Genomic DNA, 57,510 nt, shown 5'->3' with positions numbered 1-57,510 from the left:
GACATCATCGTCATCGTCGGCGCCATCGCGATCATGGTCATCCTCGACCAGTTCGTGAAGCGCTCGCGCCTCGGTCGCGGCATCCGCGCCGTCGCGATGGACCCCGAGTCCGCCGCCCTCATGGGCGTCAACCGCGACCGGGTCATCCAGGTGACGTTCCTCGTCGGCGGCATCATGGCGGGAGCGGCCGCGGTGTTCTACATGCTCAAGATCGGGATCACGCGCTACGACGCCGGCTTCATCCTCGGCGTCAAGGCGTTCACCGCAGCCGTCCTGGGCGGCATCGGCAACCTGCGTGGCGCCCTGCTCGGCGGGTTCATCCTCGGCCTGGCCGAGAACTACGGCTCCGCCGTCGTCGGCACGCAGTGGAAGGACGTCGTGGCCTTCGTCCTGCTCGTCCTCATCCTGCTCTTCCGACCCACCGGCCTGCTCGGTGAGTCCCTCGGAAAGGCCCGCGCATGAGCGCCGCGAAGTCGTCCGCCGCCGTACGCACCACGTCCAGGCCCGGTTTCAAGGAGCGGGTCAACGGACTGCCCAAGGCCGTCAAGATCGTCCTCTGGGTCCTCTTCGCCGTCTTCCTCTTCATGCTGCCGCTGCTCAACATCCCGCTCATCACGACCGAGGGGTCGGACTTCGGTGGTGTGCTCTTCACGGTCGCGACCTACGTCCTGGTCGCGCTGGGACTCAACATCGTCGTCGGCTACGCGGGTCTGCTCGACCTCGGCTACGTCGGCTTCTACGCCATCGGCGCCTACACGGTCGGCGTCCTGACGTCCCAGCACGCGAAGCTGTCGTGGGTCGTCGTGGTCCCCATCGCCATCGCCATCGCGATGCTGTCCGGCGTCATCCTCGGTGCGCCGACGCTCCGGGTCCGCGGTGACTACCTCGCCATCGTGACGCTCGGGTTCGGCGAGATCGTGCGCCTGACCCTGATCAACTCGCAATGGCTCAACGGCGCCCAGGGCATCTCCGACATCCCGAAGCCTCCGGGTGTCGAGCTGTTCGAGGTGCCGAGCCTCGACTGGAGCTCGGGCGCCCCGGTCGTCGATCTCGGAACGACCTCCACGTTCCTCAAGTTCGGCATCACCGACTTCGTGCCCTACTACTGGCTCGCCCTCGGGATCATCGGGCTCGTGCTCCTCTTCGACGTCCTCGTCAAGAGCAGCCGCGTCGGCCGTGCCTGGGAAGCCACCCGAGAGGACGAGGACGCCGCCGAGCTCATGGGTGTGCCGACCTTCCGGTTCAAGCTGCTCGCCTTCGCCCTCGGCGCGGCGATCGGCGGTCTCTCCGGTGCCCTCTTCGCGACGAAGTCGGGGTTCATCAACCCGCAGAGCTTCGAGCTGCTCCTGTCGATCCTCTTCATCGCGGCCGTCGTCGTCGGCGGTGCGGGCAACCGCATCGGCGTCATCCTCGGTGCCATCGTGGTCAGCTACTTCCCGGAGCGCTTCCGTGAGTTCGCCGACTTCCGCGTCCTGGTCTTCGGCCTGGCCCTGATGCTGCTGGCGATCTTCCGTCCGCAGGGCCTGCTGCCCCCGCGCCGCACCGTTCGTGCCAAGCGTGCCGACGCCAGACAAGCCGTCCTCGAGGAAGGAGAAGCCAGTGCCTGAGGCAAGAGACCCGAACCGGCCCGACTCCCCCGCAGAGCCCACGCCCTCGACAGGACCCACGGAGATCTCAACGGAGCCCACGGAGGCCGCCCGTGACGACGTCACCACCCGACCGACCACGACACCGGACGGGGACGCGACGGCGCCGCTGGCCGACCCGGCCGACGAGGTGACCGAGATCAACCCCGACGTCGACATCACGCCCGACGACATCGGAGTGCCCGAGGTCGCCGAGGGTGAGAAGCTGCTCGAGGTCGAAGACGTGACGCTGCGCTTCGGCGGAGTCGTCGCCCTCAACGAGGTCAGCTTCCACATCAACAAGGGCGAGATCCTCGGACTCATCGGCCCCAACGGTGCCGGCAAGACGACATGCTTCAACGTCATGACCGGCGTCTACCAGCCGACGTCGGGTGCCATCCGCTACCTCGGCAACCCGCTGGGCAAGCGCCACAAGTTCCAGATCACCAAGCTGGGCATCGCGCGCACCTTCCAGAACATCCGCCTGTTCGCCAACATGACGGCGCTCGAGAACGTGCTCGTCGGCGTCGACGCGCACCACAGCACCGGCGTCGTCTCGGCGATGTTCCGCCTGCCGAAGCACCGCCGCGAGGAGGCGCAGGGCCATGCCAGGGCCATGGAGCTGCTCACCTTCATGGGGCTCGACGGCAAGGCCGACGAGCTCGCGCGCAACCTCCCCTACGGCGACCAGCGCCGGCTCGAGATCGCGCGGGCGCTGGCCACCAGCCCGCAGCTGCTCTGTCTCGACGAGCCGGCCGCCGGCTTCAACCCGGCCGAGAAGGCGAAGCTCATGGAGCTGATCCGCACCATCCGCGACCAGGGCTACACGGTGCTGCTCATCGAGCACGACATGAAGCTCGTCATGGGCGTGACCGACCGGATCGTCGTGCTCGAGTTCGGCCGCAAGATCGCCGAGGGCTCGCCCGCGGAGATCCGCGACAACCCGGCGGTCATCGCCGCCTACCTGGGAGTTGATGAGGAAGATGCTTCTTGAGGTCAACGGCCTGTGCGTCAACTACGGGCGCATCGAGGCCATCCGCGACATCAGCTTCACGGTCGACGAGGGTGAGATCGTCACCCTCATCGGCGCCAACGGTGCGGGCAAGACGACGACGATGAAGACCGTGTCGGGCCTCCGACCGGTGCGCGCCGGCTCGGTCATGTTCAACGGCAAGGACATCACGCACACGCCGTCGCACGAGCGACCGGTGCTCGGCATCTCGCAGTCCCCCGAGGGCCGCGGCTGCTTCGTCGGCATGAGCGTGATGGAGAACCTCGAGATGGGCACCTACGCCCGACCCGACCGCAAGACGAAGGCCGTCAAGGACGACCTCGAGCGGGTCTTCGAGCTGTTCCCCCGGCTCAAGGAGCGCAGCAACCAGGCAGCCGGCTCGATGTCGGGTGGCGAGCAGCAGATGCTCGCCATGGGGCGCGCCCTCATGGCCAAGCCGAAGCTGCTGCTGCTCGATGAGCCGTCGATGGGTCTCGCTCCCAAGCTGATCCAGCAGATCTTCGACATCGTCACCGAGATCAACAGCCAGGGCACGACCGTTCTGCTCGTCGAGCAGAACGCCGCGCAGGCGCTCAAGCGCTCGCACCGCGCCTACATCCTCGAGACGGGCGAGATCGTCCGTGAGGGCTCGGGCAAGGAGCTGGCCGCCGATCCCGCGGTGAAGGCGGCCTACCTCGGCGGCGACGTCTAGGCATCGCGCGACACGGCATACGGCATACGGAATCCGAAGGCGGGGCGTCACGACACGGTCGTGACGCCCCGCCTTCTGCGCTCGAACCTGCCATAACCCTTTCGCCACGACCTCGTTGGTCGTAGTGTCTGCCGGGTGACCTCGGGGCAGGAACAGGAGGGATGATGGGTCGATCGACCGTGTCGGTGCAACGGGTGGACGAGAGCCTGCACTCGCAGTTCATCGAGCTGTGGATCACGCACCGCATCGAGGGTGGCACCACGCCCGAGGCCGCGCAGCGGCTGGCCCTCGACGGCACCTTGCGAACTGCCTTGCAGCGCAACGACATCTGCGCTTTCCTGGCATGCGCCGATGGCCGTCCCCGTGGTTACGTCGTGCTGGCCGACTCGACGCGCAGCCTGCTCGTCGACTCGCCGTGCGTGTCGATCGACATGCTCTACGTGCACCCGGACTTCCGGCGCCAGGGGGTCGGGCGTTCACTCCTGACCGCCGCCAGCCGGTATGCCGACCGCCAGGGCTGCGAGCACCTCGCGAGTGCGGTTCCCGCAGGCGACCGCGACGCGAACCGCTTCTTCGCACGTCTGGGGTTCGCGCCCGAGACGGTCCGCCGCGTTGCGTCCGCGGCGACCCTGCAGCGCAAGCTGGCAGGGGAGTCGAGACCGGGTCCGCAGCGGGTGACGCTCGACCTGCTCCAGCGCCGGCGCGACCTGCGGTCGCGGTCGCGGGCCACGCGGCACGACCCGAAGATCGCCGGCTGACGGGTTCGTCTGGTCGGAGACCGGTCAGGCGCCCGGAGCCGCGTCGCGCAGCAGGCAGGTGATCCGCGACGTGCAGATGCGCCGGTCGTCCTCGTCGGTCACGACCACCTCGTAGCTGACGAGCGTGCGACCGGCGCTGAGCAGCGTGGCGGTGCCGGTCACGACTCCCGTGCGGGCTGCGCGGTGGTGCGTGGCGTTGATGTCGAGCCCGACTGCGACGCGACCGGGGCCGGCGTGGATCTGCGCGCCGATCGATCCCAGGGACTCCGCGAGCACGACGCTGGCGCCACCGTGCAGCAGGCCGTAGGGCTGGGTGTTGCCGGCCACCGGCATCGTCGCGACGAGCCGCTCGGGCGTCGCCTCGGTGATCTCGATCTGCATGCGTTCGAGGAGCGTTCCCTGGGCCATCGAGCGCATGGCGTCGACGTGCTGCTGCGTCGTGGCGTCGGCGGTCGGGCCGGCGCTGGAGTCGGTCGAGCCGGTCATGGAGCCGGTCTGCGCATCGGTCGTCGGTTCGGTCATGGACGGGATCGTATGCCGACCCACGGGGGCCCGCCTCCGTGCACCCCGACGGCCCGCGTGGCTGAGGAGCTGGCCACGAGGACCGCAGCGCGCCCAGCGGCATACGGCCGCAACGGTGTCGTACGCCGCCACTAGGGTTGCGGGTGTGAGCCGACTTCTCCTCCTCGACGGACACTCGCTGGCCTACCGCGCGTTCTTCGCGCTCCCGGCCGAGAACTTCTCGACGGTCACCGGCCAGCACACCAACGCCGTCTACGGCTTCACGTCGATGCTGATCAACATGCTGCGCGACGAGCAGCCGACCCACGTCGTGGTGGCGTTCGACAAGTCGCGACAGACGTTCCGCACCGAGCAGTACGCCGAGTACAAGGCGGGCCGCGCGCGCACCCCCGACGAGTTCGCCGGCCAGCTGCCGCTCGTCAAGGAGGTGCTCGACGCGCTGCGCATCACCCACGTCGAGCTCGACGGCTTCGAGGCCGACGACATCATCGCGACGATCGCCACCGATGCCGATGCGCAGGGCGTCGAGGTGCTCATCTGCTCCGGCGACCGCGACACCTTCCAGCTCGTCTCCGACAACGTCACGATCCTCTACCCGGTGCGTGGTGTGTCGGAGGTGTGGCGCATGGGTCCGGCCCAGGTGGAGGAGAAGTACGGCGTGCCCCCGACGCGCTACAGCGACCTCGCCGCCATGGTCGGCGAGACCTCCGACAACCTGCCGGGCGTGCCGGGTGTCGGCCCCAAGACGGCCGCGAAGTGGATCACCCAGTTCGGTGACCTCGCGGGCATCGTGGCAGGCGTCGACCAGATCAAGGGCAAGGCGGGTGAGTCGCTCCGCGAGCACCTCGACCAGGTGCTGCGCAACCGGCGCCTCAACCAGCTCGTCAAGGACGCCCCGGTCGGGGTCGGCGTGGCCGACCTCGAGCGCCACCAGTGGGCCCGCGAGGAGGTGCACGAGGTCTTCGACCGGCTCGAGTTCCGCGTGCTGCGCGACCGGCTCTTCGCCGAGGTCGAGGCGAGCGAGCCCGAGGCGGAGTCCGGCTTCGAGGTCGACGGCTCGGTGCTCGAGCCCGCTCAGGTGCCCGACTGGGTGGCCGAGCACCTGCCGGCGGGGGAGCGTGCGGCGCTCTCGGTCACGGGCACGTGGGCCCGCGGCACCGGAGACGCGACCGGGCTGGCCATCGCCTCGCCCGACGGCGCGGCGGCCTGGCTCGACCTCACGACCCTGACGCCCGAGGGCGAGACCTCCGTCGGCTCCTGGCTCGAGGACCCCGCGCGCCCCAAGGCGATGCACGACGCCAAGGGACCGATCGAGGCCCTGACGGCGCGTGGCTTCACGGTGGCCGGGCTGACCAGCGACACCCAGCTCGCGGCATACCTCGTCAAGCCCGACCAGCGCACCTACCACCTCGACGACCTCGTGCTGCGCCACCTCAAGCGTGAGCTGAGCGGCACGAGCAGCGCCGACGGGCAGGGCATGCTCGACTTCGGTGGCGATGCCGACGAGAAGGCTGCCCAGCAGGAGATGGTGCGCGCCACGGCGGTGCGTGACCTCGCGGCCGTGCTCGACGAGCAGGTCGAGGCCACGGGGGGCGCCGCCCTGCTCGCCGACATCGAGCTCCCGCTCGTCGAGGTCCTCGCGGGCATGGAGCGCACCGGTATCGCCGTCGACGTGCCCGGCCTCGACGAGCTCGAGAAGGACTTCGCGGCCAAGGTCTCGTCCGCCCAGCAGGACGCCTGGGACGCCATCGGCGGCGAGAAGATCAACCTCGGCTCGCCGAAGCAGCTCCAGGAGGTGCTCTTCGGCACGCTGGGCATGCCCAAGACGAAGAAGACGAAGACCGGTTACACCACCGACGCCGATGCCCTCAACGACCTCTACGCCAAGACCGAGCACCCGTTCCTCGAGGCTCTCCTGCGCCACCGTGACTCGGCGCGGCTGCGCGTCACCGTCGAGGGGCTGCAGAAGTCGGTGGCCGACGACGGACGCATCCACACCACCTACCTCCAGACGATCGCCGCCACCGGTCGCCTCAGCTCGACCGACCCCAACCTCCAGAACGTCCCGATCCGCACCGAGGAGGGCCGCCGCATCCGTGAGCTCTTCGTCGTCGGCGAGGGCTACGAAGCGCTGATGTCGGCCGACTACTCCCAGATCGAGATGCGCGTCATGGCGCACCTGTCGGGCGACGAGGGGCTCATCGAGGCCTTCCGCACGGGCGAGGACCTCCACAACTTCGTCGGCTCCAAGGTCTTCGGGGTCGAGCCCGACGGCGTCACCTCGGCGATGCGCTCGAAGGTCAAGGCGATGTCCTACGGCCTCGCCTACGGACTGTCCGCGTTCGGCCTGTCCAAGCAGCTGACCATCAGCACCGAGGAGGCCCGCGGCCTCATGGACGGCTATTTCGAGCGGTTCGGCGGGGTCAGCGACTATCTGCGCGACGTCGTCGCCGTCGCCCGCGGGACCGGCTACACCGCGACGATGCTCGGGCGCCGTCGCTACTTGCCCGACCTCACGTCCGACAACCGGCAGCGTCGTGAGGCGGCCGAGCGGATGGCGCTCAACGCCCCGATCCAGGGCTCCGCCGCCGACATCATGAAGGTCGCCATGATCGGGGTCGACCGTGCCCTGTCGACCTCCGGCCTGAAGTCGCGCGTGCTCCTTCAGGTGCATGACGAGCTCGTGCTCGAGGTGGCTGAGGGTGAGCGCGACGACCTCGAGAAGCTCGTCCGCCACGAGATGGGTCACGCGGTCGACCTGGACGTGCCGCTCGACATCAACGTCGGCCTGGGCCACTCCTGGCACGACGCCGCCCACTGAGGTCGACGACCGCAAGATCGCCACATACCCGCTTCGAGTGTCCTGAATGGTCACATTTCGGCAACGGCGGTGTTCCGTGGCTCACTCGGACTCGCGCTGAGCGGCTTCCATCTGCATACTGACCGGTAACTTGCACCCACCAACGGAGGTGGGTGCTTTTACTGTGAGGTGGACATGGTCAAAAGCCTGGTCACAGGTCTGTGTCTCGCCGTCTTCGCGGCGGTCATCATCGGGCTGAGCAACGTGCTCGGCCTTGACCTCGAGCACGTAGCTCTCCTCGGTGCGGCCCTCGGCGGAGTCCTCGGACTCGTCCCGCACCGTCCCGCCTGGGGCAAGGTCGTCGGTTTCCTCGTCGGCTTCCTCCTGGCCTGGCTCGGCTTCGCCCTTCGCGCCGCCGTCCTGCCCGACTCCTCGTCGGGTCGCGCGGTGGCCGCCTTCGTCGTCGTCGTCCTCATCGCGGTCGTCGCGGCGGTGAGCCGCGGCCGACTCCCGCTCTGGAGCGGGCTCGTCGGCGCCGCGTCGATCGTCGGCGCCTACGAGTCGGTGTACACCAACGCCCCCTCCCAGTTCGTCACCGAGTCCCCGGCTGCGGCGACGACCGTCCTGCTGGCAGTCGGCCTCGGTTTCCTTGCCACGAACCTCCTTGCTGCGCAGACGAGCCCGTCTGCGGAACCCGTCACGGCAAGGGCCACAGGCAAGCCCACGAAGCGAGCCAAGGCCTCGGACAGCAACACCAACCTCGACGACCTCGTGACTGGAGCAGCCAAGTGAGCAAGCGCACCATCGCCACCGTGGTGGCCGGACTGGCCGCCATGCCCACCCTGTTGATGCTGGCTGCAGCTCCTGCCGCGGCCGCGAGCAGCGKGCAGGTCCAGGTGTCCAACACCGAGACGGTCCAGGCCTACCTGGATGCCAGCGGCAAGGTCGACGTCGCGCGTGTGTACGAGCAGGTCGCCATGAAGGGTCGAGGCGTCGTCGACCTCCAGAACCCGGTCGAGCCGCAGGGTCTGCGCAACCTCGATGGCTTCGGTGGCTTCGAGGTCAAGAACGGCGTCATGGTCGGGCGTTTCGACGTCGACGGTGAGCAGAGCCTGCGCACGGTCAGCGACTACACGAAGAAGCTTCCTCTCGAGGTCCAGGCCGTCTACACGCTCGACGGCAAGCCCGTCGAGCCGGGTGACCTCCTCGGGCGCTCCGGTCGTCTCGAGGTCCGCTACACGGTCAAGAACGTGACGGGCACCTCGCAGGTCGTCACCTTCGACGACGGCACCGGCAAGGCCACCTCGGCGACGCAGAGCGTCGTCATCCCCATGGTCGGCTCGCTCTCGACGACCCTGCCGGGCACGTTCACCAACGTCTCCTCCAAGGAGGCGAACGTCGCCGGCGACGGCCGCGGTGGCACGAAGCTGACCTTCACCATGACGCTGTTCGGCCCGATCGGCACGCCCACCGCCACCTTCGGATATGCCGCCGACATCGTCGACGGCACCCTCCCCAAGGCATCCGTCTCAGCACTGCCGGTGAGCCCGCTCGACAGCCCCTCCTTCAAGGGCGGCGCCGAGAGCTACAAGGGCGGCGCCACCACCGGTGCCACGCTGACCGCGGGCGCGACGGAGATCGACGCGAACCTGCTCAAGCTGCGCGACGGTGCCGGCACGCTCCTCGCCGGCCTCATCCAGCTGCGCGACGGCGCCAAGAAGCTCGACGCGGGGCTGGGTGCGCAGGCGCTCCCGGGCTCGCGCGACCTCGCCACCGGCGCCGGACAGCTCAAGGACGGCACCGCGAAGCTGCGTGCCGGGGCGGGCACCGCGAAGGCCGGCTCCGGCCTGCTCGCCGACGGCGCGGGGCAGCTCGCCGACGGCGCCGGCCAGCTCGACGCCGGTGCCAAGAAGCTCAGCACCGGCGCGACGAAGGTCGACGGCGGCGCGGGCCAGGTCGCTGCGGGGCTGCACCTGCTCGGCGACAAGGCTCCCGACCTGCTCGACGGCCTCGCCCAGGTGGCCGACGGCCTCGACCAGGTGGACGCGGGCCTCACGCAGCTGTACGACGGGGTCGGCGGTCTGCCGGACCAGGCCAAGCCCCTCCACGCCGGCATCGCGAAGCTGCGGGCGGGCCTCGGCGGCAAGGGCGACACCGGCACCCTCATCGACGGGGTCGACCAGATCCGCGCCGGCCTCGCGGACGCCACGAAGACCGGCGGCAGCCTCGACCAGCTCAAGGGTGGCGTCGACCAGTCCAAGGGTGGCGTCGACCAGTCCAAGGGTGGCGTCGACCAGTCCAAGGGTGGCGTCGACCAGTCGAAGGCTGGTGTCGACCAGGCCAAGGGCGGCACCGACCAGGTCCGCTCGGGCTTGTTGGACGCTCTCAAGTCAGGCGGTGGTATCGACCAGCTCGACGGCGGTGTCGCGGCGGCCAAGTCGACCGACTGCGGCGTCGTCTGCAAGGGCATTCTCGGTCAGGTCGAGACGGGCCTCGCCCAGCTGCGCTCCCAGACCACTGCCGGAGCCGCCGGTCTCGGCCAGGTGTCCGGTGGCCTCGGCCAGGTGTCCGGTGGCCTCGGTCAGGTGTCCGGTGGTCTGGGTCAAGTCTCGACGGGTCTCGGGCAGGTGTCCGGCGGTCTCGGTCAGGTCTCCGGTGGTCTCACGACGCTCAAGGGCAAGCTCGGCGACGCGGCCTTCGGCCTCGCGAAGGTCGAGTGCGGCCTGAGCAACACCACGCTGTCGGTCTGCGACCCGAAGGTGCCCGGCCTGCTCGAGGGCGTCGCCCTCGTCGATGGCGGCGTGACCACGCTCGTCGACGGTGTCGTCACCAAGGTGCAGGGCGGCATCGGCGGCACCAAGGACACCGCCAAGAACAAGACGCTGCGTGGCGGCATCAACGACCTCCAGTTCGGCGTCGACCTCCTGGGCCTCGGCGGGCTCGACCTGCTCGACGCGGTCGACCAGCTCACGGTCGGAGCGGACCAGGTGCACGGCGGTACGTCCCAGGTGGCGACCGGGGCCGGCGACCTGCGTGACGGTGCCTCGAAGCTCGCGACGGGGTCCGGTGTCCTCGCCACGGGTGCGGGGAAGCTCGACAACGGTCTGGGCGACCTCGCCGATGGTGCGGGTCAGCTCGACGACGGCGCGGGCAAGCTCAAGGACGGAGCGGGTCGCCTCTCCGACGGGCTCGCCGACGCCGCCGACGGGACCAGCCAGCTCGCCGCTGGCCTGACCGACGCTGCCGCGGGCGCGCCCGCCCTCAAGGACGGCGCCCAGCGCCTGTCCGACGAAGGCACGAAGAAGCTCGTCGCTGCCGGCAAGGCGACCGCGTCCGACTACGGCCAGAAGTACGCCCTCATCGAGATGGGTGCCCGTCGCGCGAAGGCCGAGGGCATGGCGTACGGCGCGCCGCAGGGCGCTGTCGGTGCCACGGCGTACTCCCTGGAGCTCGCTGGCGTCGACGGGGAGGGCTCGGCGAACTTCGGACGGGCGGCAGCCGCCGCGGGCGTCTTCGGCCTCGCCGGAGGGTCGGTGCTGCTGCGGCGGCGCTTCCTCTGATCGACCGCACCTGATCGAGTGCCCAGCTCCCTGCGTCGGGAGCTGGGCACTCGACTCGTTCCTTCGATCGAGTGCTCAGTTCCCGACGGGGATCAGGACGGCTTGCGGCAGACGAAGATGGCGGTGCCCGGGATGATCCGGCCTCGCAGGGGCGACCAGCCACCCCACGGTTGGTCGTGTCCGTCCGGCCACTCCGGCTCGACGAGGTCGACGAGCACGAGCCCCGCGGCCGTGATCTCACGGACACGGTCGCCGAGCGTCCGGTGGTGCTCGACGTAGGTGGCGCCGCCCTGAGCGTCCTGCTCGACGTACGGCTCGCGGTCGAAGTAGGGGTGGCGGGCGGTGAGTCCGCCCTGGCCGGGGTCGTCGGGAAAGGCCCACCGCACGGGGTGGGTCGTCGAGAAGACGAAGCGTCCGCCGGGGCGCAGCACGCGCGCCGCCTCCGCCATGACCGCGTCGGAGTCCGCGACGAACGGCACCACGCCGTATGCCGTGAAGACCGCGTCGAAGGACGCGTCGGCGAAGGGGAGCGAGCGCCCGTCGCACTGCGCGAACGGCACCCGCACCGAGTCGTCGACGGCGTCGTTGACGGCCACCCCGGTGGCCACCATGCCCGCGGACAGGTCGGTGGCCACGACGGTGGCCCCGTGGGCCGCCAGCCAGCGGGAGCACTGCCCGGATCCGGCCCCGATCTCGAGGACGACCTGACCGGCCGGGTCGCCGAGCAGGTGGGCGTCCTCCTCGCGCAGGCGCTCCGGCCCCCACACGAAGTCGGTGTCGCCGAGGAAGGCGCCGTGCTCCACGTAGTAGGACGTCGCCTCGCTGTCCCACCACGTGCGGTTGGCCGTTGCCGTCTCTGCGGGCGCGACGGGACGGCGGGTGGCCTCGGTGGGCGTGCTCACGGCATACATCGTCTCTTTTGACCGGGTGCTGACAGCGCGGATAGGATTGCCGGGCACATCCGTGTGCACATGCTCAATGTTGCACCCGTCCACAAGGCATCGGGTCGGCGCGCCGTCAGGCACGTCGCCGCGAGGTCCCCAATCTAACTGTCCACAATCGGAGTTCCTACTACATGACTGCCAACACGGTCGAGAAGACCGCGCCTGAGATTGCCATCAACGACATCGGCTCTCAGGAAGACATCCTTGCGGCGATCGACGCCACCATCAAGGACTTCAACGACGGCGACATCGTCGAGGGTCGCATCGTCAAGGTCGACCGGGACGAGGTCCTGCTCGACATCGGCTACAAGACCGAGGGCGTCATCCCCTCGCGTGAGCTGTCCATCAAGCACGACGTCGACCCGGGCGAGATCGTCAAGGTCGGCGACGAGGTCGAGGCCCTCGTCCTCCAGAAGGAGGACAAGGAAGGCCGTCTGATCCTGTCCAAGAAGCGTGCGCAGTACGAGCGCGCCTGGGGCACGATCGAGAAGGTCAAGGAAGAGGACGGCGTCGTCACCGGCACCGTCATCGAGGTCGTCAAGGGTGGCCTCATCCTCGACATCGGCCTCCGCGGCTTCCTTCCCGCCTCGCTCGTCGAGATGCGTCGTGTCCGCGACCTCCAGCCGTACGTCGGCAAGGAGATCGAGGCCAAGATCATCGAGCTCGACAAGAACCGCAACAACGTGGTCCTGTCGCGCCGTGCCTGGCTCGAGCAGACGCAGTCCGAGGTGCGCACGACGTTCCTCAAGGAGCTCCAGAAGGGCCAGGTCCGTTCGGGCGTCGTGTCCTCCATCGTCAACTTCGGTGCGTTCGTGGACCTCGGCGGCGTCGACGGTCTCGTCCACGTCTCCGAGCTGTCGTGGAAGCACATCGACCACCCGTCCGAGGTCGTCGAGGTCGGCACCGAGGTCACCGTCGAGGTGCTCGACGTCGACATGGACCGCGAGCGTGTCTCCCTGTCGCTGAAGGCGACGCAGGAGGACCCGTGGCAGCACTTCGCGCGGACCCACGCCATCGGCCAGGTCGTCCCGGGCAAGGTCACCAAGCTCGTCCCCTTCGGTGCGTTCGTGCGCGTCGAGGACGGCATCGAGGGCCTCGTCCACATCTCCGAGCTGGCCGAGCGCCACGTGGAGCTGCCCGAGCAGGTCGTCAACGTCGGCGACGAGATCTTCGTCAAGGTCATCGACATCGACCTCGAGCGTCGCCGTATCTCGCTCTCGCTCAAGCAGGCCAACGACCAGGCCGTCGCGGCGTCGGAGTTCGACCCGACCCTCTACGGCATGGCTGCGGAGTACGACGAGCAGGGCAACTACAAGTACCCCGAGGGCTTCGACCCGGAGACGAACGAGTGGCTCGAGGGCTTCGACGCCCAGCGCGAGAAGTGGGAGCGTCAGTACGCCGACGCCCACGCTCGCTGGGAGTCGCACAAGGCCCAGGTCGACGCCGCGACGAAGGCCGACGCCGAGGCTGTGGCCAACGCGGGCTCTGCGACGTCCTACTCGTCCGCGACCGGTGACGTTGCCGACTCCGGCGACGCCGACCGTGGCGAGCGCGCTCCGCGCAACGCCCCGGCCCCGGCCGAGGGCACCCTGGCTTCCGACGAGGCGCTCGCTGCGCTTCGCGAGAAGCTGACGGGCAACTGACGCCAGTCACCGCCTGACCGAGAGCCCCGGACCGTCACGGTCCGGGGCTCTCGTGCTCTCACGAGGGGCTGGGGCCCCCTGGCGTCGGGTGCATCCCTGGCGTCGGCGGTGGCAGCCCCGTGGACGGCCTCGGCGGGCCGGCATCGACGATCATCGGCCCGCGCGCGCCGCCGTGGCCGCGGCCGAGCATCAGCGACGAGGTGCTCTGGCAGGACCATCTCCCCACATCGGCCGAGAGGTGGTTCGTCGTTGCCGACGGGCGCGGTCGGGTCGACTGGTCGTTCACCAGCGATGGCACGACGAAGCTGCACGTGCTCGTGTGCCAGAGCACCCCTCCCGGCTACCTGCAGCGGCTGCGCGAGCTCGGAGTGGTCCACTCCGTCGACGTGATCACGCTGCCCGGCCTGGTCGGGGGCTCTGGCACCCCGACGATGATGGACGGAGCTCCACTGGCACCCGACGGGCTCCCCATCCGGCTCGAGCTGAGCGAGGTCCAGGTGGAAGGCGACGCCGTGCGGACCCGGTATCGCGTCCGCCCGCTCGAGTGAGACACCTTCCCGCACGGAGGCGTGACGCCTACGAGCGGAGGGAGAGCCCCGCCGCGTGGAGTGCCTCTTCGAGGATGCGCAGCGCTCTGGGGCCGAAACCATGGAGCGCGAGCAGCTCATCCGGCCGGCGCTCGACGAGCTGATCGAGCCGCGTCACACCGATGGACGACAGGGCACGGGTTGCGGGTGCACCGATCTTCGGGAGGTCGCTGTCAGGCACCTACCGATCGTAGGTGCCGGCTGCCGATGCGGGCGTCTCAGGATTCAAGAAGGCCCGGAGCTAATTTCCGACTGGATCGATAGGAATTAGTCGACGGTCCGGAAACTGCGTGGCAGTCAATTGCGCTGTGGCACAGGCAGATTCAGCAGTGGGTGGCGATGGAGACTGTCGTTGAGGTAGGCCCGTAACGAGCTCTTGAGCCGATTGACGGCCTCCGGACGGGTTCGTAGTGTGATCGCCAGGTCACGAGCTCCAGTGCCAAAGCCCCGGCTTGCTGGACAGCAACCCTCCTCCGCGGTGGGGTGCTCCGGGTGAGGACCAGGCCGTCGCCAGCAGGTGACGGCAAGCGCGGACTCGAGGTGATCGGGTCCCGGACCCGAGGAGCCGTCATGGCGCGCAGCACGAGCACCTGGCTGGTGCTGCGCCGCCATGTCGACCTGCTCCGTGTGTCCAGCGCGCTCTGTCGTCCCTGACGAGCGACCGACGCGGCCGCCGACCACCTCGGCGGCCCCCGGGCGCGCCCGGCCTTGAAGCGGTGACCCCGTATGCCGGCGCGCAGCGAGCAACCGCACCCCTTCGCCCGTCCGACCCCTCCGCGAGAGTCGTCGACGGGCCCTCCGACGCACCCTTCAGGAGCTCTCCGTGTCCACCACCTCCGCCGTGCGCACCCTTGCCACGGACCTGCCGCCCGTCGCGGCACCGCCCCCACCTGCCCGTTCAGCCGACGCGCCGGCCCTGACCGTCGTGGTCCGCCGAAACCCGTGGACGTGGGTGGGAGTGGCCGCCGTCGCCGTGCTCGTCGCGATGTTCGTCAACGGCCTGGCCACCAACCCCGGCTGGGACTGGCCCATCTTCGCGCGCTACTTCGCGACCGAGACCGTCATCAAGGCGCTCGGCACGACGATCCAGCTCACCGTCCTCGGCACCGTCGCCGGCTTCGTGCTCGGCGTCGTGCTGGCCGCGATGCGCCTGTCGCCCAACGCCTTCCTCCGTTCGGTGGCCTGGGCCTACATCTGGGCCTTCCGGTCGATCCCGCTGATCGTCCAGCTGCTCTTCTGGTTCAACATCGCCTACCTCTACCAGTCCATCTCGTTCGGGCTGCCCTTCGGGCCGTCCTTCGGCAGCGTCGCGACCAATGACCTCTTCGGTGCGCTCGGGGCCGCCGTGCTCGGCCTCGCGCTGCACCAGGCGGCCTACGCGGCAGAGATCATCCGAGGCGGCATCCTCTCGGTCGACGAGGGGCAGCGGGAGGCAGCGTCCGCTCTCGGCATCCCGCGCCGCCGGCAGTTCCTCCGGATCGTGCTGCCGCAGGCGATGCGCTCGATCCTGCCGAACGCGGCCAACGAGGTGATCAGCCTCTTCAAGGGCACCTCGATCGTCTCGGTGCTCGCGATCCCCGAGCTCTTCTACCAGGTTCAGGTGATCTACGGCCGCAACTCCCGCGTCGTGCCACTGCTGCTCGTCGCGACAGTCTGGTACATCATCCTCACCACGCTGCTCTCGATCGGGCAGTACTACGTCGAACGGCACTTCGCGCGCGGCAGCTCACGGACGCTTCCACCGACACCCTTGCAGCGCCTGCGAACCCGCTGGGCCGCCCTCGCCACGACCACGTCGCGCACCGCCGGCACCACCACCGAGGAGGTGGCCCGATGACCGCCGTCGTCGACCTCCGCGGCGTCACGAAGTCGTTCGGTCCCAACCGGGTGCTCGACGACGTCGACCTCGAGCTCGCCGAGGGCACCGTCACCGTGATCCTCGGGCCGTCCGGCTCAGGCAAGTCCACCCTCCTGCGCAGCATCAACCACCTCGAGAAGGTGGACCGGGGGCAGGTGCGCGTCAACGGCACACTCATCGGCTACCGCCAGGTGGGGGAGCGGCTGCACGAGCTGCCCGAGCGTGAGGTGCTGCGCCAGCGCAGCCGCATCGGCTTCGTCTTCCAGAGCTTCAACCTGTTCCCGCACCTCACCGTGCTCGACAACGTCGTGGAGGCGCCGGTGTCGGCGCAGCGTCGACGCCGTGCCGAGGTGGAGCCCGAGGCCCGAGCTCTGCTCGAGCGGGTCGGCTTGGGAGACAAGGCCGCCGCCTACCCGCGGCAGCTGTCGGGCGGCCAGCAGCAGCGTGTCGCGATCGCCCGAGCGCTCGCCCTGCAGCCCGACGTCATCCTCTTCGACGAGCCGACGTCGGCTCTCGACCCGGAGCTGGTCGGCGAGGTGCTCGCCGTCATCAAGGAGCTCGCTCGCGACGGGGCCACCCTCGTCGTGGTGACACACGAGATCGGTTTCGCCCGAGAGGTCGCCGACACCGTCGTCTTCCTCGACGGCGGCCGGGTCGTCGAGCAGGGCCCCCCGGGCCAGGTCATCGACCACCCGGTCCACGAGCGCACCCGCGCCTTCATCGACCGCGTCCTCTGACGCCAGACCCACCCACACCCACCCCTCAGGCCGCCACGCGGCCACCCCGCTGACTCGCGCCCGACAGGGTGCCGAGAGGAGACCTCATGTCCGCACGCCCGCACGCCGTCCGCCGTCCGAACACGTATGCCGTCACCGCCCTCGCGATCACCGGTGCAGTCGCACTCGCCGCCTGCTCCGGTGCCGCCGAGGCGAGCTCGTCTTCCGGTGCCGCAGCCGGGACGGCGTCAACAGCAGCCGCCGGTGTCAACACGTCTGCGGATCAGAACCGCATCACCGCCACCAAGGACGAGAAGGCGGCCGCCCTGCTGCCCAAGGCGATCCGCGACCGCGGCACCATCACCGCCGCCAACGCCGGTGCCGGTGGCGGCACCCCGCCGCTCGTCTTCACGGCCGACGACGACAAGACGGTCATCGGGGTCGAGGTCGATCTCGCCCACCTGTTCGCCGACAAGCTGGGCCTCGAGGTGGAGACGCCGGCGACGAGCTGGGAGAACGTCTTCCTCGGCATCGACTCGGGTCGCTACGACGTCGCGCTGACCAACGTCACGGTGACCGAGGAGCGCAAGGAGAAGTACGACTTCGCCACCTACCGCAAGGACGACCTCGCCTTCGAGGCGCCCAAGGGCGCCACCTGGAAGGTGAACAGCGGCAAGGACATCGCCGGCAAGACCATCGCCGTCGGCTCCGGCACGAACCAGGAGAAGATCCTCCTCGACTGGAACGAGGCCAACGTGAAGGCAGGCCTCCAGCCGGCGACCGTCAAGTACTTCCAGTCACAGACCGACTACTACCTGGCGCTCTCGTCGCACCGCATCGACGCGTACTTCGGTCCGAACCCGAGCGTGGCCTACCACGTGGCCTCGAGCGGGCAGACGGAGGCGATCGGCCATTTCTCCGGTGCCGGCGACAAGCTGCAGGGCCTCATCGCCGTCCTCACGAAGAAGGGGTCAGGCCTCGCAGCGCCGTACGCCGCCGCCATCAACTCGGCCATCGCCGACGGCAGCTACGTCAGGGTGCTCCAGCGCTGGAACCTCGGCACCGAGGGGCTCCAGAAGTCCGAGGTCAACCCGCCCGGCCTGCCCAAGACCAGCTGACCCGCCGCCCCGCGCATCCGAAAGCACCTCAGGAGACGAACCCCATGAGCACCAGTCAGATCCATGTGACCGCACGGCGCCGCGCACTCCAGGCGGCGGCCGCCTTCCTCACCACTGCGACGACGCTCGGCGCCTGCGCCGACCCGTCCCCGACACGCACCGCCGAGATCGACCCGAAGGACCTGGGCGGCTCGAAGGTCCTGCCCGTCTCGTTCGACACCTCGGCCGACCAGAAGCGACCCGCCGGCACGCTCCACCCCGACATCGCGGCCGAGCTGCCGCCAGGCGTCAAGGCCGGCGGCACTCTCGTCATCGGCAGCGGCGGCGCAGGGGGCGGCATACCTCCACTCGCATTCACGGCGGACGACAACCGCACTCCGATCGGCGTCGAGGTCGACGTCGCTCACCTCGTCGCCGACATCCTGGGCCTCAGGCCCGAGGTGCAGACGACGAGCTGGGAGAACCTCTTCATCGGCGTCGACTCCGGCAAGTACCAGGTGGCCCTCTCGAACGTCGGCGTCTCCGAGGAGCGCAAGGAGAAGTACGACTTCGCCACCTACCGGCTGGGCCTGCACGCCTTCGAGGCGAAGAAGGGCTCGGGCCTCAGGGTCAAGGGACCGGCGGACATCTCGGGCAAGAAGGTCGCCGTCGGCTCCGGCACCCTCCAGGAGGCCATCCTGCTGCGCTGGAACGAGGAGAACACCAAGGCTGGACGCGCCCCGGCAGAGCTCGTCTACTACCAGGGCACGACCGAGTACTACCTGGCACTCGACTCCGGCCGCATAGACCTCTACCTCGGCCCCAACCCGACGGCGACGTACCACGTCGTCACGGCCGGCAAGACGCAGATCGTCGGCACCGTCTCGTCGAGCTACCCGATCCCCGGCAGGGTCGGCGTGCTGACGAAGAAGGGCAGCGGACTGGCCAAGCCGATCTCCGACGCGATCAACGCGGCCATCGCCGACGGCAGCTACGCGAAGGTGCTCGAGCGCTGGGGGCTCAGCGCGGAGGCGGTCCCGGCCTCCGAGGTCAACCCCGCCGGGCTGCCCAAGCCCACCGAGACCAAGTGAGGCGCTGACATGGCCACCATCGTCACCCTGTCGTCCAGCCCGTCCGCGTCGTCGCGCACGGACGCGGTGCTGGGGCACGTCGAGCGCCGGTTGCGGGCACGAGGACACGACGTCGAGCGGGTCACCGTGCGTGACCTTCCGGCCGAGGCCCTGCTTCGCGCCGACGCCTCCGACCCCCGGATCGCGGCCGTCGTCGCCTCGATCACCGCCGCAGACGGCGTCGTCGTCACCACACCGGTCTACAAGGCCGCCTACACGGGCCTGCTCAAGGCGCTGCTCGACCTGCTGCCGCAGTACGCCCTGCGTGGCAAGACGGTGCTGCCCGTGGCGACCGGGGGCAGCCCAGCGCACGTCCTCGCCGTCGACTACGCCCTGCGACCGGTCCTCGTGTCGCTCGGTGCCGAGCACGTCACCCAGGGCTGGTTCGTGCTCGCCTCCGAGGTCACCGTCTTCGCCGAGGACGCGGGCGTGCTCCTGGCAGAGTCCGCCGCCCGCAACCTGCACCTCGTCACCGAGTCGTTCTTGACCCATCTCGCGCGCCACCGCAGCGAGCTCGTCACCGAGACCGACGACGACGTCGTGCTCCGCGTCTCACCCGGCGACGACGCAGCGGCGCCGCTCCTGGAGGACCTCGTCGTCGAGTACGGGACCCGCTACGGGCTCTCGACCCCGAACACGCAGCTCACCGAGGTGCCCGTCGCCGACTTCGAGGCCCCCGACGGGGCGTTCCTCGTCATCCTCCGGGCCGGCCAGACCATCGCAGGCGGGGCGATCCGACGCTACGACGACGAGACGGCCGAGGTGAAGCGGGTCTGGACGCATGCGCAGTTCCGCCGCCAGGGTCTGGCCCGCCGAGTGCTTCTGGAGCTGGAGCGGGCGGCGGCAGGGTTGGGATACAAACGGATCCACCTCACCACCGGGCCGCGGCAGCCTGAGGCGCGCGCGCTCTACCTGGCTGCTGGCTACCTGCCTGCGTTCGACCTGCACGCCGACCCCGAGTCGATCGGACCTCACGCCTTCGACAAGGAGCTGCCTGCCGGAACGCGGCACGTCACCTTCAGCGGCGAGGCGCGGACGGTCGAGACCACGGCGCAGACGGAGCGCCTGACGGCGTTCCGCGACTGGGGTGCAGCGTGAGCCTTCGTCGGATCGTCGTCGTCGGCGGGGGCCCACGGGCGCTCGGGCTCGTCGAACGCCTCGGCGCCAACGCGGCCGAGCTGGTCACGCTCGGCGAAAGGGTCGAGGTGCACGTCGTCGACCCACACCCTCCGGGAGGCGGGCGCATCTGGCGCACGGCGCAGTCGAGCCTGCTGTGGATGAACTCGGAGGCCCAGGACATCACCGTGTTCACCGACGCCTCGGTGACCTGCGAAGGTCCGGTCCGCCAGGGCCCGTCGCTCGCTGAGTGGGCCGCGTCCGCACAGGCCAGTCCCGCGGCAGCGGCGGTCGGCCCGAGGTCGTTCGCGCCCCGCGTCGTGCAGGCCGACTACCTCGGCTGGGCCTGGCGACGTGCGGTCCGGTCGCTTCCAGATGCCGTCAGTCTGCAGGTGCACGCCGACCGCGCCGTCGCGCTCGAGGACGTCGGCCCGGCACAGCTCGTGACCCTCTCCGGGGGCGGCGCGATCGAGGCCGACATCGTCGTGCTTGCCCAGGGCTACCTGGAGCAGGCACCGGCCGCGCCGGAGCAGCGTCTCCTCGGCGACGCGGAGACGCACGGGCTGACGTACCTGCCGCCGGGCCACACCGCGGACCTCGACCTGGGGGACCTGCGCCCCGGCGAGCCGGTCGTCGTGCGTGGCATGGGCCTTGCCTTCGTAGACCTCTTCGTGCTGCTGACCGAAGGTCGTGGAGGTCGGTTCACGGGCGACGGTGACCTTCTCACCTACCACCCCAGCGGCCGCGAGCCGGTCCTGCACGTGGGGTCGTCCCGCGGCGTGCCCTACCACGCCAAGCTCGGCTACGAGATCCGCTCGACGGCGGACGGTCCGGCACCTCGTCGCCACCTGTCCCGGCAACGGCTCGCAAGCCTCGGCGGTGGCTCGGGTGCGCTCGACTACCGCACCCAGGTGTGGCCGCTCGTCGTCCTCGAGCTCGCAGCCGCCCACTACCAAAGGCTTTTCGAGGCCCACCCGGAGCGCACCAGAGGCACCTTCGAGTCGCTCGAGCGGGCGCTCGTCGATGCCGACGTCGCCGGCGACGGACTGAGAGCAGCTGCCCTCGCGCACCTGGCGGACCCCCAGGACCTGTTCGACATCGACCGGATCGACCGGCCGCTGTCTGCCGTCCTCGACGACGGCACTCCGGTCGCCGACACGGAGGAGCTGGTGGTCGGCCACATCACCGCGGACCTGCGACGCCGCGCCGACCCGTCTCGCTCCAGCGACCGGGCCGTCTTCGACACCCTCCTCGGCGTGTATGCCGCCCTGGCCGAACTCGTCGTCGGCGGCAGGCTCCTCGACGAGGACCGGGTGCGTCACGTCGAGGGCCGGTTCCACGGCCTCTTCTCGTTCCTCGCGAGCGGCCCACCGCCACGTCGTCTGGCGGAGCTGCTCGCCCTCCACCGCGCGGGCGTCGTCCGCTTCCTCGGGCCGGACCTCGAGCTCACCATCAAGGACGGCGCCTTCGTGGGCCGGTCAGGCCGCCGCGAGGTGCGCACGCGGGCGGCGGTCGACGCCCGCCTGCCCCGGCCCGACAGCTCGCTCGTCACCGACCCCCTGGTCGCCGGACTGCTCGCCGGCGGGCAGCTGAGGTCACGTCCCGTCGCAGCCATCGACGGGACCGGTCTCGGGGCGGGGCAGCTCCTCGCCGACCCGCGAGCCAGGGCGGTCCGCGCAGACGGGTCGGTGCACGCCAGACGGTTTCTCGTTGGTCCCGCGGTCTCGGGATCGGCAGGGGCCGGCGGCTTCTCGCGACCGGGCTTCAACGGTCCGGGCTTCCGACAGAACGACGCTGTCGCCCGCGACCTGCTCACCACCCCGATCACGCAACGCCTTGCCAGCACCATCCCGATCGCCTCCAGACCCTCCCATCGAGCCACCGAAGACACCGAAACGAGAGAGAAGGACCACCGCCATGCCAGTTGAGTTCCTGGGGATCGCCGCCAACCACGACGGCACCGAGACCACCGCCCGCAGCGCAGGGGCGCTCGACCTCACGTACGCCACCAAGCTCGCACGCGCGCACGAGGACAACGGCTGGGACCGCATCCTCTTCGCCTACCACTCGGGCTCGCCCGACCCGGCGCAGGTCGCAGCCCACGTCGCGGCCAACACGGAGCGGCTCAACCTCGTGGTCGCACACCGCCCCAACACGGCCTACCCGACGCTGACGGCCAAGACCTTCGCCACCCTCGACCACATCAGCGGCGGGAGGTTCGAGGTGCACGTCATCACCGGCGGCAGCACCGCAGACCAGGCGGCCGAGGGCGACCACCTCGACAAGGACGCCCGCTACGCCCGCACCCGTGAGTTCATCCAGATTCTCAAGCAGGCGTGGACGAGCGACGAGCCGTTCGACTTCGCCGGCGAGCACTACCGGTTCGAGGGCTTCCTCGCCGACATCAAACCACTCCAGGCCCCACGCCCGAGGATCTCGTTCGGCGGTTCCAGCCCGGCGGCATACGAGGTCGGGGCCAGCGAGGCGGACGTCTTCGCCCTGTGGGGCGAACCGCTGGCCGGCACGGCCGAGCAGATCGCCACGATCCGGACGGCCGCCACGGCAGCGGACCACCCGCTCCCGACCATCCAGGTGGCGTTCCGGCCCATCATCGGGGCGACCGACGACCTCGCCTGGGAGAAGGCGGAGCGCACGCTCGGAGCAATCCGCGGTCAGCAGGAGGCCGGTGGCGTTGCGACGCGAGGGCGTCTGCCCCGCAGCGTGGCCCAGCCCGAGAACGCAGGCTCGCAGCGCCTGCTGGCGGCGGCAGAGACGGGCGAGCGCCACGACAGGGCATTGTGGACCGCCACGTCGGCAGCGACCGGGGGAGGCGGCAACTCGACCGCGTTGGTGGGCACACCTGAGACCATCGCGGCTGCGCTGCTCGACTACTACGACCTCGGTGTGCGCATCTTCTCCGCACGCGGCTACGACCTCTACGACGACGCGGTCGACTTCGGTCGCCACGTCATCCCACTCGTGCGCGCCGAGGTGGCGAGGCGCGAGGCGGGAGAGCGCCACTTGAGCAGGGAGGGCGGCCGGAGCGAGGAGGCGGTGGCATGAGCGCTCGACAGGCCTGGTCGCAGTGGCGTGCCTCCCGCGAGGCAGAGCTCGCGGAGGAGCACGGCTGGCTCTCGCTCACCGGGTTCGCCTGGCTGCCGGACGAGCCGGCCTCCGTGCCGGGGCTGCCCGGACTCTGGTGGGCGGACGAAGAGGGCGCACACGTGCGCGCCGACGAGCACGACGAGCTGCGCACGGATGTGGGGCCCGTCGCCGGCGCGGCCGCTGCCGACGTGCTCGAGAGCGGCTCGCTCCACTGGGTGCGGCACGAGGGTCGCGTCGTCGAGCTGCTGCGCAGGGGAGGGCGCCTGGCCCTGCGCACCCGGGACCCGCAGGCGCCGGCGCGGCTGGCGTTCAAGGGTGTTCCCACCTGGAACCATGACGCCGAGTGGGTGCGGCCGGCGACCTTCACCCCAGCCGACCAGCCGGCGGCCATTCAGGTGGGAACAGCGCGTGACGACCTCGTGCAGCAGGCCGACGTCGTCGGCACCGTCGGTGTCGACATCGCGGGTGTACGCCACCGGCTCAGTGCCGTCCCGGCCGGCGGCCGGCTTGCCCTCCTCTTCCACGACCTCACCAACGGTGTCACGTCGGCGCCGTGGCGCACCGTCGTGACCGAGGCGCCCGACCCCGAGGGCAACCTCGTCGTCGACTTCAACCGTGCCGTCAACCTTCCCTTCGCCTTCAGCGACCACGGGACGTGTCCCGCACCCGTCAGCGGCAACCGCATCGCCGTCGCCGTGACCTCGGGGGAGAAGCGCCCGGAGAAGCAGCACGCACCAGTCGAAGCACCGCTGGGCGCGGCGGCGCATCACTCGAGACAGGAGTTCAGCTCCGCGTCGAATGCCTGACGCACCAAAGCCGCAATCGGTGCATCTGCCCGGTTAGGTTGTCCGGGTGCAGTCATCGGTGACCGATTCGCGACGTGACACGTCCGTGGGCGCCGGACCCCCTGAGCAGGTGGGTCCGGCACCCCGTCGATCGAGTGGGCGGGCCTGGGAGTGGACGCTCGCGGCGTTGCTCCTCCTGCCCAACCTCATCCTGCTCATCGTCTTCACCTACCGGCCGCTGCTCGACAACATCAGGCTGTCCTTCACCGACTGGAACATCAGCTCGCCGGTGGCGAACCCCGTCGGGTTCGCCAACTACGTCGAGTGGTTCGGTCGCGACGACACCCGGGTGGTCGTGCGCAACACGCTCGTCTTCACCGTCGCGACCGTCGGTGTCTCGATGGCGCTCGGTCTCGGCCTCGCGCTTCTTCTCGACCAGAAGCTCAAGGGCCGCAACCTCGTCCGCTCGGTCGTCTTCGCCCCGTTCGTCATCTCGGGGGCCGCCGTCGGCATCGCCTTCCAGTTCGTCTTCGACCCGCAGTTCGGCCTCGTGCGAGACCTGTTGGCCCGCGTCGGTGTCGGCTCGCCGGACTTCTACCAGCAGCCGGGCTGGGCCCTCTTCATGGTGACCGTCACCTACATCTGGAAGAACCTGGGCTACACCTTCGTCATCTACCTCGCTGCGTTGCAGGGCCGCCGAGCAGACCTCGACGAGGCTGCCGAGATCGATGGTGCCTCGGCGTGGACGCGCTTCCGGCGCGTGCTCATGCCACAGCTGCGGCCGACGACGTTCTTCCTGTCGATCACCGTGCTGCTCAGCTCGGTCCAGGTCTTCGACATCATCAACGTGATGACCCGCGGTGGACCCCAGGGCAACGGCACCGCCACCCTCGTCTACCAGGTCTACCAGGAGACGTTCGTCAACCAGCGCGCCGGCTACGGCGCCACCGTCGCGACCATCATGTTCGTCATCCTGCTCGCCGTCACGGTCGTCCAGGTGCGTTTCATGGACCGGGGGCAGAAGTCATGAGCACGTCCACCGTCATCGGCGCGCTCGACGACGAGACCGCCCCGCCGCAGCGCACGCGACGCCAGCGACAGCGAGCCGCCCACAACACCGAGGCCTCGACCCACAACCGCGGGCCGCTGTGGACCACGCTGGGCTACGTCGGCATCGTGCTCGTCGTCCTCCTCGTCGCCGTCCCGCTCTTCTGGATCCTCATCACGTCGTTCAAGGACCGTGGCGACATCTACGTGCGCCCGGCCCAGTGGTGGCCCGACCCGCTGACGACCGACAACTACCGCGAGCTGACGACGCGCATCCCGTTCTTCGACTACGTGCGCAACTCCGTCATCATCACGTCGGCGACGTCGGTGGCCAAGATCGTGCTCGGTGTGCTGAGCGCGTACGCCCTGTCGCTGCTGCGTTTTCCGGGGCGGTCGGTCGTCTTCCTCGTCGTGATCGCGGCGCTCATGGTGCCCAACCAGATCACGGTGATCAGCAACTACGCGCTCGTCGCCCAGCTCGGCTGGCGCAACACCTTCCAGGGCATCATCGTCCCGCTGGCGGGGGTCGCGTTCGGCACGTTCCTCATGCGCAACCAGTTCCTCAGCCTTCCGGGGGAGATCATCGAGGCGGCCCGGCTCGACGGGGCCGGACCCATGAAGCTGCTCTGGCGGGTCGTCATGCCGATGTCGTGGCCGACGCTCGTGGCGTTCTCGCTCATCACCGTGGTCAACGAGTGGAACGAGTACCTCTGGCCCTACCTGATGTCCGACGACGAGAGCACCGCGACTCTCCCCGTCGGCCTCACCTTCCTGCAGAACAACGACGGCGTCACGAACTGGGGGCCGGTCATGGCCGGCACGATCCTCGCGATGCTTCCGATCCTCGTGCTCTTCCTCTTCCTCCAGCGCCAGATGATCAAGGGCCTCACCGCGGGCGCCGTCAAGAGCTGACCGCCGCAGTCCTCGGCGACCGGCTCCGGCTCGCCGTCCTCCCACCACCCATTCACCACCTACAGGGAAAGGCACCACCCATGAACGAGTTCTCACGCCGAGGCTTCCTCGGTCTCGCCGGGGCGGCAGGCGTCGCGGGGCTCGCGGCCTGCGCCGGCACCGGCACCGCGCCGTCGTCCGGTGGCAACGGCGGCGCCGCGAGCAACACCATCGAGTTCTGGAGCAACCACCCGGGCAACAGCAAGCCCGTGGAGCAGCAGATCATCAAGGCCTTCGAGGCGGCCAACCCGACCCTCAAGGTCAAGCTCGTCGACGCGGGCAAGAACTACGAGGAGGTCGCGCAGAAGTTCAACGCCTCCCTCGCGGGCGGGCAGCTGCCCGACGTCGTCGTCGTCTCGGACGTCACGTGGTTCAACTTCGCCCTCAACAAGCAGCTCGCCCCCCTCGACGACCTGCTGTCGGCCGCGAAGATCGACACGGGTGACTATGTCGACGCGCTGTACAACGACTACAACCTCGACGACAAGCACTTCGCGCTGCCGTTCTCGCGATCGACGCCGCTCTTCTACTACAACAAGGACCTCTGGAAGGCTGCCGGCCTCGAGGACCGCGGCCCGAAGGACTGGGACGAGTTCCTCACGTGGGCGCCCAAGATCAAGGCAGCCGCGGGCTCCGACAAGATCGTCATGGAGCTGCCCGACGGGTCGAACTACCTCGACTGGGTCTTCCAGAACATGGTGTGGGGCTACGGCGGCGCCTACTCGAAGGACTGGACGCCCACGTTCTCCGACCCCAACACGGTCAAGGCCGGCACCTACCTCCAGGGGCTCGCGAAGAACGGCTTCCTCAAGCTGTCCAAGGACCCGGCGCCCGACTTCACGGCCGGCATCGTCGGTTGCAGCATGATGTCGACCGGCTCGCTGGGTGGCGTCGCGAAGGACGCCAAGTTCGCCGTGGGCACGGCGTTCCTGCCCGGCGACGGCAACTGCCCGACCGGTGGCGCCGGCGTCGGCATCCCGGCGAACATCAGCGACGACCGCAAGAAGAACGCGCTGAAGTTCATCGAGTTCCTCACCAACGCCCAGAACACCGTCACCTTCACACAGGCGACCGGCTACATGCCCGTGCGCAAGTCGGCCGTCGACCTGCCGGAGGAGAAGACGTTCCTCGAGAAGAACCCCAACGCGAAGACGGCGATCGAGCAGCTGCCCAAGACCCGCTCGCAGGACAACGTCCGGGTCCTCCTGCCCGGTGGCGGCGCCCGCATCGGCAAGGCGCTCGACCAGGTCGTCCAGGGCCAGGACGTCGCCACGGTCTTCAAGGCGCTCGACGCCGAGAGCCAGCAGGTCTTCGACTCGCAGATCAAGAGCAAGCTCGGCGCCTGACGCCCCGCTTGGGTATGCCGCCGGGTCCCTTCCTGCAGGGGGCCCGGCGGGTGCCGCACCAGACCGGAACGACCCGAGAGGCCTCCCATGGCAACCGTGTACTTCGACGAGGCGACTCGTAAGTTCTCCAAGGACGACGCACCCGCCGTCGACGGCATCACGCTCGACATCGCCGATGGCGAGTTCCTCGTGCTCGTCGGCCCGTCGGGCTGCGGCAAGTCGACGACGCTGCGCATGCTCGCCGGGCTCGAGCCGATCGACGGCGGCCGCATCCTCGTCGACGGGCACGACCAGAAGGGCGTGCGACCCCGCGACCGCGACATCGCCATGGTGTTCCAGAGCTACGCGCTCTACCCGAACATGACGGCGGCCCAGAACATGGCCTTCGCCCTCGACAACGCGAAGGTGAGCAAGGCCGAGACGACGCAGCGCGTCGCCGAGGCCGCGAAGATCCTCGAGCTCGAGCAGCTGCTCGACCGCAAGCCCGGCCAGATGTCCGGCGGCCAGCGCCAACGCGTCGCCATGGGCCGTGCGATCGTGCGCAACCCCAAGGTGTTCTGCATGGACGAGCCGCTCTCGAACCTCGACGCGAAGCTCCGCGTGTCGACGCGCTCGCAGATCGCCGGGCTGCAGCGCCGCCTCGGCATCACGACCGTCTACGTCACCCACGACCAGGTCGAGGCGATGACGATGGGTCACCGGGTCGCCGTGCTGCGTGACGGGAAGCTCCAGCAGGTCGACACGCCGGAGCGGCTCTACGACGCCCCCGTCAACACGTTCGTCGCCTCGTTCATCGGGTCTCCGGCCATCACCCTCGTCGAGTCCACGGTGCGCGAGGGCCGAGCCGACGTGCACGGCGTGCCGGTGCCCCTCGACCGAGGGGTCGCTGGGCGGGCGGGGGAGAAGGTCGTCGTCGGCCTGCGTCCCGAGTCGTGGCACGTCGTCGGTTCGCCCGACGCCGGCGCGGACTCCTCCGCGCTGGCGCTCAACGTCGAGCTCGTCGAGTCGCTCGGCTCGGAGTCGTTCGTCTACGGGCGACCTGCGGGCGCCGGTGAGGACGCCGGCCGGGTGACCGTCCGCCTCGACAAGCGCACGCACCTGACAGTCGGCGACGTCGTGCACGTCGAGCCGAACCGTGGCGAGGTGCACCTGTTCGACGCCGAGTCCGGCGAGCGGATCGAGGCCTGAGGTGGCCTCGCGCCCCGGCCCGTGGGCGTCGGGCCGCTTCGACGTGGAGGGCCACCGCGGAGCCAAGGGGCTCGTCGTCGAGAACACCCTCGCGAGCTTCGCCGCGGCATACGGCGTGGGTGCCACCGGGGTCGAGCTCGACGTGCGGCTCACCGCCGACGGGCACGTGGTGGTGTGGCACGACACCGAGCTGCTCCCGATCAAGTGCCGGTCGACCGGCCCCGACCTCGTCGGGGCGCGCGTCGACGACCTGACGCTCCCGCAGCTGCGCACGGTCGACGTCGGCAGCCTCACGCTGCCGGACTGCGCCGGACAGCAACCCGATCCGGGCGCCCGCATCTCCACGCTGTCCGAGGTGCTCGCACACGGCCTCGAGCACGCGCCTGGCGTCTGGTGGACGATCGAGCTCAAGGTAGACCCACGCGACGAGCGTGAGGTGGCGGCCCGGCGGCAGCTGCTCGAGGGCGTGCTGGCCGCAGTGCACGAGCACGGCGTCGAGCGGCAGTGCTTCGTCCACTCCTTCGACTGGGCCGTCCTGGAGCTCTCGGCCGAGCTCGCACCCGACGTGCTGCGTTCGGCTCTCGTGGAGTCGTCGGTGACCTGGCATCCGGGAAGCCCGCTCACGGGCAGCATCCGGCCGGGGGAGACCCACGACGACGTGTTCGCCGGCGCCGTCGCGGTGGGCGCCCGGGTGATCTCGCCCGACCATGGGATGGTCGACCGCGCCTTCGTCGAGCAGGCGCACTCGGCGGGCCTCGCCGTCCTGCCGTGGACGGTCAACGAGCCGGCGCGCATCGCCGAGCTCGTCGCGGCGGGCGTCGACGGCATCGTGAGCGACTACCCCGACCGCGCCCTCGCTGTGGTCGCGTCGACCCCTGGTGCAGCCACCCCGGTCTGACCGCGGCGCCCGGCCGTGCACGCCAGCGAGGGGACGGACACCGGGTCCGGCCCCTCGCCCCCCTCCAGAGCCCTGCGGGGCGGAGGCCGGGATTGGCGTGGCACACTCGTGCGGTCGACAGGTCGCCGCTGTAGGCACGGCCGCGAGTGCAGCGGTATGGGTGGGGACCCCTGGACCCCACCCATTCGCTGGAACGCCGTTCCAGCGAAACCAATGATGCTTTCGAAGGGCACCGATGTCAACAGACCGGGTCTACGACAACAGCACGCGGGCTGAGGCGGCCCGCGCCACACGACGGCGGATCATCGACACGGCCGGTGACATTTTGCTCCGCGAGGGCTACCACGCCATGTCGGTCAGCCAGCTCGCCTCGTCGGCGGGGGTCAGCGCCCAGACGGTCTACAACGCGGTGGGCGGCAAGGCCGATGTCGTCAAGGCCGTCTACGACGTCATGCTCGCCGGTGACGACGCGCCGGTGGCCATGCAGGAGCGGCCAGAGTTCCGGGCGATGTCCGAGGCCCCTGACCGTGAGTCGTTCGTCCGGGCGTACGCCGCCCTGTGCGCGACCATCTACGAGCGGGTCGGCCCGCTGCTCGGGGTCATCCTGGCCCAGGGCGCCGGCGGCGACAGCGGGCTCCAGGACTTCGTCGCGACGATCGACCGCGAGCGCCGGGCGGGCAACACCAATGCCCTCAACGCCCTCGAGCGCGCTCACGGGCTGCCGCCCGAGCTCGACCGCGAGCGCTTCATCGACATCGTCTGGGCGATCACCGGCCCCGAGATCTACGACCGGTTCGTGCGGCGCAGCGGCTGGAGCCACCGGATGTATGCCGGCTGGCTTGCCGAGGCGCTCGTGGCCGTCTTCGACCGGGCCAGCGTCGGCCCACCCGAGCTCAAGGAGGACTGAGATGCCACGCCAGATCGCCACCAACACCGAGGTCGACCGCGACGCTCTGCTCGAGTTCGTGCGGCCACGGCACTCGATGGTGCTCGTGACGCAACGCGCCGACGGTCGCCCGCAGACGTCACCGGTCACCGGCGGCGTCGACGGTGAGGGCCGCATCGTCATCTCCACCTATCCCGAGCGCGCCAAGACCGCGAACGCCCGCAAGCGCCCGCACGTCAGCGTGCTGGTCCTGTCCGACGACTTCGGCGGAGAGTGGGTGCAGGTCGACGGTGACTGCGAGGTCATCGACCTGCCCGACTCCGTCGAGCCCCTCGTCGACTACTACCGGGCGATCTCCGGCGAGCACCCCGACTGGGACGAGTACCGCGAGGCCATGCGCGACCAGGGCAAGTCGCTGCTGCGTGTCACGCCGACCCGCTGGGGACCCATCGCCCGTGGTGGCTTCCCCGCCCGCCTCGCCTGAGGCCCCTCCCCACCGCACCGAACGCGTCGTTCGACGACGAACGCGCTGCTGCAACACGGTTTTCGAGACCGAACGCGGCGTTCGGCAGGTGTCAGGGGGGAGGACCGTAGGGTGGGGGGCGTGCTGCGCGTCGGAGTCACCGGAGGCATCGGGTCGGGCAAGTCGACGGTCTCCCGGAGGCTGGGTGAGCTCGGCGCGCACGTCGTCGATGCCGACGCCGTCGCGCGGGAGGTCGTCGAGCCCGGGCAGCCGACCCTCGAGTCGATCCACGAGCGCTTCGGCGACTCCGTGATGCGTCCCGATGGCAGCCTCGACCGCGCCGCCCTGGCCGCCGTCGTCTTCGCCGACGCCGACGAGCTGGCAGCGCTGGACGCCATCACCGGCCCCGCGATCGTCGCGCGGGTGGCGGTGCTGCGCTCGTCCGCGCCCGAAGGCGCCGTCTCCGTCTACGACATGCCGCTGCTCGTCGAGCGCGGACTCTGGGTGCACGAGCACCTCTCGGTCGTCGTCGAGGCCGACGAGGACGTGCGGGTGCGACGGCTCGTCGAGCAGCGGGGCCTCGACGAGGCCGACGCCCGGCGACGCATCGCCTCGCAGGCCACCGACGCCCAGCGCGCTGCCGTCGCGGACGTCGTGCTGCCCAACGACGGCACCCCCGTGGCCCTCGAGCGTGCCGTCGACGATCTCTGGGAGCAGCGGCTGGCGCCCTACGCGGCCAACCTCGCGAGCGGCACACGGTCCCGGCGTCCGGACCGGGCGAGCGACTGCGTCGTCGAGCCGCGGGCGGACTGGGAGGCCAGGGCCGAGCGCGTCGTGGCCCGGCTCGCGGCCGCTCTCGCACCCACCGGAGTGGTCACGGAGGTGTCGCACGTGGGATCGACGTCGGTGCCGGGGCTCCTCGCCAAGGACGTGCTCGACGTGCAGGTCGGGGTGCGCCGGCTCGCGGATGTCGACCGCGACGACCTGCGCAAGTCGTTGGCCGACGCCGGCTACGTCTTCAACCACGGCATCCACTCGGACACCCCGCATCCCGAGGGCGCCGACGCGTCGGCCTGGCTCAAGCAGTTCCTCGGCGGCTGCGACCCCGGCAACCACGTGCACGTCCACGTGCGCGAGCACGGTTCCGCCGGTTGGCGATTCGCGCTCCTCTTCCGCGACTGGCTACGCCACGAGCCCGGCGAGCGTGAGGCGTACGCCGCCGAGAAGCGGCGACTGCTCGAGCAGCACGTGACGACCTCGGACTACGTCGTCGCCAAGGAGCCGTGGTTCGAGGGCGCGTGGCAGCGCGCGAACGCGTGGGCGGAGCGCACCGACTGGCAGCCCCGCTGACCGCGCGTGCGAGCCGAACCCCGGCAGCCGGCATACCCGGGCGGGGTGTGGTGTTGTGGGTGACATGCGTGGTGAGTACAAGGTCCCCGGTGGCAAGCTCGTGGCGGTCGATGTCGAGGAGGTGGATGGGCGCCTCGCCGACGTGAGCGTCTCGGGCGACTTCTTCCTCGAGCCCGACGAGGCGCTCGACGACATCAACGCGGCACTCAGCGGCATGCCGGTCGACGCCGGGGTGGAGCAGCTGGCCGGGGCCGTCTCGGGCGCCCTCGCCGACGGGGTGACGATGGTCGGGTTCAGCGCCGAGGCGATCGGCATCGCCGTCCGGCGCGCGCTCGGCAAGGCGACCGGGTGGGACGACCACGTCTTCGACGTCATCCCGCCGCGGGTGCTCGACCCCGCGATGCACGTCGCGCTCGACGAGGTCATCGCCCGAGAGGTCGCCGCCGGCGAGCGACCGCCGACCCTGCGCTTCTGGGACTGGGACAGCCCGCTCGTCGTCATCGGCTCGTTCCAGTCGTTCCGCAACGAGGTCGACCTCGAGGGGGCCGAGCGCCACGGCATCGACGTCGTGCGCCGCATCTCGGGTGGTGGAGCGATGTTCATGGAGCCCGGCAACACGATCACGTACTCCCTCGTCGTGCCGACCTCGCTCGTCGAGGGCCTCAGCTTCGAACGCTCCTACTCCTTCCTCGACGAGTGGGTCATCGAGGCGCTCGCCGACGTCGGTGTCAACGCGCACTTCGTGCCGCTCAACGACATCGCGAGCGACAAGGGCAAGATCGGTGGTGCCGCGCAGAAGCGGTTCGTCGCCGGTGCCGTGCTGCACCACGTGACCATGGCCTACGACATCGACGCCGACAAGATGCTCGAGGTGCTGCGCATCGGCCGCGAGAAGATGAGCGACAAGGGCACGAAGTCGGCGAACAAGAGGGTCGACCCGATGCGCTCACAGACCGGCATGACCCGCGACGCGATCCTCGAGTCGTTCGCGGCCTCGTTCGCGCGGCGGCACCGGGCGAAAGCCTCCGACTACTCGGAGGGCGAGCTCGAGGCGGCGCAGCGTCTCGTCGACGAGAAGTTCGCGACCCCGGAGTGGACCCACCGCGTGCCGTGAGGCGTGGGTCTCCCACTTTCTTCCGTCCGCGATGTCGAGACGGTGTGGACGGCTCCGACGTCACGGGTGAGGCGGCAGACTGGCCGCTCGCGAACCGAAAGGCATCGACCCATGAAGTACGTCATCCTCATCCACTCCAACCCGCAGCCCTGGGGCCACCCGACCGGCAACTTCATGCCCGAGGCGCTCGCCCGGCCGCAGGAGGAGCGCGAGCGCGGGGGCGCCGCGTTCGACGCGATGCTGGAGGAGCTGTCCAAGAGCGGCGAGCTCAAGGGTGGTGAGGCACTAGGCGACCCCGCGTCGGCACGGCTCTACCGCTGGGACGCGAGCGGCACCGTCGCGACCGACGGCCCGTACGCCGAGAGCAAGGAGCACCTCGCCGGCTTCTTCCTGCTCGACGTGGCGTCGCAGGAACGAGCCGAGGAGCTCGCCGTGAACTTCGCCGGTCCGGGCGACACCGTCGAGCTGCGGCCGGCCTACGTCTGGGAGCAGTAGGCGAGTGGGCGCTGTCGGTCGTGCGACGTACGGTTGAGCCATGCGTCCCACGACCGACCTGCAGCGCACGGTGGCCCCCTTCGAGGTGATCTCCGAATACACCCCGAGCGGCGACCAGCCCACCGCCATCGCCGAGCTCGCGCGACGCGTCAAGGCGGGCGAGCAGGACACCGTCCTCCTCGGCGCGACCGGCACCGGCAAGTCCGCCACGACCGCCTGGCTCATCGAGCAGGTGCAGCGGCCGACGCTCGTCATGGCGCCCAACAAGACGCTTGCCGCGCAGCTCGCCAACGAGTTCCGTGAGCTGCTGCCCAACAACGCCGTCGAGTACTTCGTCAGCTACTACGACTACTACCAGCCCGAGGCGTACATCCCGCAGACCGACACCTACATCGAGAAGGACAGCTCGGTCAACGACGAGGTCGAGCGGCTGCGCCACTCGGCGACCAACTCGCTGCTGACCCGGCGCGACGTCATCGTCGTCGCGTCGGTGTCGTGCATCTACGGTCTCGGCACCCCACAGGAGTACGTCGACCGCATGGCGCGGCTCAAGGTCGGCCAGGAGATCGTCCGCGACGACCTCCTGCGCCGGTTCGTGGAGATGCAGTACACCCGCAACGACCTCGCGTTCACCCGTGGCACCTTCCGGGTGCGGGGCGACACGGTCGAGATCATCCCGGTCTACGAGGAGCTCGCGATCCGCATCGAGTTCTTCGGTGACGAGATCGAGCGCATCTACACGCTGCATCCCGTGACGGGAGAGGTCGTCAACGAGGAGCAGGAGATGTACGTCTTCCCGGCCTCCCACTACGTCGCCGGCCCCGAGCGGATGGAGCGGGCGATCCGCGGCATCGAGCTCGAGCTCGAGGACCAGCTCGCGCTCTTCGAGAAGCAGGGCAAGCTGCTCGAGGCGCAGCGGTTGCGCATGCGCACGACCTACGACGTCGAGATGATGCGCCAGGTCGGCTTCTGCAACGGCATCGAGAACTACAGTCGGCACATCGACGGCCGCACGTCCGGCTCGGCACCGAACTGCCTCATCGACTACTTCCCCGAGGACTTCCTGCTCGTCCTCGACGAGTCGCACCAGACCGTGCCGCAGATCGGCGCGATGTACGAAGGCGACATGTCGCGCAAGCGGATGCTCGTCGAGCACGGCTTCCGGCTGCCGAGCGCGATGGACAACCGGCCGCTCAAGTGGGAGGAGTTCCTCGAGCGCATCGGCCAGACGATCTACCTCTCGGCCACGCCGGGGGAGTACGAGCTCGCCAAGTCCGGAACGCCCGTCGAGCAGATCATCCGCCCCACCGGCCTCGTCGACCCCCAGGTCGTGCTCAAGCCGACCAAGGGCCAGATCGACGACCTCATGCACGAGATCCAGGAGCGCACCAAGCGCAACGAGCGCGTGCTCGTCACGACCCTGACGAAGAAGATGGCCGAGGACCTCACCGACTACCTCCTCGACAAGGGCATCCGGGTCCGCTACCTCCACAGCGACATCGACACGCTGCGCCGCGTCGAGCTGCTCCGCGAGCTGCGCACCGGCGTCTTCGACGTGCTCGTCGGCATCAACCTGCTCCGCGAAGGCCTCGACCTGCCCGAGGTGTCGCTCGTGTCGATCCTCGACGCCGACAAGGAGGGCTTCCTCCGGTCGGCACGCTCGCTCATCCAGACGATCGGCCGCGCGGCGCGCAACGTGTCGGGCCAGGTGCACATGTACGCCGACAAGATGACGCCGTCGATGGAGCAGGCGCTCGACGAGACGAACCGGCGTCGCGAGAAGCAGATCGCCTACAACACCGAGCATGGCATCGACCCGACACCGCTGCGCAAGAAGATCGCCGACATCACCGACCTCCTCGAGCGCGAGGACGCCGACACCCAGGAGCTGCTCGGGTCGGGGCGCATGCAGTCGCGCGGCAAGAGCGGTGCCGGTCGCGGGGCGATGGCGGCCGACGTCGGTGTGTCGGCGGGCGGCACCTCCAACCGACCGGCCGACATGGCGGCGGCCGACCTCGCCGGACTCATCCAGGAGCTCACCACGCAGATGCACCAGGCTGCCGCCGACCTGCACTTCGAGCTCGCGGCCCGGCTGCGCGACGAGATCGGTGAGCTCAAGAAGGAGCTCCGGCAGATGAGCGCAGCGACCCGCTGATGGCCCCGCGCAAGGGCGAGGCAGAGGAGGAGGCGACGCTCGCACGGCGCCTTCGCTCTGCCGCGCTCGCACTGCCCGGGGCGTGGGAGGACTCCCCGTGGGACGGCGACACCGTCGCCAAGGTCGCCGACAAGATCTTCGTCTTCCTCGGCGACACGTCGATCGGGGTCAAGTCCGCCGGCAACCGCCAGGAGGCCGACGAGTGGCTGCACCGCTACCCCGACGACGCGTCGGTGCTGGCCTACATCGGCCGCCACGGATGGAACTCCCTGCGGCTCGGCGGACCCATCGAGGAGGACGAGCTGATCGAGGCGATCGAGACCTCCTACGACATCGTCGTGGCCGGACTGCCGCGGAGCCGGCGACCCAGGTGATCACGGGTTGACCACGGGGTGACCAGGGAGCGGGACCGGATTTGAGGCCCGACCCCGACGGTGAGAGGATCAAGCGTTCACGGAGGGGAGTATCCCCGAAACGACGGGCTCGTCATCACGGAGCAGGTCCCACCACCAGCTCCCGGTCCCGTCGGTCCGGCCAGACAGATCGCTGCATCGGCCGGGCGGGAGAGACCTCCGGTTACTGACTTGGTGACCGGAAGGTTGTGCCCATGAACGTTCCCGCTTGGGGCTGGTTCCTCACGATCGGTTTGATGACCGTGTTCCTCCTGATCGACGTGCTCGTCATCGCGCGCCGACCGCACGTTCCTTCGATGGCCGAGGCCGGGCGACACCTTGCCTTCTACGTCGGGGCGGCGGTTCTCTTCGGCCTCTTCGTGTGGTTCGAGTGGGGCGGACAGTACGCCGGAGAGTTCTACGCCGGCTGGCTCACCGAGTACTCCCTCTCGGTCGACAACCTCTTCGTCTTCCTGCTGATCATGGCCAGCTTCAAGGTGCCGCAGAAGCTCCAGCAGTCGGCGCTGATGATCGGCATCATCATCGCGATCATCCTGCGCGGCATCTTCATCGCGCTCGGCGCCGTCGTCATCAACGCGTACGCCTGGGTGTTCTACATCTTCGGCGCCTTCCTCGTGTACACCGCGATCAAGCTCGCGACCGGGGGAGAGAGCGATGACGACGAGTACCACGAGAACCGCCTGCTGCTCTGGATCGAGAAGCGCTTCCCGGCCACCAAGGAGTGGCACAGCACGCACCTGACCGTCGTCGAGAACGGCAAGCGCGTCATCACGCCGATGCTCATCGTGATCCTCGCGCTCGGCACGACCGACCTGCTCTTCGCACTCGACTCGATCCCGGCGATCTATGGCCTGACGAAGGAGCCCTTCCTCGTCCTCACTGCCAACATCTTCGCCCTGATGGGCCTGCGCCAGCTCTACTTCCTCATCGGCGGCCTGCTCAAGAAGCTCGTCTACCTCAGCATCGGGCTGGCGGTCCTGCTCGCCTTCATCGGCGTCAAGCTCATCATGCACGCGCTGCACGAGAACAACCTGCCGTTCATCAACGGCGGCAAGCCGATCGAGGGCGTGCCCGACATCCCGATCCTGGTGTCCCTCGGCGCGATCGTCCTCATCCTCGGCGTGACGACCGTGGCGAGCCTCTGGAAGTCGCGTCGCGACGCGCGTCTCCAGGCGGCGGACAGCGGCGCCGTCGAGTCATCGCACTCGAGGTAGGGGCCCTACGCCCGTAGGACCTTGTCCATCGCCTTGCCCCTGGCAAGCTCGTCGACGAGCTTGTCGAGGTAGCGGATCTTCTGCATCAGCGGGTCGTCGATCTCCTCGACCCGGACCCCGCAGACGACGCCCTTGATCTGGTCGACGCGCGCGTTGAGCCGGGCGTCCGCGAAGAAGTCCTCGAAGGTCGTCTCGGCCTTCAGGTGATGGGCCAGGGCCGCCCCGTCGAAGCCGGTCAGCCACTCGATCACCTGGTCTAGCTCTGCCTTGGTGCGCCCCTTGCGCTCCACCTTGTTCACGTAGTGGGGATACACCGACGCGACGCTGACCGTGAAGATTCGGCTCATGCCCCGAGCGTAACGAGCCGAGGCTACGTCGCATCGCACGGAGGAGGCCTCACCAATCGAGAGAACTCTCCGTCACCTGGGGGATCTGACGGAGCGCTCTCTCGATCGGAGAGGTACGCCTCGCGATGTGGTTGGCGGCGTCAGCGGACCCGGTGGGCGACGAGCCAGCCCAGCAGGGCCGGTGCCGCCATGACAGCGAAGACCGCGACGTAGGCCACGGGCACCCCCGAGCCGGCGGCGGAGAACACGATGGCCGACAGGGCGATGGCGGTGGCGGCCCCGGCCGAGTCACCGATTTGCAGGGCCGAGCTGACGAAGCCCTGCTCCGTCGAGTCGGCCCGAGCGAGGGCCTGCGCCGTGACCCGGGGGTAGAGGGTGCCGATGCCGAGACCGATGGCCGGGAAGAGGGCGATGAGCACCCACGTCGGTGCGTCGGTCGCCACGGCGAGCGCGATGGCCCCCAGGGTCAGGGTGATGGCGGCCAGCGACACTGCAGCAGTGCGGCCGATCTCGAAGCGACGGTCCCATCGTCCCTGCACCCACGACCCGACGAACCAGGTGACGCCGGTGACGGTCAGCGCGACCCCGGCCAGACTCGGGCTGAGCCCGTCGCGCTCGGTGAGCAGGCGCGGCAGGTAGACCTCGGCGCCACTGAAAGCCGCGAAGGCCAGGGCGCGCAGGGTGATGTCGGTCGGGAGGCCGCGAGCCGCGCGGAGGGTGCCGCGTGGTGTCAGCGGCAGCAGGGTCAGGGCGACGACCGCCACCGCGATGACCGCGACGGCGAGGCCGAGCGCGTCGAGTCGCTCCGCCACGGCGTTGAGGCCGAGCACCGCCACGGCGAGGACGACCGATGCGGCGATCGCGCGCCAGCGCCACGGCACGTCGACGACCTCCTGGCGCAGGCCGCTGACGATGCGTCCGAGGAGGATCGCGGCCACGACGAGGACCACGAGGGCCAGGCCGAAGACCCACCGCCAGCCGATCGTCTGGGCGATCAATCCGGCGACGAACGGGCCGACGATCGACGGCACGACCCAGGCTGCCGAGAAGCCGGCGAGGATCGCGGTGTGCAGTCGCTGGGGGTACACGCGGGTGACGAGCACGTAGAGGGCAGTGCTCGTCATGCCGGCGCCGAGGCCCTGCACGACGCGCGCCGCGACGAGGACGCCCATCGTGGGGGCGAGGCCGGCACCGATGAGACCGACGGCGAAGAGCGTGAGCCCCAGCAGCAGTGGCGGTCGTGGTCCTCGTCGGTCCGCGAGGTTGCCGGACCAGACGATGCTGACGATGCCCGCGGCGAGCGTCGCCGTGAAGGCCATCGCATAGAGGGATGCCCCGTCGAGCGCGCGCGCGATCGTCGGCATCACCGTGGTGAGCGCGAGTGCCTCGAAGGCGTGCAGGGAGACGAGGGCCAGCACGCCGATGGTCGTGGCCCGCAGTGCGGGGGAGAGCAGTCCGCCGCGGTCGTCCGCGCCAGCCGCCGGGGGCTCAGGGCGCATCGTGGTCGAGGTCATTCCGCGACGTTAGGACCTCAAGCCGACGTGAGGTCAAGAAGCTTTCCGGGCTGGGCGCAGGTGCAGGATGGCGGCGCTGGGCGGGGAGGAGCTCGTGCCCCATCAGCCGGGTCCCAGCGCGGCGTCGGGGGTCTCCGGTCTGGACCGGGCGCCGAGCACGATGGCGCTGGCGAGCACGACGAGAGCCATCCCCGCGACCTGCCCGACCTCGAGGACCTGGTGCAGCACGACGAAGCCGGCCAGGGCGGCGACCACGGGTTCGAGGCTGAGCAGGATGCCGAACACGTGCTGTGCCAGGTGTCGCAGGGCGACGAGCTCGAGGGAGTAGGGCAGCACGGACGACAGCACCGCGATGCCGAGCCCGAGCGCGACGTCCCGAGGGGTCCAGCGGTCCATCGTGCCCAGGCCCAGGGGTGCGACGGCGACCGTCGACACGATCAGCGCCAGGGCGAGACCGTCGAGCCCGGCGAAGGCGTGGCCGGTGCGTTGGCTGAGCACGATGTAGGCGGCCCACATCACGCCCGCCAGCGCGGCGAAACCGACGCCGACGAGGTCGAGCCGGTCCCACGACGTGTGGAGTACGCCGGACACCAGGACGACACCCAGGGCGGCGGCGCCCACCGCGACGACGTCGCGCGGCCGACGGCTGAGCGACGCTGCGAGACCGAGGGGTCCGAGGAACTCGATGGTGACGGCGACCCCGATCGGCAGGTGCGCGAGCGAGGCATAGAAGGAGGTGTTCATCGCGGCGAGAGCGAGACCGAAGAGCACCACGGTGCCCCAGTCGGCGCGCGTCCGTCGGCGCCACGAGGGGCGGGCGACGGCATACAGGATCACCATGGCGAAGAAGAGGCGCAGCAGCACCGACCCGGTGGCCCCGATGCGGGGCACCAGCGTGGCGGCGAAGGCGCCGCCGAACTGCACCGACAGGACACCACCGAGGACGAGCAGCGGGGCGGTGCGACGGTCGACGCTCACGGCATCGGCAGGCGCCCGGCCGCGACGAGCGTGTCGAGTCGCTCGGCGGGCAGGTCCTCCTCGACGAGCACACCGCCCGTCTCGGACGCGTGCACCATCCGGCCCGGGCGCACGACGATGCCGACGTGGTGGATGCGGGCTCCGGCCCGCGCGAAGAAGTAGAGGTCACCGGGCTGCACCGCGTCGAGCGGCACCGGCGTCGCGAAGTCGGCCTGCGCGTACGCGTCGCGGGCGACGACGACCCCGAGACCGCGCCACGTGTGCAGGACGAGTCCGGAGCAGTCGAAGCCGAGCGGGGTCAGCCCCGACCACAGGTAGGGCAGGCCGACGTGGGAGCGGGCCTCGGTCAGGGCGGGGTGCACCGAGTCGCCCGGCTCGTCGGGGTCGACGGACGAGGCCGAGCCGGTCTCGGGGGTGCTGGGCGTCTCCGCGCGCTCGGGGCCGACCACCCGCGACCCTGGCGTGAGCGGGGCGAGGTGCGCCAGCGGCACCCAGCCCGGATAGCCGCGGTCGTCCTTGGGGGAGAGCTGCCACGGCGCGACCACGTGGGCCCACCGACCAGTGTCGTCCAGCTCGGTCACGACGACGGGCTCACCCTCGACGAGCTGCGTCTCGACCAGGCCGTGGAGGCCGAGGCGACCCGCGCGGGTGCCGTCGTCGACGGCGCCGTCGGAGGCCGCGTCGGCGTCCATCGCCGCCAGCCAGGCCACCGCGTCGGGCTGGTCCGCGACGATCGCGGCGTCGACGGGGCGTGGGCTCCCGGGAGTGGACCAGACCGTCGTCACGGGGACCCGGACGAGGTGGGTGGCGGTGACGGCTGCGGTGCTGCTCTCGGCGACGTTCACGCCCGCCATCCTCGCACCCGAACGGCATCGGGCGTCCGCCGGTCCGGGACGGGTCCTGTCGGCCGCGCAACGACTGCGAAACGGCTGGGTGCCGGAGCACGATTCGGTGTGCACCGGCGCGAGGTACTGGTCGCCGCGCCTCGTGGGCCGTACCGTCAGAACATGGAAGAGCGAATCACCGTCGAAGGATTCGATCCCCCGAAGAACCGCCGCCACGGCCCCGACGGCGACCTCGTGGACGTGCAGGGCTGGCTCCACGCCCCGGTCGACTGGTCCGGCGGTCCGGCGCTCGAGCGCGCCTGGCGCGAGCGCCACGGCCGGTCGCGGCTCGGCATCGGGCTGTGCGTCGCCAACAACCCGCGTCGCCACATGATCCTGACCAACGTGCCCGCCGACCTCGACTTCCTCCGGGCCGAGCTCGAGTCGCTCATCGCCGAGCTCGATCCCGACCCCACCCCCGACCTCGAGGACGCCCAGTAGCGCGAGAGCGCGGGAGCGAGCCGAGTCTGCGCACTCCCCCCCACGCGGGGCGTGCCGCTCGTACGCTGGGCGCGTGGCGAGACCGGCAATCCTCACGGTGGACGACGACGCTCCGGTCTCGGCTGCGATCGCGCGGGACCTGCGGGCCCGCTACGGCGCCGACCACCGCATCCTCCGGGCCGGCTCGGGCGCCGAGGCCCTCGACCTCGTGGCGCGGCTCCTGCTGAAGGGCCAGCCGCTGGCCCTCGTCGCAGCCGACCAGCGCATGCCCGGCCTGACCGGCATCGAGGTGCTCGCCCGGGTGCGCGCCGACGTGCCGGACGCCAAGCTGCTCCTGCTCACGGCGTACGCCGACACGGACGTCGCGATCGCCGCCATCAACGACATCGGGCTCGACCACTACCTCCTCAAGCCGTGGGACCCGCCCGACGAGAACCTCTACCCCGTCATCGACGACCTCCTCGCCGACTGGCACAACGCCCATCCCGACCACACGAACGACGTACGCGTCGTGGGGGACCGCTGGTCCGAGGGCAGCCACACCGTCAAGACCTTCCTCGCCAACAACCATGTGCCCTACGTGTGGCTCGACGTCGAGCGCGACGACGAGGGGGCCCGGCTGCGCGATTTGGCCGGGGCGCAGCCCGACGAGCTGCCACTCGTGCTCGTGCCCGACGGCGAGACCCTCCGGGCGCCGACGACGGTCGCGATCGCGAGCGCGCTGGGCCTCCGGACCCGGGCCGAGCGCGACCTCTACGACCTCTGCATCGTCGGAGGCGGCCCCGCGGGTCTGGCGGCCGCCGTCTACGCCGCGTCCGAGGGCCTCAGCACGGTCATCGTCGAGCACGAGGCGCCGGGAGGGCAGGCAGGGCAGAGCGCGGCGATCGAGAACTACCTCGGCTTCCCGCGTGGTCTCTCCGGCGCGGACCTGGCCCAGCGGGCGATCGCCCAGGCCCGGCGGTTCGGCGCCGAGATGGTGCTGGCGCGCGACGTCGTCGCGCTCGAGTCCCGGGGGCCGGTCCGGGCCGTGCGCCTCGAAGGCATCGAGGGCATTCAGAAGGGCGACCAGGGTGGCGAGGGGAGCGCAGACGGCGCACTGGGCTCTGCACCCGGCTCGAGCACCAACGGCTTCACCGACATCGAGGCACGGAGTGTCGTCCTCGCGACGGGGGTCGCCTACCGCCGGCTCGAGGCGGCTGGCCTCGACGCGCTCGTCGGTCGCGGCGTCCACTACGGCGCCAACGCCGGCCAGGCCGCGGCCGTCAGCGGGGAGGAGGTCTACGTCGTCGGCGCGGCGAACTCGGCCGGGCAGGCGGCGCTCAACCTCGCTCGCTACGCGCGCCGGGTCACGCTCGTCGTCCGGGGCACCTCGCTGGAGGCGAACATGTCGCAGTACCTCGTCGAGCGGATCCGTGCCGACGAGCGCATCCGCGTGCTGTGCGGCACCGAGGTGGTGGCGGCGGCCGGCGACGGCCACCTCGAACGTCTCACGCTCGCCGACCGTGCCCTCGGCACGACGACCGAGGTCGACGCCGCGTGGCTCTTCGTCTTCATCGGCGCCGCTCCCCGCACCGACTGGCTCGGCAGCGAGGTGTCGCGCGACGCGCACGGGTTCGTCGTGACCGGCCACGACCTCGTGTCCGGTCCGCACTCCGGCGGATGGACCCTGAGCCGGCCGCCCTTTGCCCTCGAGACGAGCCTTCCCGGCGTCTTCGCCGCGGGGGACGTGCGCTCCGACTCGATGAAGCGCGTGGCCTCGGCCGTCGGCGAGGGCTCGATGTCGGTGTACTTCGTGCACCGCTACCTGGCGACGATCTGACGGGTGGGGATCCAGGGATGCTCGAGCTCGCCGACCTCCGCACCGTCCCGCTCTTCGACGGGCTGCGCGACGACCAGCTCGTCGAGCTGCTCGCGGCCGGCGACGAGGTCATGGTGGTGCCCGGCGACGTGCTCTTCCACGAGGGCGACCGCGCCGACCACTGGTGGGCCCTCGTCGACGGAGCCCTCGACCTCTCACGCCACATCGGCCGCGAGGACGTCACCGTCGGACGGATGGACGTTCCGGGCCGCTGGGCCGGGGGCTTCCGGGCCTGGGACGAGAACGGCGTCTACCTCGCGACCGCCCGCGGCGTCGCTGCCGGGCGGATGCTGCGCGTGCCCGCCCAGAGTCTTCGTGACCTCGCCGACGCGTGGTTCCCGTTCGCAGCTCACCTCGTGGCCGGGCTCTACGGAACGGCCCGCTCCATCGAGGCCACGGCCCGGCAGCGCAGTGGCCTCGTCACGCTCGGCACCCTCGCGGCCGGCCTCGCGCACGAGATCAACAACCCGGCGGCAGCGTCGGCGCGCTCGGCCGCCGAGCTCGAGTGCGCTTGCGACGGGCTGCTGGAAGCCTTGCGACACATGGCGGTTCGAGGTCTGACTGCCGAGCGCTTCGAGTCCCTCGACTCGCTGCGCCGCTCGCTCAGCGCACCATCAGCCCTGCCCGACCCGCTCGAGACGGCTGACCGCGAGGAGGAGCTCGGGGACTGGCTCGAGCACGCCGGGGTCGCGCACCCGTGGGACCTCGCGGCCCCGCTCGTGTCAGCGGGCGCGGACGTCGCGTGGCTCGAGCGGGCCGCCGTGACCGTGCCGGGCGACGCGCTGGGCGCCTCGCTCGAGTGGGTGGCCCGCACCATCGACGTGGCCTCCTTGCTCGCCGAGGTGCGTGAGTCGACCCGGCGCGTCTCCGAACTCGTGGCGGGCATCAAGACGTACTCGCAGATGGACCGCGCGTCGCACCAGCGAGTCGACGTCCGCGAGGGCATCGAGAGCACCCTGCTCGTCATGGGGCCCCGCCTGCGCCCGGGGGTCACCGTGGTGCGCGACTGGGGGAGCGACGTGCCGCTCGTCGACGGCATGCCCGGCGAGCTCAACCAGGTGTGGACGAACCTCGTCGACAACGCCGTCGACGCCATGGAGGGCACCGGCACCCTGACCGTGCGCACGCGGCACGACGGCGATGCGGTGCTCGTCGAGGTGGCCGACACCGGCGCCGGCATGAGCCCCGAGGTGCAGCAGCGGGCGTTCGAGGCGTTCTACACGACGAAGGAGGTGGGGCGCGGAACCGGCCTCGGCCTCGACGTCGCGCACCGCATCATCGTCGAGCGCCACGGCGGCAGCATCGAGATCGAGTCGCGCCCCGGCGACACCAGGTTCCGGGTGCGACTGCCCGTGAGCGGGACGCCCGGCAGCGCCTGAGCGGCGGGCCCGAGCACATGGCATACGTTCTCGGAGACCTCACAGGAGTGCGCGGAGGTCTCAGGAGTGCAGGGTCCCGTCAGGAGTGCGCGCTGCACAAAGCACCGCTGACGGAACCGCGCACCCCTGGAGGCAGCGAGCACTCACCAGCCGCGGGCGCGCCACTCATCGACGTGCGGCCGCTCGGCGCCGATGGTCGAGTCGTCGCCGTGACCGGGGTAGAACCACGTGTCGTCGTCGTAGACGTCGAACACCCGGGTGGTGACGTCCTCGATGAGCGAGTCGAAGCTCTGGCCCGGGTTCTTCGTGTTGCCGATGCCGCCGGGGAAGAGGCTGTCGCCGGTGAACAGGTGCGTGTGCCCCTCGGGGTCGGCGTAGGCCAGCGCGATCGAGCCAGGCGTGTGTCCGCGCAGGTGCACGACGTCGAGCGTCACGTCGCCGACGGTGACGGTGTCGCCCTGCCCGACGCGGACGTCGACCGGGACGGGCAGCGCGTCGGCGTCGTCGGCGCCGGCGACCGTGCGGGCACCGGTGGCCTCGACGACCTCGGCGAGGGCGCCGACGTGGTCGTAGTGCTGGTGCGTGGTCACCACCGTCTCGAGTCCGCCGCCGCCCTCGGCGACGAGCTCGAGCAGCCGTGGCCCCTCGGCCGCCGCGTCGATGAGCAGCTGGGTGCCGGTGGCGCGGCAGGTGAGCAGGTACGCGTTGTTGTCCATCGTGCCCACGGACTGCTTGCGCACGGTCAGCCGGGACAGCTCGCGCACTGCGGGTGCGCCGCCCGGCTCGACGTGACCCGAGTAGGTGTCGTCTGCGCTGTCGGTCATGTCAGCCTCCGAAGGGAAGGGTCGGGACGGGGCCGTCGAAGTCGACGCCGTCGGTGTTGCCGCGGGCCAGCCACATGAGCACGGCGGCGCGCGAGCCGGAGACGGCCGTGGCGCCGTCACCGACGACGTACGCGTCACCCTCGGTCGTCGCGATGCGCAGCGACGGGGGTGCGTCCTCCTTCGACAGCCGGTTCGCGGCGTCGCGCAGGAAGAGGGCGACCACCTCGTCGGGCGCCTGCGCGAAGGTGAAGCCGGCGTCGAGGTCGACGTGGTGGTAGACGAGCTCGCGCAGGCGCATGAACGGGACCATCCCGACGGGGACAGGGAACCCGCCCGGAGTGCGCTCGACGTGCACCTCGCCGTGCTCGGGCCCGAGGGCAGCGAGGCGTTCGGCGAGGCGTGCCGCTGAGTCGCGGATGTCGGTGGCCTGCTCGTCCGCGGAGCGGCGGGCCCCGGCGGCGATGTCAGCGTCACGGGACTCGGTCGTGTCGTACATCGTGTTCGGCGCGCCGGTGAGCGCGACGTCGCAGACGCGGGCGAGGGCATCGGCATTGCGGGCGAGGTGAGCCAGCACGTGGCCGCGCGACCATCCCTCGCAGAGCGACGGCGCGAGCACCGCCTCGTTGCGGAAGGACGCCGCCGTGGCCACGACCCGATCGGTCTCGGCCGCCACGAGGTCGGGGGTCACTTCACCGTGCTTCATGCCGTTGCCCTCCCGGGTTGCTTCTCGGTCTCGCTGTCCGACGGCTCGCCCGTCGCCGTCTCGAGTGCCAGGGCGGCACCGACGAGCGTCAGGTGCGAGAACGCCTGGGGGAAGTTGCCCACCATGCGCTCGTTCACGGGGTCGTACTCCTCCGACAGCAGGCCCACGTCGTTGGTCAGGCCGACGAGCCGGTCCATCAGCTCGGTCGCCTTCGCCGTCATACCCGCCTTGGCGTATGCCGTCACGAGCCAGAACGAGCACGCGAGGAACGGGTGCTCGTCGCCGGGCAGGCCGTCGACGTCGGTCTCGGTGCGGTAGCGCATGACGAGGCCGTCGCGCAGCAGGTCCTGCTCGACCGCGGCGATCGTGCCGAGCATGCGTGGGTCGTCGCCGTCGACGAAGCCGATCGACGACAGCATCAGCAGCGACGCGTCGACCTCGGTCGTGTCGTAGTGCTGCACGAAGGTGCCCCGTTCGGCGTCGAAACCCTTGGTCATGACCTCGTCGCGCACCTGGTCGCGCAGCTCGCGCCACTGCTCGACCGGGCCCTCGAGGCCCTGCTGCTCCACGGCACGGACGGCCCGGTCGAAGGCAGCCCACACCATGGCCCGTGAGTGCGTGAAGTGACGCAGCGGACCGCGGATCTCCCAGAGTCCGTTGTCGGCCTCCTGCCAGTGCTTCGCGAGGTGGTTGACGAGGGCGCGCTGCAGGTGCCACGAGTCGTCGTTCTCCTCGAGCCCGCGCCGGCGCGCGTGGTCGAGCGAGATCATCACCTCGCCGAGCACGTCGGTCTGGCGCTGGTCGACGGCGGCGTTGCCCACGCGCACGGGGGTCGACCCGGCATACCCGGGCAGGTGTGGCAGGACGCGCTCGGGCAGGTCGCGTCCGCCGTCGACGCGGTACATGATCTGCATGTCCTCGGGGTCGCCCGCCACGGCACGCAGCAGCCACGCGCGCCACAGCTCGGTCTCCTGCATGTAGCCGCACCCGAGCAGCGCCTCGAGCGTGAGGGCGGCGTCGCGCAGCCAGCAGAAACGGTAGTCCCAGTTGCGCTCGCCACCGAGCCTCTCGGGCAGGGACGTCGTGGCGGCGGCGACGATGCCGCCGGTCGACTGGTGCGTCAGTCCGCGCAGCACCAGCAGCGAACGCGTCACGGCGGCCGCATACGCACCCTTGTAGTGGCTGCGGGAGGCGTACCCCTCGCTCAGCGCGATGGTCTCGGCGATGCGGGCGCGCACGCTGAGGGGCGGCGGGATCGGTTCGTGGCTGCGGAACCATGTCGTCGAGAACGTCATGACGTCACCGGCCACGACGTCGAACTCGTCGACGTGGTGGCCGTCCCGCGCATGGGGGAGGCGCGCTCCCCGGAGCACCAGCATGTCGGGCCCGGCGATCGCGGTGATGATCTCGTCGGTGCGGCCCTCACGGTCGTCGGAGTGGCGCGCGACCCACGGGCGGGTGCGGCCGTAGTTGAAGCGAACCGTCCACTCGTGGACCATCCGCACCGTGCCCTCGAGCCCCTCGATGCGGCGCAGCACGTCGGAACGGCCGTCGCCCAGAGGCATGACGTCGGTGACCCTGACCCGTCCCGTCGACGTCTCGTGGACGGTCTCCAGCACGAAGGAGTCGCCGACGTAGCGGCGCGTCGTCACGGCGTCCTCGTCGACGGGGGTGATGAGCCACCGGCCGTGCTCGGGGGTGCCGAGCAACGCCGAGAAGCACGCGCGCGAGTCGAACCGGGGCAGGCACAACCAGTCGATCGACCCGCGCCGGCTGACCAGGGCGGCCGTGCCGAGGTCGCCGAGCACCGCGTACTCCTCGATCGGGGTCGGCTCGTGCACGCTCATGGGTGCGAGTATGCCGCTCGGCCGGGTCGTGCGTGAGGGGCCCCGCCGGGGTCGGCGCGTCCAACCCTGGACCGCCGATACGAGGACTGTCGGTGACCGCACCTAGCATGTTGCGCGTGACTGTTACGCCCACCGGCAACGCCCACTCCCTCGTCGTCCGCGGCGCTCGCGAGCACAACCTCCGCGACGTGTCGGTCGACCTCCCCCGAGACAGCCTGATCGTCTTCACCGGGCTGTCGGGGTCGGGCAAGTCGAGCCTCGCGTTCGACACCATCTTCGCGGAGGGGCAGCGACGCTACGTCGAGTCGCTGTCGGCGTACGCCCGGCAGTTCCTCGGCCAGATGGACAAGCCCGACGTCGACTTCATCGAGGGGCTCTCGCCCGCGGTGTCGATCGACCAGAAGTCCACCAACCGCAACCCGCGGTCGACGGTCGGGACCATCACCGAGGTCTACGACTACCTCCGACTGCTCTTCGCCCGCGCCGGGCGGCCGCACTGCCCGGTCTGTGGCGAGCCGGTCACCCGCCAGTCGCCGCAGCAGATCGTCGACCAGTTGCTCACCCTCGAGGACCGCACCCGCTTCCAGGTGCTCGCACCCGTGGTCCAGGGCCGCAAGGGCGAGTTCGTCGACCTCTTCGCCGAGCTCCAGACCAAGGGCTTCTCCCGCGCCCGCGTCGACGGCGAGGTCGTCTCGCTCACCGAGGCGCCCAAGCTCGAGAAGCAGAAGAAGCACACGATCGAGGTCGTCGTCGACCGCCTCGTCGCGAAGGGCGACGACGCCGGCTCGAAGCGGCGGCTCACCGACTCCGTCGAGACCGCGCTGGGTCTCGCCGGCGGCATCGTCATCATCGACTTCGTCGACCGTGACGCCAAGGACAAGCAGCGCGAGCGCCGCTACTCCGAGAAGATGGCGTGCCCGAACAACCACCCGCTGGGCATGGACGAGGTGCAGCCGCGGTCGTTCTCGTTCAACTCTCCGTTCGGCGCCTGCCCCGAGTGCACCGGCATCGGCACCGAGCTCGAGGTCGACCCCGAGCTCGTCGTGCCCGACGACGACCTCACCCTCGCCGAGGGCGCCATCGCGCCCTGGGCGCAGGGCTCCGGCTCCGCCGAGTACTTCCAGCGCGTCATGGGCGCTCTCGCCGAAGACATGAAGTTCTCGATGGATGTCCCGTGGCGGGCACTCCCGGCCCGCGCCAAGGAGGCGCTGCTGACCGGCCAGAACTACAAGGTGCACGTCCGCTACAAGAACCGCTACGGCCGCGACCGCTCCTACACCACCGGCTTCGAGGGCGTCGTCCCGTTCATCAAGCGCCGCCACTCCGAGACCGACTCCGACTGGAGCCGCGACCGCTACGAGGGCTTCATGCGCGAGGTCCCGTGCCCCGTCTGCAAGGGCGCCCGCCTCAAGCCCGAGTCGCTCGCCGTGCTCGTCGGCGGCAAGAACATCTCCGAGGTCTGTGGCCTCGCGATCAACGAGGCGGCCGGCTTCCTCGACACGGTCGACTTCACGGCCCGCGAGAAGCAGATCGCCGAGCGCGTCATCAAGGAGATCGACGCCCGGCTCGGGTTCCTGCTCGACGTCGGCCTCGACTACCTCTCCCTCGATCGCCCGGCGGGCACTCTCTCCGGTGGCGAGGCGCAGCGCATCAGGCTCGCGACCCAGATCGGCTCGGGCCTCGTCGGGGTGCTCTACGTCCTCGACGAGCCGTCGATCGGCCTCCACCAGCGCGACAACCACCGCCTCATCGAGACCCTGACCCGGCTGCGCGACCTCGGCAACACCCTCATCGTCGTCGAGCACGACGAGGACACCATCGCCGCCGCCGACTGGGTCGTCGACATCGGCCCCGGCGCCGGCGAGCACGGCGGGCACGTCGTGCACTCGGGTCCGGTCAAGGGACTGCTCGAGCACCCCGACTCGCTCACCGGCATGTACCTCTCGGGGCGGCGCGAGATCCCGACCCCCGACGTGCGCCGCGGCCACGACGGCCGACAGCTGACCGTCACCGGCGCCCGCGAGAACAACCTGCAGAACGTCTCGGTCAGCTTCCCGCTCGGCAACCTCGTCGCCGTCACCGGGGTGTCCGGCTCGGGCAAGTCGACGCTCGTCAACGACATCCTCTACAACGTGCTCGCCAACAAGCTCAACGGCGCCAGGCACGTGCCCGGTCGGCACAAGACGGTCGCTGGTCTCGACCAGCTCGACAAGGTGGTGCACGTCGACCAGAGCCCGATCGGTCGCACGCCCCGGTCGAACCCAGCCACCTACACCGGCGTCTTCGACAACATGCGCAAGCTCTTCGCCGAGACGACCGAGGCGAAGATCCGCGGCTACCAGCCCGGACGCTTCTCCTTCAACGTCAAGGGCGGGCGCTGCGACGCGTGCTCCGGCGATGGCACCATCAAGATCGAGATGAACTTCCTGCCCGACGTCTACGTGCCGTGCGAGGTCTGCCACGGGGCCCGCTACAACCGCGAGACCCTCGAGGTCCACTTCAAGGGCAAGACGATCGCCGACGTGCTCGACATGCCGATCGAGGAGGCCGCGACCTTCTTCGAGGCGGTCCCGGCGATCTCGCGCCACCTCAAGACCCTCAACGACGTCGGCCTCGGCTACGTGCGGCTCGGACAGCCGGCGCCCACCCTCTCCGGCGGCGAGGCACAGCGCGTCAAGCTCGCGAGCGAGCTGCAGAAGCGCTCCACCGGGCGCACCATCTACGTCCTCGACGAACCGACGACCGGTCTGCACTTCGAGGACATCAAGAAGCTCCTCGACGTGCTGCAGGGGCTCGTCGACAAGGGAAACAGCGTCATCGTCATCGAGCACAACCTCGATGTCATCAAGAACGCAGACTGGATCATCGACATGGGGCCCGAGGGCGGCTCCGGGGGCGGCGCGGTCATCGCCGAGGGGACACCCGAGGACGTCGCCGAGGTGGCAGCCAGCCACACCGGCCGCTTCCTCCGGCCGATCCTCGACCGCACCGCCCGCACGACGACCCGCAGCTCGGGAAAGGGCACGACACGGGGCCGTGCCGCGTCCGGCACGAAGAAGAAGACGGCGGCGGAGGGCTCACAGCGAGCTGACGGCTCAGCCACAGCGAGCGCGTCGAGACTGAAGGCCGCCCGCACCACGGGTCGCGCCCGGGGAGGTGCGACCACCGCGGCCGCGAAGAAGAGCACGTCCAGCACCACCGTGAGCAAGACGAGGACCTCCACCACCACACGGAAGAGGAACGCATGACACAGCGCACGCACTCACGCTCTCCCGAGCAGTCCAGCACCGTCGCCGCCGAGAACGACCCTTCCCTCGACTCCCACGAGACGCCCACGAGCGAGGCGACCGACACGAGTGACCCTCTCGCGGCGCTGCTCCCCGGCCGCCGCGGCGTCCTCAAGGCGGCCGGCGTCGTGGCCGGCGCCGGTGCCCTCGCCGCCTGCAGCAGCCCGCCTGTCCCGATCGCGACCGGCCAGTCCTCGAGCAGCGCAGCCTCGGCGGGCGCAGGCGGCTCGGCAGCCTCGACCGCCCCTTCCGGCGGCGGCACGCCCTCGTCCGAGGTGCCCGTCGGAGGTGCGAAGTTCTTCCCCGACACCAGGACGGTCGTCACGCAGCCGGTGGCCGGCACCTTCAAGGCCTTCGACACCACGTGCCCCCACCAGGGCTGCGCAGTGAGCTCCGTGGCCGACAACCAGCTCGTCTGCCCCTGCCACCAGAGCCACTTCGACCTCAACACAGGCGACCCGACGCCCGAGAGCCAGGCGAAGAGCCCCCTGACCGCCAAGCAGGTCACCGTCACCGGAAACACCTTCACCGTCGCCTGACGCAGCCCTCCCGTATGCCGTCCTGACGCCCCTCGACGGGGGGCGGAGGGCGGCATACGGCAGCGTCGGTGGGCCGACATAGGGTGGACGCGTGGCGGACCCGACGACCTACCGACCGAAGCCGGGGGAGATCCCGACCGACCCGGGCGTCTACCGCTTCCGTGACTCGCACGGTCGGGTCATCTACGTCGGCAAGGCCAAGTCGCTGCGCCCCCGCCTGTCGTCCTACTTCCAGGACATCACGGCCCTGCACCCGCGCACGGCGACCATGGTCACGACGGCCAGCTCGGTCGAGTGGACCGTCGTGCGCACCGAGGTCGAGGCGCTCCAGCTCGAGTACTCCTGGATCAAGGAGTTCGACCCGCGCTTCAACGTCAAGTACCGCGACGACAAGTCCTACCCGTTCCTCGCCGTGACGATGAGCGAGGAGTTCCCCCGGGCCCAGGTGATGCGCGGCGCGAAGCGCAAGGGCACCCGCTACTTCGGCCCCTACGGCCATGCGTGGGCGATCCGCGAGACCCTCGACCTGCTGCTCCGCGTCTTCCCGGTGCGCACCTGCTCCTCTGGTGTCTTCAAGCGCGCCGCCGCGAGCGGCCGGCCCTGCCTGCTCGGCTACATCGACAAGTGCTCAGCGCCCTGCGTCGGCCGGGTCACTCCCGACGAGCACCGCGCCATCGCCGAGGACTTCTGCGACTTCATGGCAGGCAACACGACGCGCTTCGCCAAGCGCCTCGAGACCCGTATGAAGGAGGCCGCGGCCGAGCTCGACTTCGAGCAGGCGGCCCGGCTGCGCGACGACATCGGGGCCCTCACGAAGGCTCTCGAGAAGCAGGCCGTGGTGCTCGGCGACGCGACCGACGCCGACGTCTTCGCCCTCGCCGACGACGACCTCGAGGCCGCGGTCCAGGTCTTCCACGTGCGGGGCGGTCGCATCCGCGGCCAGCGGGGGTGGGTCGTCGAGAAGGAGAGCGAGGACCTCCCGAGCCTCGTCGAGCACCTGCTGCAGCAGGTCTACGGCGACGCCGAGCGCGATGCCGTGCCCCGTGAGGTGCTCGTGCCCACGCTGCCGGCCGACCTCGACGCCGTCACCGAGTGGCTGTCGGCGGTGCGGGGCTCGGCGGTCAGCGTCCGGGTGCCCCAGCGCGGCGACAAGCGCACGCTCATGGAGACGGTGCGCCGCAACGCCGAGCAGTCGCTCGCCCGGCACAAGGTCGCCCGTGCCGGTGACCTGACGCTGCGCAGCAAGGCGTTGCAGGAGCTGCAGGACTACCTCGGGCTCGACGACGCCCCGCTGCGCATCGAGTGCTACGACGTCAGCCACGTGCAGGGCACCAACGTCGTGGCCTCGATGGTGGTCTTCGAGGACGGCCTCGCGCGCAAGAGCGAGTACCGCCGGTTCATCGTGCGGGGCGCGACCTCCGGAGCCGATGACGGTTCCGATGCCGACGCGCCCGTCACGATCGACGACACCGCCGCGATGCGCGAGGTGCTGACCCGCCGCTTCCGCCGCTACCTCGAGGACGCCGAGGGCACCGGTGACCTCGACCTGTCGACCGGGGTCGTCAGCGAGCCCTCCGACGGTGCGGGCCCGTCCGCGCGCGGTGACGTCAGCGGCGACGAGAACGGCGACGGCGGCGATGGGGCCGATGACGGCGACCCACGTTCCACGTCGGGGCCGATCGACCCCGAGACCGGTCGCCCGCGCCGCTTCGCCTACCCGCCGAGCCTCGTCGTGGTCGACGGCGGTCTCCCGCAGGTCAATGCCGCACAGGCGGTTCTCGACGATCTCGGCATCGAGGAGGTCGCGCTCGTGGGCCTCGCCAAGCGGCTCGAGGAGGTGTGGCTGCCACGCGACGACCACCCGGTCATCCTGCCGCGCACCAGCGAGGGCCTCTACCTGCTGCAGCGCCTGCGTGACGAGGCGCACCGCTTCGCCATCACGTTCCACCGCCAGCGCCGCTCCAAGGCCATGACGGCCTCGCAGCTCGACGGCATACCCGGGCTGGGCAACAGCCGACAGAAGGCGCTGCTGCGCCACTTCGGTTCGGTCAAACGTCTTCGGGGCGCGGACGTTTCGGACATCATGGCTGTTCCGGGCTTCGGCCGGTCGCTTGCTTCGGCGGTCGTCAACCACTTGGCTGGGGGAGCGCCCCAGGAGCCAGCCGTGAACCTCACGACGGGAGAAGTGCTCGAATGACCGCCGACACCGGCCCCACCCCGCAGACGCCTCTGGCCGATGCCCCGATCGTCATCGTCACCGGCATGAGCGGGGCCGGACGCAGCACCACCGCCAACGTCCTCGAGGACCTCGGCTGGCTCGTCGTCGACAACCTCCCGCCACAGCTGCTGTCGCACCTCGCGGAGCTGCGTGACGAGGCCCGGGCCAAGGACCCCGGCGCGCGCCTCCAGCAGGTGGCGGTCGTCGTCGACGTGCGCTCCCGCGGCTGGTTCGAGCTGCTCGAGGGCGCCATCGCCGAGGCCCGCGAGCGGGGCGAGCGTCCGAGTCTGGTCTTCCTCGACGCCACCGACGAAGCGCTCGTGCGGCGTTTCGAGAGCGTGCGCCGCCCGCACCCGCTTCAGGGTGACGGTCGTCTGCTCGACGGCATCCAGCGAGAGCGCGAGCGGCTGCTCGACCTGCGGTCGTCGGCTGACGTCGTCATCGACAGCTCGGGCCTCAACGTGCACCAGCTGAGCGCCAAGCTGAGCTCGCTCTTCGCCGGCGAGGGCCGAGTGCAGCTGCGCATCGCCGTCATGTCGTTCGGGTTCAAGTACGGCCTGCCGCTCGACGCCGACGTCGTCTTCGACATGCGCTTCCTGCCCAACCCCTATTGGGTGCCCGAGCTGCGGTCACTGACCGGACGCGACGGCCCCGTCAGCGAGTTCGTGATGAAGCAGGCGGGCGCCGAGGAGTTCCTCGAGCGGGCCGGCGACCTGCTCGACACGATGATCGCCGGCTACGTCCGCGAGGGGCGTCGCTACGTCACCGTGGCCGTCGGCTGCACGGGTGGGAAGCACCGCTCCGTCGCCATCGCCGAGGCGCTCAGCGAACGCCTTGGTGGCCGCGACCGCGTTGACACCTTCGTCGTCCACCGCGACCTGGGGCGGGAGTGACGGGGCCCGGCGCCGTGACCCCTCCGCGCGGATCCCTCGAGTTCCCGCACCACCGGCGCATCGTGGCGCTCGGCGGGGGGCACGGTCTCGCCGCGACCCTCACGGCCCTGCGCCTTCTCACCGACAACGTCACGGCCGTCGTGACGGTGGCCGACGACGGCGGCTCGAGCGGCCGGCTGCGCGAGGAGTTCGCCGTGCTGCCGCCCGGCGACCTCCGCATGGCCTTGTCGGCGCTGTGTGACGAGAGCGACTGGGGCCACACCTGGCGGGACGTGCTCCAGCACCGCTTCGCCGGCGCCGGTGAGCTCAAGGGGCACGCGCTCGGCAACCTCATGATCGTCTCGATCTGGGAGCTGCTCGGCGACACCGTCCAGGGACTCGACCTCGTCGGTCGCCTCCTGGGTGCGCGGGGGCGGGTGCTGCCCATGGCCGCCGAGCCCCTCGAGATCGTCGCCGAGATCCGTGGCCACGACCCCGACCGCCCCGACGCCACCGTCGAGGTGCGCGGCCAGCACCGCGTGGCGTCATCGCCCGGCATCGTCTCGTCGATCGGCATCCTGCCGACCTGTCCCGAGCCGTGCCACGAGGCCCTGTCGGCCGTCGGTGCCGCCGACTGGGTCATGCTCGGGCCCGGCTCGTGGTTCACCTCGGTCATGCCGCACCTGCTGGTGCCCGATCTCGTCGACGCGCTGGTCGCCACACCCGCCAAGCGCCTGCTCAACCTCAACCTCGAGGTGCACAAGGGCGAGACCCGCGACTTCCGCGCGGAGGACCACCTGGCCTCCTTCGCGGCCAACGCACCCGCCCTGCGCCTCGACGTGGTGCTCGCCGACCCKAGCGTCGTGCCCGACGGCGCGTCGCTGCGAGCAGCCGCCGCCGACCTCGGGGCCGAGCTGGTCGTCGCCCCCGTCGCCGCGCGCAACGAGCCGGGCGTGCACGACCCGCTGCGGCTCGCGGCCGCCCTGCGCGACGTCATCGCCTGAGCCGCGGTGGTCCGCGACGACACGCCGAGGCACCTGACCGACCCGTTCGGTGTGTCGCGGGGGGACTCCGCCGCGAGGGTTCTTGCACAGGATGGCAGGATGTCGCCCATGGCCATGACAGCGAAGGTGAAGGACGAGCTCTCACGCCTCGAGGTGACCAAGCCCTGCTGTCGCAAGGCCGAGGTGTCCACGATGCTCCGTTTCGCCGGAGGGCTGCACATCATCGGAGGGCAGATCGTCGTCGAGGCCGAGCTCGACACCGCCAACGCGGCGCGGCGCCTGCGCCGCAACGTCAGCGAGGTCTACGGCCACAAGAGCGACGTGCTCGTCCTGGCCGCCGGCGGCCTGCGGCGCGGCTCTCGCTACGTCGTGCGAGTCGTCGAGGAGGGGGCCACCCTCGCCCGTCAGACCGGGCTCATCGACAACCGCGGCCGGCCGGTCCGAGGCTTGCCGCCCAAGGTCGTGAGCGCCGCCACCTGTGACTCTGAGGCGGCGTGGCGCGGCGCCTTCCTGGCCCACGGCTCCCTGACCGAGCCGGGCCGGTCCTCGGCCCTCGAGGTCACCTGCCCGGGCCCCGAGGCCGCTCTCGCGCTGGTCGGGGCCGCCCGCCGGCTCGGCATCCAGGCCAAGGCGCGCGAGGTGCGCGGCGTCGACCGCGTCGTCATCCGCGACGGCGACGCCATCGGCGCGATGCTCACCCGGCTCGGCGCCCACGACGCCGTCCTGGCGTGGGAGGAGCGGCGGATGCGTCGCGAGGTGCGCGCCACCGCCAACCGCCTCGCGAACTTCGACGACGCCAACCTGCGCCGCTCGGCGCGCGCCGCGGTCGCGGCGGGTGCCCGTGTCGAGCGCGCCATGGAGCTGCTCGGCGAGGACATCCCCGACCACCTCCGTGAGGCGGGCGTGCTCCGTCTCGAGCACAAGCAGGCGAGCCTCGAGGAGCTCGGCCAGCTCGCCAAGCCGCCGATGACCAAGGACGCCGTCGCGGGGCGCATCCGTCGCCTGCTCGCCATGGCCGACAAGCTGGCGGAGGAGCTCGGGGTGGCGGGCACCGACGCCAACCTCACGCCCGACATGCTCGACAGCTGAACCACGCTCGACGTCGCGGCGGCGCGCAGGACGCCGCTGTCCGCGTAGGCACCCAGGCCCGAGGCGTACGCACCCCCGGCCGTACGCGTGCGACGAGCGCGCCGTCACGCGCTGAGCGCGTGCTCACCAAGCCCTGAGACTGCCGGTTCGGGCCCTGAGCCGACGCACTAGGGTGGGTGTGATCGAGGTCGCAGCGTGGCGGCCCAAGGTCTCGCACACGTCCGACACAGTCTTACCGAAGAGGTGCACAGCAGTGA

Annotated in this window: 52 protein-coding genes and 1 riboswitch (2 of these 53 only partly in view); of the genes, 42 read left to right on the top strand and 10 right to left on the bottom strand. The window is 70.4% G+C overall.

Annotated elements, in window-relative coordinates; translation table 11 throughout:
- From AC1DE0_RS14055 to AC1DE0_RS14035, 5 genes are all read left to right on the top strand, one after another.
- Positions 1–462 carry the 3' end of a branched-chain amino acid ABC transporter permease gene (locus AC1DE0_RS14055; protein ID WP_478101538.1) on the top strand. It extends 528 nt beyond the left edge of the window, so only the last 462 of its 990 coding nucleotides appear in the window; the start codon falls outside the window, past its left edge; its stop codon occupies positions 460–462.
- A complete protein-coding gene (locus AC1DE0_RS14050; RefSeq protein ID WP_478101536.1) occupies positions 459–1,607 on the top strand; it encodes a branched-chain amino acid ABC transporter permease in 1,149 nt (382 codons plus the stop codon). The genes AC1DE0_RS14055 and AC1DE0_RS14050 overlap by 4 nt, the downstream gene beginning before the upstream one ends.
- Positions 1,608–1,785: 178 nt before the next feature.
- A complete protein-coding gene (locus AC1DE0_RS14045; RefSeq protein WP_478101761.1) occupies positions 1,786–2,619 on the top strand; it encodes an ABC transporter ATP-binding protein in 834 nt (277 codons plus the stop codon).
- Entirely contained in the window at positions 2,609–3,328 is a 720-nt protein-coding gene (locus AC1DE0_RS14040; protein WP_478101759.1) for an ABC transporter ATP-binding protein, read from the top strand. Before AC1DE0_RS14045 ends, AC1DE0_RS14040 begins: the two co-directional genes overlap by 11 nt.
- A gap of 164 nt (positions 3,329–3,492) precedes the next feature.
- Positions 3,493–4,086 carry a GNAT family N-acetyltransferase gene (locus tag AC1DE0_RS14035; protein WP_478101534.1) on the top strand — a complete coding sequence of 198 codons (594 nt, stop codon included), beginning with the start codon at positions 3,493–3,495 and terminating at the stop codon, positions 4,084–4,086.
- Between the two features lie 24 nt (positions 4,087–4,110).
- On the opposite strand, the gene AC1DE0_RS14030 is transcribed toward AC1DE0_RS14035, so the two are convergent.
- Positions 4,111–4,503, bottom strand: a complete 393-nt coding sequence (locus AC1DE0_RS14030) for a PaaI family thioesterase (protein WP_478101757.1) — start codon at positions 4,501–4,503, stop codon at positions 4,111–4,113.
- Positions 4,504–4,753: 250 nt separating this feature from the next.
- Here AC1DE0_RS14030 and polA point away from each other — a divergent pair, with 250 nt between their 5' ends.
- The 3 genes from polA (at position 4,754) to AC1DE0_RS14015 (ending at position 10,968) form a co-directional block, all read left to right on the top strand.
- Positions 4,754–7,429: a DNA polymerase I gene (polA, locus tag AC1DE0_RS14025; RefSeq protein ID WP_478101532.1), complete on the top strand. Its 2,676-nt coding sequence runs from the start codon at positions 4,754–4,756 to the stop codon at positions 7,427–7,429.
- Between the two features lie 174 nt (positions 7,430–7,603).
- A complete protein-coding gene (locus AC1DE0_RS14020; protein WP_478101530.1) occupies positions 7,604–8,200 on the top strand; it encodes a hypothetical protein in 597 nt (198 codons plus the stop codon).
- Entirely contained in the window at positions 8,197–10,968 is a 2,772-nt protein-coding gene (locus tag AC1DE0_RS14015) for a hypothetical protein (protein WP_478101528.1), read from the top strand. Before AC1DE0_RS14020 ends, AC1DE0_RS14015 begins: the two co-directional genes overlap by 4 nt.
- 92 nt (positions 10,969–11,060) lie before the next feature.
- On the opposite strand, the gene AC1DE0_RS14010 is transcribed toward AC1DE0_RS14015, so the two are convergent.
- Positions 11,061–11,870: a class I SAM-dependent methyltransferase gene (locus AC1DE0_RS14010; RefSeq protein WP_478101526.1), complete on the bottom strand. Its 810-nt coding sequence runs from the start codon at positions 11,868–11,870 to the stop codon at positions 11,061–11,063.
- 173 nt (positions 11,871–12,043) lie between these two features.
- Here AC1DE0_RS14010 and rpsA point away from each other — a divergent pair, with 173 nt between their 5' ends.
- Positions 12,044–13,555: a 30S ribosomal protein S1 gene (gene rpsA, locus AC1DE0_RS14005; protein ID WP_478101524.1), complete on the top strand. Its 1,512-nt coding sequence runs from the start codon at positions 12,044–12,046 to the stop codon at positions 13,553–13,555.
- A 119-nt stretch (positions 13,556–13,674) separates the two neighbouring features.
- Positions 13,675–14,103 (top strand): hypothetical protein, encoded by a 429-nt coding sequence (locus AC1DE0_RS14000; RefSeq protein ID WP_478101522.1) that lies wholly within the window; start codon positions 13,675–13,677, stop codon positions 14,101–14,103.
- A gap of 28 nt (positions 14,104–14,131) precedes the next feature.
- Here the strand turns inward: AC1DE0_RS14000 and AC1DE0_RS13995 are convergent, their stop codons facing one another.
- Positions 14,132–14,323: a helix-hairpin-helix domain-containing protein gene (locus AC1DE0_RS13995; protein ID WP_478101520.1), complete on the bottom strand. Its 192-nt coding sequence runs from the start codon at positions 14,321–14,323 to the stop codon at positions 14,132–14,134.
- A 241-nt stretch (positions 14,324–14,564) separates the two neighbouring features.
- Positions 14,565–14,678, top strand: a riboswitch (SAM riboswitch).
- 34 nt (positions 14,679–14,712) lie between these two features.
- Between AC1DE0_RS13995 and AC1DE0_RS13990 the strand changes: the two genes are divergently transcribed.
- From AC1DE0_RS13990 to AC1DE0_RS13885, 22 genes are all read left to right on the top strand, one after another.
- Entirely contained in the window at positions 14,713–14,796 is an 84-nt protein-coding gene (locus tag AC1DE0_RS13990; RefSeq protein WP_478101755.1) for a putative leader peptide, read from the top strand.
- 169 nt (positions 14,797–14,965) lie between these two features.
- On the top strand, positions 14,966–15,979 hold the full coding sequence (locus AC1DE0_RS13985) for an amino acid ABC transporter permease (RefSeq protein ID WP_478101518.1): 1,014 nt from the start codon (positions 14,966–14,968) through the stop codon (positions 15,977–15,979).
- A complete protein-coding gene (locus tag AC1DE0_RS13980; protein WP_478101516.1) occupies positions 15,976–16,737 on the top strand; it encodes an amino acid ABC transporter ATP-binding protein in 762 nt (253 codons plus the stop codon). Before AC1DE0_RS13985 ends, AC1DE0_RS13980 begins: the two co-directional genes overlap by 4 nt.
- Positions 16,738–16,823: 86 nt before the next feature.
- Entirely contained in the window at positions 16,824–17,834 is a 1,011-nt protein-coding gene (locus AC1DE0_RS13975) for an ABC transporter substrate-binding protein (RefSeq protein ID WP_478101514.1), read from the top strand.
- Positions 17,835–17,878: 44 nt separating this feature from the next.
- A complete protein-coding gene (locus AC1DE0_RS13970; RefSeq protein WP_478101512.1) occupies positions 17,879–18,904 on the top strand; it encodes an ABC transporter substrate-binding protein in 1,026 nt (341 codons plus the stop codon).
- A 9-nt stretch (positions 18,905–18,913) separates the two neighbouring features.
- Positions 18,914–20,041, top strand: a complete 1,128-nt coding sequence (gene ssuE, locus AC1DE0_RS13965; protein WP_478101510.1) for an NADPH-dependent FMN reductase — start codon at positions 18,914–18,916, stop codon at positions 20,039–20,041.
- Positions 20,038–21,987 carry an FAD/NAD(P)-binding protein gene (locus AC1DE0_RS13960; RefSeq protein ID WP_478101508.1) on the top strand — a complete coding sequence of 650 codons (1,950 nt, stop codon included), beginning with the start codon at positions 20,038–20,040 and terminating at the stop codon, positions 21,985–21,987. The genes ssuE and AC1DE0_RS13960 overlap by 4 nt, the downstream gene beginning before the upstream one ends.
- Positions 21,977–23,122, top strand: a complete 1,146-nt coding sequence (locus AC1DE0_RS13955) for an LLM class flavin-dependent oxidoreductase (RefSeq protein ID WP_478101506.1) — start codon at positions 21,977–21,979, stop codon at positions 23,120–23,122. Before AC1DE0_RS13960 ends, AC1DE0_RS13955 begins: the two co-directional genes overlap by 11 nt.
- Positions 23,119–23,970 carry a DUF1684 domain-containing protein gene (locus tag AC1DE0_RS13950; RefSeq protein WP_478101504.1) on the top strand — a complete coding sequence of 284 codons (852 nt, stop codon included), beginning with the start codon at positions 23,119–23,121 and terminating at the stop codon, positions 23,968–23,970. The genes AC1DE0_RS13955 and AC1DE0_RS13950 overlap by 4 nt, the downstream gene beginning before the upstream one ends.
- Before the next feature lie 166 nt (positions 23,971–24,136).
- The gene (locus tag AC1DE0_RS13945; protein ID WP_478101502.1) at positions 24,137–24,979 is read left to right on the top strand and encodes a carbohydrate ABC transporter permease; all 843 of its coding nucleotides are present in this window, start codon (positions 24,137–24,139) and stop codon (positions 24,977–24,979) included.
- Positions 24,976–25,908, top strand: a complete 933-nt coding sequence (locus tag AC1DE0_RS13940; protein WP_478101500.1) for a carbohydrate ABC transporter permease — start codon at positions 24,976–24,978, stop codon at positions 25,906–25,908. The genes AC1DE0_RS13945 and AC1DE0_RS13940 overlap by 4 nt, the downstream gene beginning before the upstream one ends.
- A gap of 80 nt (positions 25,909–25,988) precedes the next feature.
- Entirely contained in the window at positions 25,989–27,293 is a 1,305-nt protein-coding gene (locus AC1DE0_RS13935; protein WP_478101499.1) for an ABC transporter substrate-binding protein, read from the top strand.
- Positions 27,294–27,380: 87 nt separating this feature from the next.
- Positions 27,381–28,481 carry an ABC transporter ATP-binding protein gene (locus AC1DE0_RS13930; RefSeq protein WP_478101497.1) on the top strand — a complete coding sequence of 367 codons (1,101 nt, stop codon included), beginning with the start codon at positions 27,381–27,383 and terminating at the stop codon, positions 28,479–28,481.
- A 1-nt stretch (position 28,482) separates the two neighbouring features.
- Entirely contained in the window at positions 28,483–29,379 is an 897-nt protein-coding gene (locus AC1DE0_RS13925; RefSeq protein WP_478101495.1) for a glycerophosphodiester phosphodiesterase family protein, read from the top strand.
- Positions 29,380–29,614: 235 nt separating this feature from the next.
- Positions 29,615–30,286: a TetR/AcrR family transcriptional regulator gene (locus AC1DE0_RS13920; protein ID WP_478101493.1), complete on the top strand. Its 672-nt coding sequence runs from the start codon at positions 29,615–29,617 to the stop codon at positions 30,284–30,286.
- 1 nt (position 30,287) lies between these two features.
- Complete coding sequence (locus AC1DE0_RS13915) at positions 30,288–30,749, top strand: PPOX class F420-dependent oxidoreductase (protein WP_478101491.1); 462 nt, start codon at positions 30,288–30,290, stop codon at positions 30,747–30,749.
- Between the two features lie 120 nt (positions 30,750–30,869).
- The gene (gene coaE, locus AC1DE0_RS13910) at positions 30,870–32,078 is read left to right on the top strand and encodes a dephospho-CoA kinase (protein ID WP_478101489.1); all 1,209 of its coding nucleotides are present in this window, start codon (positions 30,870–30,872) and stop codon (positions 32,076–32,078) included.
- 64 nt (positions 32,079–32,142) lie between these two features.
- The gene (locus AC1DE0_RS13905) at positions 32,143–33,192 is read left to right on the top strand and encodes a lipoate--protein ligase family protein (RefSeq protein WP_478101487.1); all 1,050 of its coding nucleotides are present in this window, start codon (positions 32,143–32,145) and stop codon (positions 33,190–33,192) included.
- A gap of 111 nt (positions 33,193–33,303) precedes the next feature.
- On the top strand, positions 33,304–33,687 hold the full coding sequence (locus AC1DE0_RS13900; RefSeq protein ID WP_478101485.1) for a YciI family protein: 384 nt from the start codon (positions 33,304–33,306) through the stop codon (positions 33,685–33,687).
- 40 nt (positions 33,688–33,727) lie between these two features.
- Entirely contained in the window at positions 33,728–35,842 is a 2,115-nt protein-coding gene (uvrB, locus tag AC1DE0_RS13895; RefSeq protein ID WP_478101483.1) for an excinuclease ABC subunit UvrB, read from the top strand.
- Complete coding sequence (locus AC1DE0_RS13890) at positions 35,842–36,216, top strand: MmcQ/YjbR family DNA-binding protein (RefSeq protein WP_478101481.1); 375 nt, start codon at positions 35,842–35,844, stop codon at positions 36,214–36,216. Before uvrB ends, AC1DE0_RS13890 begins: the two co-directional genes overlap by 1 nt.
- A gap of 233 nt (positions 36,217–36,449) precedes the next feature.
- Positions 36,450–37,469, top strand: a complete 1,020-nt coding sequence (locus tag AC1DE0_RS13885) for a TerC family protein (protein WP_478101479.1) — start codon at positions 36,450–36,452, stop codon at positions 37,467–37,469.
- A 5-nt stretch (positions 37,470–37,474) separates the two neighbouring features.
- On the opposite strand, the gene AC1DE0_RS13880 is transcribed toward AC1DE0_RS13885, so the two are convergent.
- The 4 genes from AC1DE0_RS13880 to AC1DE0_RS13865 form a co-directional block, all read right to left on the bottom strand.
- The gene (locus AC1DE0_RS13880) at positions 37,475–37,816 is read right to left on the bottom strand and encodes a DUF2200 domain-containing protein (protein ID WP_478101477.1); all 342 of its coding nucleotides are present in this window, start codon (positions 37,814–37,816) and stop codon (positions 37,475–37,477) included.
- Positions 37,817–37,956: 140 nt separating this feature from the next.
- Positions 37,957–39,330, bottom strand: coding sequence for an MFS transporter (locus AC1DE0_RS13875; RefSeq protein ID WP_478101475.1), 1,374 nt, complete (start codon positions 39,328–39,330; stop codon positions 37,957–37,959).
- Positions 39,331–39,432: 102 nt separating this feature from the next.
- Entirely contained in the window at positions 39,433–40,308 is an 876-nt protein-coding gene (locus AC1DE0_RS13870) for an EamA family transporter (protein ID WP_478101471.1), read from the bottom strand.
- Positions 40,305–41,153, bottom strand: coding sequence for a C40 family peptidase (locus AC1DE0_RS13865; RefSeq protein ID WP_478101469.1), 849 nt, complete (start codon positions 41,151–41,153; stop codon positions 40,305–40,307). Before AC1DE0_RS13865 ends, AC1DE0_RS13870 begins: the two co-directional genes overlap by 4 nt.
- 162 nt (positions 41,154–41,315) lie before the next feature.
- Between AC1DE0_RS13865 and AC1DE0_RS13860 the strand changes: the two genes are divergently transcribed.
- From AC1DE0_RS13860 to AC1DE0_RS13850, 3 genes are all read left to right on the top strand, one after another.
- The gene (locus tag AC1DE0_RS13860) at positions 41,316–41,633 is read left to right on the top strand and encodes a hypothetical protein (RefSeq protein ID WP_478101467.1); all 318 of its coding nucleotides are present in this window, start codon (positions 41,316–41,318) and stop codon (positions 41,631–41,633) included.
- A 73-nt stretch (positions 41,634–41,706) separates the two neighbouring features.
- Positions 41,707–43,452 (top strand): NAD(P)/FAD-dependent oxidoreductase, encoded by a 1,746-nt coding sequence (locus AC1DE0_RS13855; protein WP_478101465.1) that lies wholly within the window; start codon positions 41,707–41,709, stop codon positions 43,450–43,452.
- Positions 43,453–43,469: 17 nt separating this feature from the next.
- Entirely contained in the window at positions 43,470–44,870 is a 1,401-nt protein-coding gene (locus tag AC1DE0_RS13850) for an ATP-binding protein (RefSeq protein WP_478101461.1), read from the top strand.
- Between the two features lie 143 nt (positions 44,871–45,013).
- Here the strand turns inward: AC1DE0_RS13850 and AC1DE0_RS13845 are convergent, their stop codons facing one another.
- The 3 genes from AC1DE0_RS13845 to AC1DE0_RS13835 are packed head-to-tail and all read right to left on the bottom strand — an operon-like array spanning position 45,014 to position 48,244.
- Positions 45,014–45,694, bottom strand: coding sequence for an MBL fold metallo-hydrolase (locus AC1DE0_RS13845; protein WP_478101459.1), 681 nt, complete (start codon positions 45,692–45,694; stop codon positions 45,014–45,016).
- Between the two features lies 1 nt (position 45,695).
- Entirely contained in the window at positions 45,696–46,397 is a 702-nt protein-coding gene (locus tag AC1DE0_RS13840; protein ID WP_478101457.1) for a maleylpyruvate isomerase family mycothiol-dependent enzyme, read from the bottom strand.
- Positions 46,394–48,244 carry a glycoside hydrolase family 15 protein gene (locus tag AC1DE0_RS13835; RefSeq protein WP_478101455.1) on the bottom strand — a complete coding sequence of 617 codons (1,851 nt, stop codon included), beginning with the start codon at positions 48,242–48,244 and terminating at the stop codon, positions 46,394–46,396. The genes AC1DE0_RS13840 and AC1DE0_RS13835 overlap by 4 nt, the downstream gene beginning before the upstream one ends.
- Positions 48,245–48,351: 107 nt before the next feature.
- Between AC1DE0_RS13835 and uvrA the strand changes: the two genes are divergently transcribed.
- The 7 genes from uvrA to gap all read left to right on the top strand — a co-directional run.
- A complete protein-coding gene (uvrA, locus tag AC1DE0_RS13830; protein WP_478101753.1) occupies positions 48,352–51,492 on the top strand; it encodes an excinuclease ABC subunit UvrA in 3,141 nt (1,046 codons plus the stop codon).
- Positions 51,489–52,070, top strand: coding sequence for a Rieske (2Fe-2S) protein (locus tag AC1DE0_RS13825; RefSeq protein WP_478101453.1), 582 nt, complete (start codon positions 51,489–51,491; stop codon positions 52,068–52,070). Before uvrA ends, AC1DE0_RS13825 begins: the two co-directional genes overlap by 4 nt.
- Before the next feature lie 91 nt (positions 52,071–52,161).
- The gene (uvrC, locus tag AC1DE0_RS13820) at positions 52,162–54,267 is read left to right on the top strand and encodes an excinuclease ABC subunit UvrC (protein WP_478101451.1); all 2,106 of its coding nucleotides are present in this window, start codon (positions 52,162–52,164) and stop codon (positions 54,265–54,267) included.
- Complete coding sequence (gene rapZ, locus AC1DE0_RS13815; RefSeq protein WP_478101449.1) at positions 54,264–55,181, top strand: RNase adapter RapZ; 918 nt, start codon at positions 54,264–54,266, stop codon at positions 55,179–55,181. The genes uvrC and rapZ overlap by 4 nt, the downstream gene beginning before the upstream one ends.
- Positions 55,182–55,195: 14 nt before the next feature.
- On the top strand, positions 55,196–56,164 hold the full coding sequence (locus AC1DE0_RS13810; RefSeq protein ID WP_478101447.1) for a gluconeogenesis factor YvcK family protein: 969 nt from the start codon (positions 55,196–55,198) through the stop codon (positions 56,162–56,164).
- A gap of 108 nt (positions 56,165–56,272) precedes the next feature.
- Positions 56,273–57,253, top strand: a complete 981-nt coding sequence (gene whiA, locus AC1DE0_RS13805) for a DNA-binding protein WhiA (protein ID WP_478101445.1) — start codon at positions 56,273–56,275, stop codon at positions 57,251–57,253.
- 253 nt (positions 57,254–57,506) lie between these two features.
- Positions 57,507–57,510, top strand: the 5' portion of a protein-coding gene (gap, locus tag AC1DE0_RS13800) for a type I glyceraldehyde-3-phosphate dehydrogenase (protein ID WP_478101440.1). Its footprint extends 1,001 nt past the window's final position; the window shows 4 of its 1,005 coding nt (coding positions 1–4); its start codon is at positions 57,507–57,509; its stop codon lies beyond the right edge, outside the window.

The sequence above is a fragment of the Terrabacter sp. 05T424 genome (assembly GCF_056396225.1).
Note: the sequence above shows the minus strand (reverse complement) of the source record. Positions and strands in the feature narration are given on the sequence as shown.

Coding starts and splice junctions, on each gene's coding strand:
- AC1DE0_RS14050 (WP_478101536.1), top strand. CDS start 459: ATGAGCGCCGCGAAGTCGTCCGCCGCCGTACGCACCACGTCCAGGCCC.
- AC1DE0_RS14040 (WP_478101759.1), top strand. CDS start 2,609: ATGCTTCTTGAGGTCAACGGCCTGTGCGTCAACTACGGGCGCATCGAG.
- AC1DE0_RS14035 (WP_478101534.1), top strand. CDS start 3,493: ATGGGTCGATCGACCGTGTCGGTGCAACGGGTGGACGAGAGCCTGCAC.
- AC1DE0_RS14030 (WP_478101757.1), bottom strand. CDS start 4,503: ATGCGCTCGATGGCCCAGGGAACGCTCCTCGAACGCATGCAGATCGAG.
- AC1DE0_RS14020 (WP_478101530.1), top strand. CDS start 7,604: ATGGTCAAAAGCCTGGTCACAGGTCTGTGTCTCGCCGTCTTCGCGGCG.
- rpsA (WP_478101524.1), top strand. CDS start 12,044: ATGACTGCCAACACGGTCGAGAAGACCGCGCCTGAGATTGCCATCAAC.
- AC1DE0_RS13990 (WP_478101755.1), top strand. CDS start 14,713: ATGGCGCGCAGCACGAGCACCTGGCTGGTGCTGCGCCGCCATGTCGAC.
- AC1DE0_RS13980 (WP_478101516.1), top strand. CDS start 15,976: ATGACCGCCGTCGTCGACCTCCGCGGCGTCACGAAGTCGTTCGGTCCC.
- AC1DE0_RS13975 (WP_478101514.1), top strand. CDS start 16,824: ATGTCCGCACGCCCGCACGCCGTCCGCCGTCCGAACACGTATGCCGTC.
- AC1DE0_RS13970 (WP_478101512.1), top strand. CDS start 17,879: ATGAGCACCAGTCAGATCCATGTGACCGCACGGCGCCGCGCACTCCAG.
- ssuE (WP_478101510.1), top strand. CDS start 18,914: ATGGCCACCATCGTCACCCTGTCGTCCAGCCCGTCCGCGTCGTCGCGC.
- AC1DE0_RS13955 (WP_478101506.1), top strand. CDS start 21,977: ATGCCAGTTGAGTTCCTGGGGATCGCCGCCAACCACGACGGCACCGAG.
- AC1DE0_RS13950 (WP_478101504.1), top strand. CDS start 23,119: ATGAGCGCTCGACAGGCCTGGTCGCAGTGGCGTGCCTCCCGCGAGGCA.
- AC1DE0_RS13940 (WP_478101500.1), top strand. CDS start 24,976: ATGAGCACGTCCACCGTCATCGGCGCGCTCGACGACGAGACCGCCCCG.
- AC1DE0_RS13935 (WP_478101499.1), top strand. CDS start 25,989: ATGAACGAGTTCTCACGCCGAGGCTTCCTCGGTCTCGCCGGGGCGGCA.
- AC1DE0_RS13930 (WP_478101497.1), top strand. CDS start 27,381: ATGGCAACCGTGTACTTCGACGAGGCGACTCGTAAGTTCTCCAAGGAC.
- AC1DE0_RS13920 (WP_478101493.1), top strand. CDS start 29,615: ATGTCAACAGACCGGGTCTACGACAACAGCACGCGGGCTGAGGCGGCC.
- AC1DE0_RS13915 (WP_478101491.1), top strand. CDS start 30,288: ATGCCACGCCAGATCGCCACCAACACCGAGGTCGACCGCGACGCTCTG.
- AC1DE0_RS13905 (WP_478101487.1), top strand. CDS start 32,143: ATGCGTGGTGAGTACAAGGTCCCCGGTGGCAAGCTCGTGGCGGTCGAT.
- AC1DE0_RS13900 (WP_478101485.1), top strand. CDS start 33,304: ATGAAGTACGTCATCCTCATCCACTCCAACCCGCAGCCCTGGGGCCAC.
- uvrB (WP_478101483.1), top strand. CDS start 33,728: ATGCGTCCCACGACCGACCTGCAGCGCACGGTGGCCCCCTTCGAGGTG.
- AC1DE0_RS13890 (WP_478101481.1), top strand. CDS start 35,842: ATGGCCCCGCGCAAGGGCGAGGCAGAGGAGGAGGCGACGCTCGCACGG.
- AC1DE0_RS13885 (WP_478101479.1), top strand. CDS start 36,450: ATGAACGTTCCCGCTTGGGGCTGGTTCCTCACGATCGGTTTGATGACC.
- AC1DE0_RS13880 (WP_478101477.1), bottom strand. CDS start 37,816: ATGAGCCGAATCTTCACGGTCAGCGTCGCGTCGGTGTATCCCCACTAC.
- AC1DE0_RS13875 (WP_478101475.1), bottom strand. CDS start 39,330: ATGACCTCGACCACGATGCGCCCTGAGCCCCCGGCGGCTGGCGCGGAC.
- AC1DE0_RS13860 (WP_478101467.1), top strand. CDS start 41,316: ATGGAAGAGCGAATCACCGTCGAAGGATTCGATCCCCCGAAGAACCGC.
- AC1DE0_RS13850 (WP_478101461.1), top strand. CDS start 43,470: ATGCTCGAGCTCGCCGACCTCCGCACCGTCCCGCTCTTCGACGGGCTG.
- AC1DE0_RS13845 (WP_478101459.1), bottom strand. CDS start 45,694: ATGACCGACAGCGCAGACGACACCTACTCGGGTCACGTCGAGCCGGGC.
- AC1DE0_RS13840 (WP_478101457.1), bottom strand. CDS start 46,397: ATGAAGCACGGTGAAGTGACCCCCGACCTCGTGGCGGCCGAGACCGAT.
- AC1DE0_RS13835 (WP_478101455.1), bottom strand. CDS start 48,244: ATGAGCGTGCACGAGCCGACCCCGATCGAGGAGTACGCGGTGCTCGGC.
- uvrA (WP_478101753.1), top strand. CDS start 48,352: ATGTTGCGCGTGACTGTTACGCCCACCGGCAACGCCCACTCCCTCGTC.
- AC1DE0_RS13825 (WP_478101453.1), top strand. CDS start 51,489: ATGACACAGCGCACGCACTCACGCTCTCCCGAGCAGTCCAGCACCGTC.
- rapZ (WP_478101449.1), top strand. CDS start 54,264: ATGACCGCCGACACCGGCCCCACCCCGCAGACGCCTCTGGCCGATGCC.
- whiA (WP_478101445.1), top strand. CDS start 56,273: ATGGCCATGACAGCGAAGGTGAAGGACGAGCTCTCACGCCTCGAGGTG.